The sequence below is a fragment of the Kocuria marina genome, assembly GCF_000786655.1.
GTDB lineage: Bacteria > Actinomycetota > Actinomycetes > Actinomycetales > Micrococcaceae > Kocuria > Kocuria marina_A.
Genome location: NZ_JROM01000058.1, coordinates 113,665 through 168,908, shown reverse-complemented (window position 1 = coordinate 168,908; position 55,244 = coordinate 113,665). Strand labels below are relative to the sequence as shown.

General features: G+C 66.9%; 35 protein-coding genes and 2 pseudogenes (1 of these 37 running past the window's edge). 24 read left to right on the top strand and 13 right to left on the bottom strand.

Annotated elements, in window-relative coordinates; genetic code table 11:
* Nucleotides 1-105: 105 nt before the first annotated feature.
* The 3 genes from AS25_RS13230 to AS25_RS13220 all read right to left on the bottom strand — a co-directional run bounded on the left by AS25_RS13230 (nucleotide 106) and on the right by AS25_RS13220 (nucleotide 1,837).
* Nucleotides 106-957 (bottom strand): alpha/beta fold hydrolase, encoded by an 852-nt coding sequence (locus AS25_RS13230; RefSeq protein WP_035965723.1) that lies wholly within the window; start codon nucleotides 955-957, stop codon nucleotides 106-108.
* A gap of 21 nt (nucleotides 958-978) precedes the next feature.
* Complete coding sequence (locus tag AS25_RS13225; protein WP_052161005.1) at nucleotides 979-1,236, bottom strand: hypothetical protein; 258 nt, start codon at nucleotides 1,234-1,236, stop codon at nucleotides 979-981.
* Between the two features lie 127 nt (nucleotides 1,237-1,363).
* A complete protein-coding gene (locus AS25_RS13220; protein ID WP_035965722.1) occupies nucleotides 1,364-1,837 on the bottom strand; it encodes a MarR family winged helix-turn-helix transcriptional regulator in 474 nt (157 codons plus the stop codon).
* A 292-nt stretch (nucleotides 1,838-2,129) separates the two neighbouring features.
* Here AS25_RS13220 and AS25_RS13215 point away from each other — a divergent pair, with 292 nt between their 5' ends.
* The gene (locus tag AS25_RS13215; protein ID WP_084118232.1) at nucleotides 2,130-3,428 is read left to right on the top strand and encodes an MFS transporter; all 1,299 of its coding nucleotides are present in this window, start codon (nucleotides 2,130-2,132) and stop codon (nucleotides 3,426-3,428) included.
* A 92-nt stretch (nucleotides 3,429-3,520) separates the two neighbouring features.
* Here AS25_RS13215 and AS25_RS13210 read toward each other — a convergent pair whose 3' ends face one another.
* Nucleotides 3,521-5,320, bottom strand: coding sequence for a DUF262 domain-containing protein (locus AS25_RS13210; protein ID WP_035965721.1), 1,800 nt, complete (start codon nucleotides 5,318-5,320; stop codon nucleotides 3,521-3,523).
* A gap of 170 nt (nucleotides 5,321-5,490) precedes the next feature.
* On the opposite strand from AS25_RS13210, the gene AS25_RS13205 reads away from it, so the two are divergent.
* The 14 genes and pseudogenes from AS25_RS13205 to AS25_RS14960 all read left to right on the top strand — a co-directional run bounded on the left by AS25_RS13205 (nucleotide 5,491) and on the right by AS25_RS14960 (nucleotide 37,634).
* Nucleotides 5,491-8,388 (top strand): SNF2-related protein, encoded by a 2,898-nt coding sequence (locus tag AS25_RS13205; RefSeq protein ID WP_035965719.1) that lies wholly within the window; start codon nucleotides 5,491-5,493, stop codon nucleotides 8,386-8,388.
* Nucleotides 8,389-8,390: 2 nt separating this feature from the next.
* Nucleotides 8,391-13,157 carry an Eco57I restriction-modification methylase domain-containing protein gene (locus AS25_RS13200; protein ID WP_035965786.1) on the top strand — a complete coding sequence of 1,589 codons (4,767 nt, stop codon included), beginning with the start codon at nucleotides 8,391-8,393 and terminating at the stop codon, nucleotides 13,155-13,157.
* Complete coding sequence (locus AS25_RS13195; RefSeq protein WP_035965716.1) at nucleotides 13,154-19,648, top strand: DEAD/DEAH box helicase; 6,495 nt, start codon at nucleotides 13,154-13,156, stop codon at nucleotides 19,646-19,648. Before AS25_RS13200 ends, AS25_RS13195 begins: the two co-directional genes overlap by 4 nt.
* Nucleotides 19,645-21,978 (top strand): 3'-5' exonuclease, encoded by a 2,334-nt coding sequence (locus AS25_RS13190; protein WP_035965714.1) that lies wholly within the window; start codon nucleotides 19,645-19,647, stop codon nucleotides 21,976-21,978. The genes AS25_RS13195 and AS25_RS13190 overlap by 4 nt, the downstream gene beginning before the upstream one ends.
* Nucleotides 21,979-21,998: 20 nt before the next feature.
* Complete coding sequence (locus AS25_RS14965) at nucleotides 21,999-22,190, top strand: hypothetical protein (RefSeq protein ID WP_172644460.1); 192 nt, start codon at nucleotides 21,999-22,001, stop codon at nucleotides 22,188-22,190.
* 401 nt (nucleotides 22,191-22,591) lie between these two features.
* A complete protein-coding gene (gene proA, locus AS25_RS13185) occupies nucleotides 22,592-29,368 on the top strand; it encodes an anti-phage protein ProA (RefSeq protein ID WP_172644459.1) in 6,777 nt (2,258 codons plus the stop codon).
* A 179-nt stretch (nucleotides 29,369-29,547) separates the two neighbouring features.
* On the top strand, nucleotides 29,548-30,717 hold the full coding sequence (locus AS25_RS13180) for an MFS transporter (protein ID WP_035965710.1): 1,170 nt from the start codon (nucleotides 29,548-29,550) through the stop codon (nucleotides 30,715-30,717).
* Between the two features lie 202 nt (nucleotides 30,718-30,919).
* Nucleotides 30,920-31,303, top strand: coding sequence for a response regulator transcription factor (locus AS25_RS13175; protein ID WP_035965708.1), 384 nt, complete (start codon nucleotides 30,920-30,922; stop codon nucleotides 31,301-31,303).
* Between the two features lie 7 nt (nucleotides 31,304-31,310).
* Nucleotides 31,311-32,408: a HEAT repeat domain-containing protein gene (locus AS25_RS13170; RefSeq protein ID WP_035965706.1), complete on the top strand. Its 1,098-nt coding sequence runs from the start codon at nucleotides 31,311-31,313 to the stop codon at nucleotides 32,406-32,408.
* Nucleotides 32,395-33,840, top strand: coding sequence for a glycosyltransferase family 2 protein (locus AS25_RS13165; protein ID WP_035965705.1), 1,446 nt, complete (start codon nucleotides 32,395-32,397; stop codon nucleotides 33,838-33,840). Before AS25_RS13170 ends, AS25_RS13165 begins: the two co-directional genes overlap by 14 nt.
* Nucleotides 33,837-35,387, top strand: coding sequence for a sensor histidine kinase (locus AS25_RS13160; protein WP_052161004.1), 1,551 nt, complete (start codon nucleotides 33,837-33,839; stop codon nucleotides 35,385-35,387). The genes AS25_RS13165 and AS25_RS13160 overlap by 4 nt, the downstream gene beginning before the upstream one ends.
* A gap of 76 nt (nucleotides 35,388-35,463) precedes the next feature.
* Entirely contained in the window at nucleotides 35,464-36,147 is a 684-nt protein-coding gene (locus tag AS25_RS13155; RefSeq protein WP_052161012.1) for a YdhK family protein, read from the top strand.
* 78 nt (nucleotides 36,148-36,225) lie between these two features.
* Nucleotides 36,226-37,249: pseudogene (locus AS25_RS13150) on the top strand (NADP-dependent oxidoreductase).
* A gap of 232 nt (nucleotides 37,250-37,481) precedes the next feature.
* The gene (locus tag AS25_RS14960) at nucleotides 37,482-37,634 is read left to right on the top strand and encodes a hypothetical protein (protein ID WP_172644458.1); all 153 of its coding nucleotides are present in this window, start codon (nucleotides 37,482-37,484) and stop codon (nucleotides 37,632-37,634) included.
* Nucleotides 37,635-37,738: 104 nt separating this feature from the next.
* Here AS25_RS14960 and AS25_RS13145 read toward each other — a convergent pair whose 3' ends face one another.
* The gene (locus tag AS25_RS13145) at nucleotides 37,739-37,975 is read right to left on the bottom strand and encodes a hypothetical protein (RefSeq protein WP_035965703.1); all 237 of its coding nucleotides are present in this window, start codon (nucleotides 37,973-37,975) and stop codon (nucleotides 37,739-37,741) included.
* 213 nt (nucleotides 37,976-38,188) lie between these two features.
* On the opposite strand from AS25_RS13145, the gene AS25_RS13140 reads away from it, so the two are divergent.
* The 6 genes and pseudogenes from AS25_RS13140 (at nucleotide 38,189) to AS25_RS14440 (ending at nucleotide 43,382) form a co-directional block, all read left to right on the top strand.
* The gene (locus tag AS25_RS13140; protein WP_253270597.1) at nucleotides 38,189-39,118 is read left to right on the top strand and encodes an NAD-dependent epimerase/dehydratase family protein; all 930 of its coding nucleotides are present in this window, start codon (nucleotides 38,189-38,191) and stop codon (nucleotides 39,116-39,118) included.
* Nucleotides 39,119-39,532, top strand: a complete 414-nt coding sequence (locus AS25_RS13135) for a hypothetical protein (RefSeq protein ID WP_035965701.1) — start codon at nucleotides 39,119-39,121, stop codon at nucleotides 39,530-39,532. It begins immediately after the preceding gene.
* 104 nt (nucleotides 39,533-39,636) lie between these two features.
* Nucleotides 39,637-40,680: pseudogene (locus tag AS25_RS15400) on the top strand (YeeE/YedE family protein); the annotation flags it as partial.
* Nucleotides 40,681-40,962: 282 nt separating this feature from the next.
* The gene (locus AS25_RS15395; RefSeq protein WP_238400081.1) at nucleotides 40,963-41,196 is read left to right on the top strand and encodes a sulfurtransferase TusA family protein; all 234 of its coding nucleotides are present in this window, start codon (nucleotides 40,963-40,965) and stop codon (nucleotides 41,194-41,196) included.
* Nucleotides 41,197-41,470: 274 nt separating this feature from the next.
* Entirely contained in the window at nucleotides 41,471-42,538 is a 1,068-nt protein-coding gene (locus AS25_RS14445; protein ID WP_253270596.1) for a DNA cytosine methyltransferase, read from the top strand.
* A gap of 220 nt (nucleotides 42,539-42,758) precedes the next feature.
* Nucleotides 42,759-43,382, top strand: coding sequence for an HNH endonuclease (locus tag AS25_RS14440; protein WP_172644457.1), 624 nt, complete (start codon nucleotides 42,759-42,761; stop codon nucleotides 43,380-43,382).
* Nucleotides 43,383-43,600: 218 nt separating this feature from the next.
* Here the strand turns inward: AS25_RS14440 and fmdA are convergent, their stop codons facing one another.
* From fmdA to AS25_RS13100, 7 genes are all read right to left on the bottom strand, one after another.
* The gene (fmdA, locus tag AS25_RS13125) at nucleotides 43,601-44,857 is read right to left on the bottom strand and encodes a formamidase (RefSeq protein ID WP_035965697.1); all 1,257 of its coding nucleotides are present in this window, start codon (nucleotides 44,855-44,857) and stop codon (nucleotides 43,601-43,603) included.
* Between the two features lie 58 nt (nucleotides 44,858-44,915).
* Nucleotides 44,916-45,209, bottom strand: a complete 294-nt coding sequence (locus AS25_RS14435) for an FmdB family zinc ribbon protein (protein ID WP_084118229.1) — start codon at nucleotides 45,207-45,209, stop codon at nucleotides 44,916-44,918.
* 78 nt (nucleotides 45,210-45,287) lie between these two features.
* A complete protein-coding gene (gene hutH, locus AS25_RS13120) occupies nucleotides 45,288-46,853 on the bottom strand; it encodes a histidine ammonia-lyase (RefSeq protein WP_035965696.1) in 1,566 nt (521 codons plus the stop codon).
* A gap of 129 nt (nucleotides 46,854-46,982) precedes the next feature.
* Nucleotides 46,983-48,284 (bottom strand): imidazolonepropionase, encoded by a 1,302-nt coding sequence (gene hutI, locus AS25_RS13115; protein WP_253270595.1) that lies wholly within the window; start codon nucleotides 48,282-48,284, stop codon nucleotides 46,983-46,985.
* Nucleotides 48,281-49,999 carry a urocanate hydratase gene (gene hutU, locus AS25_RS13110; protein WP_035965695.1) on the bottom strand — a complete coding sequence of 573 codons (1,719 nt, stop codon included), beginning with the start codon at nucleotides 49,997-49,999 and terminating at the stop codon, nucleotides 48,281-48,283. The genes hutI and hutU overlap by 4 nt, the downstream gene beginning before the upstream one ends.
* 162 nt (nucleotides 50,000-50,161) lie before the next feature.
* Nucleotides 50,162-50,923 (bottom strand): ZIP family metal transporter, encoded by a 762-nt coding sequence (locus AS25_RS13105; protein ID WP_035965694.1) that lies wholly within the window; start codon nucleotides 50,921-50,923, stop codon nucleotides 50,162-50,164.
* 114 nt (nucleotides 50,924-51,037) lie between these two features.
* Nucleotides 51,038-51,823, bottom strand: coding sequence for an IclR family transcriptional regulator (locus AS25_RS13100; RefSeq protein WP_035965693.1), 786 nt, complete (start codon nucleotides 51,821-51,823; stop codon nucleotides 51,038-51,040).
* A gap of 178 nt (nucleotides 51,824-52,001) precedes the next feature.
* Between AS25_RS13100 and hutG the strand changes: the two genes are divergently transcribed.
* Together hutG and AS25_RS13090 are read left to right on the top strand one after the other, a co-directional pair.
* Nucleotides 52,002-53,015, top strand: a complete 1,014-nt coding sequence (hutG, locus tag AS25_RS13095) for a formimidoylglutamase (protein ID WP_052161003.1) — start codon at nucleotides 52,002-52,004, stop codon at nucleotides 53,013-53,015.
* Nucleotides 53,008-54,468, top strand: a complete 1,461-nt coding sequence (locus AS25_RS13090; RefSeq protein WP_035965692.1) for an amino acid permease — start codon at nucleotides 53,008-53,010, stop codon at nucleotides 54,466-54,468. Before hutG ends, AS25_RS13090 begins: the two co-directional genes overlap by 8 nt.
* A 129-nt stretch (nucleotides 54,469-54,597) precedes the next feature.
* Here AS25_RS13090 and AS25_RS13085 read toward each other — a convergent pair whose 3' ends face one another.
* Nucleotides 54,598-55,023, bottom strand: a complete 426-nt coding sequence (locus AS25_RS13085) for a MarR family winged helix-turn-helix transcriptional regulator (RefSeq protein WP_035965690.1) — start codon at nucleotides 55,021-55,023, stop codon at nucleotides 54,598-54,600.
* A 184-nt stretch (nucleotides 55,024-55,207) separates the two neighbouring features.
* On the opposite strand from AS25_RS13085, the gene AS25_RS13080 reads away from it, so the two are divergent.
* Nucleotides 55,208-55,244, top strand: partial view of a zinc-dependent alcohol dehydrogenase family protein gene (locus AS25_RS13080; RefSeq protein WP_035965689.1) — the 5' end (the start) only. The gene runs 986 nt beyond the window's last position; only the first 37 of its 1,023 coding nucleotides appear in the window; its start codon is at nucleotides 55,208-55,210; its stop codon lies beyond the right edge, outside the window.

Genomic DNA, 55,244 nt, shown 5'->3' with positions numbered 1-55,244 from the left:
GGGGGGGGGGGGGACATGCCAGCCGACCCGGCGAGCGCTGTCCGAGGGCGCACTTGGCGAAAGCAGCGAACCCGACCCACCGGATACGGGGCCCGCCCGCGGGCGTCACCCCGCGGCGTCGTCCCCCGACACCCGCTCCACGACGGCGCTCGCCACCGCCTCCGCCTCGCGCTCCGGCAACCAGTGGGACGCGTCCAGCTCCACGAACCGGTAGGGGGCGGCCACATAGTCGGCGGTGTGCTCGGCGGCGGTGCGGCCGAGTGCGAAATCGCGATTGCCCCAGACGAACGTGGTGGGCACCCGCACGAACGCGGCGGCGTTGGAACCGCGTGTGAGACCCGATGAGCGCACGGTGGCGCGATACCAGTTGATCGGGCCCCGCATGTCCCGCGGTGTTGCAAAGCGTTCGTCGTAGTGCTGCGCGGCCTCATCGGGCACGCCGGAACGGCGTAGCAACGAACCCGCCCGACCCGCGAACACCAGTTCGGGGAGCTTCGGCACCTGGAACGCCCCGATGTACCACGACCGCCTCAGCTGATCCGGCGTGCGTAGAGCCCGTCCGAGTGCGGAGGGGTGGGGTGTGGACAGCACGGTCTGGGAACTGACGCGCTGCGGTTCCGCGATCGCCGTGTTCCACGCGATCGCCCCGCCCCAGTCGTGACCGACCAGGTGGAACCGTTCTGTTCCAGCGGCGTCGGCCAGCGCCAGGACGTCCGCGACCAGTTCCGGCTGGGCGTAGGACGAGACCGCGGAGGGGCGCGCCCCCGGCGAATACCCGCGCTGATCCGGGGCCAGCGTGCGCAGCCCCTGGGCGTGCAGCAGCGGTGCCACCCGGTCCCAACTCGTGGAGTCCTGCGGGAAACCGTGCAGAAGGATCACCACGGGACCGTCCGCGGGTCCGCCGTCGCGCACATCGAAGCGCAGACCCTCTCGGGTGAAGTGCGTCAGTTCAGCCACGTGAGTACCTCCGGTGACGGATCAGAAGAAGCCGATGATCCGGCCCACGATGGCCAGCACGATGAACAACCCCACGAGCACCGCCAGGACGACCAGGGTGACCTTCCCCTTGGAGCTGTCCCCGGGATGATCGCGATCCAACTCGTTGTTGGTGGGCCCCACCCCGAGTCCCTCGGCGGGCGGGGTGTCCCTGTCCACGCTGTAGCCGGAATGTTCGTTGGCCGCCGCGGCCGCCTTGGAGCGGTTGGGCTCGGATTCTTCGGGATTGATGTCTGCCACCGTGACCCACTTCCTGGGTGTTCGTGCGGAACCTGTGCGAGCAGTCTAACAAGCAGGCTGATGAACCGACTCGGTGCGGCCCACGGAATTGCACGTCCCACCTCGGGCGACGCCGCGTCGTCGTGCCCTACACGTCCCGGTCGTAGTCCCGCGGCCAGGCCTGGCCCCGGGACGCCTCCACGTTCTCGTTGAAGCGGCGGGTGAGGGTCGCGAGGGTCGTGATGTCCTCGGGTGACCAGTCCGCGAGGAAGCGCCGCGAGGCCTCCCTGCGCGCCCGGAACTCGTCCGCGAGCCGCCGCGCGCCCTCTTTGGTGGCCTGGTGCTTCCGGGCGACGCCGCCCTCCGGATCCTGGATGCGCTCGATCAGACCACCCTTCATGGCGGCCGCCACCTGGCGGTGGACCGTGGAGATGTCCAGGCCAAAGGATTGCGCGAGCTCGGCCACGCTCATGGGGCCGCCGGCCTGTAAGCGGGCCAGCAAAACCGTGGAGCTGCGGTCCAGCGACTCCGTGCGGGAGTGGGGCGGCGCGCCCTGAAGTGCGTAGCGGGAGAGCAGCATGTGCTCGTAGACCAGTTCGCTGAGGGAGTCGTCGCTTTCCACCCGTCCATCCTTTCATCCCGGGCTGGATCGTCGCCCGACGGCGCTCGCGGCCCGGGGGCGTTCGTGGCCCGATGGCGCTTGCCGCCCCACGGCGCTCGAGGCCGCAGCTGCTCGGTAGCCGACGGCGCTCGCAGCCGGGGGTGCCGCGGCCCACCGCTGCGAGCGGCGTCGAACGCTGCGCCCAACGCGCCGTCGTGCGGCACGAACCGGGCGGCCGCACCCTATTGTATCCTGCAAATTGCATGTTACAATTTTGCATCGTACAAACCGCGCCTACCCAGGAGATTCCCCCGTGTCTCACGACACCAAGGCGCCCGTCCCCACGGGCCAGACACCCGCCGTCGCGCCGGGAGCGCAGCCGGCTCCCGCCACCGCCGCGGTGCGTGAACCGCTGCTCACGCCCACGTTCGTGCTGGCCTGGGTGGTCAACTTCTTCCAGTACCTGATCTTCTACATCCTGGTCACGACCATGGCGCTGTACGCCGTGCGCAGCTTCGCGGCCTCGGATGCCGTGAGCGGTTTCGCCTCGAGCGCGTTCGTGGTGGGAGCCACCCTGGCGCGGCTCGTCTCCGGGTACCTCGTGGATGTCCTGGGTCGGCGTCGGATGCTGTTGATCGCCCTCGTGGTGGTGGTCTTTGCGTGCGCGCTGTACCTGCCCGCCGGGTCGCTACCGCTGTTGATCACGGTGCGCATCGTGCACGGCTTCGGCTACGCCTTCGCGAGCACCGCGACCATGACGATCGCGCAGTCCGTCATCCCGGCCTCGCGCCGCGGTGAGGGCACGGGGTACTTCGCATTGGGTGCCACGCTGGCCACGGCCATCGGCCCCGCCCTGGGCCTGTTCCTGGTGGGCTCGTTCGACTACACCTGGATGTTCTGGACCACGCTCGTCACCGCGGTGCTCGGTCTGATCCTGGGACTCTTCCTGCGCGAACCGCTCGCCCAGCGTGAGGCCCGGGCGCAGGCGGCGCACGACAAGACCAAGACGCGTTTCTCGCTGAGCGACGTCGCCCATCCCGCCGTCCTACCCATCGGGTGCTTCATGCTGCTCGTGGGCCTGTGCTACGCCGGTGTGATCACTTACCTCAACGCCTACGCCGTGGACCGCGGGGTCACCACGGGCGCGGGCCTGTTCTTCCTGGCCTACGCGGTGGCCATGCTGATCATGCGTTTCGTCCTGGGCAAGGTGCAGGACCAGCGCGGTGACAACGTGGTGGTCTACCTGGGTCTGATCTGCTTCGCGGTGGCCCTGGGCATCCTGGCCGTGGCGCACCAGGACTGGCAGGTCGTGGTCGCGGGCGCGATGACCGGGCTCGGCTACGGCACACTCATGCCGGCCTCGCAGGCGATCGCCGTGAGCGCCGTGCCTCCTCACAAGCTGGGCACGGGCATCTCCACGCTGCTGCTGCTCATGGATGTGGGTGTGGGTCTCGGGCCCATCGCCCTGGGCATCCTGCTCTCGGCCACGGGTTTCGGCACCATGTACACGGTCCTCGCGGTGGTCGTGGTCCTCGCGGCCGTGTTCTACTACGCGGTCCACGGTCGCCACGACGTCGCCAAGCACGGGCGCCTCGTGGCCTCCGAGCAGTAAGTTCCCACCAAGAATTCGACGACGACGGCGCGCGGCCAGGTGGCTGCGCGCCGTCGTCTCATATCCGGGGTGGGCGGGGAGCTTGATGGTGCCTACTCATGCGGGAGCGGGAATCTCGTGAGGGCCCGATCGACGAGATGTTCCGTGCGTTCCTGGATCTCCGCAGGACCCCAGGACTCCTTCGTCGCGAGGTCTGCATTCAAAGGGATGCCATTGCGATAGCCGATGAAATTGCCATTGGTGTCCCGGTGATCGCGCTTGTCCAGGAATCCCCTGTTGCCCAGGTTGCTGTTGTAGACGCTAAAGGTCAGATTGCCCAGCTTGTGGGCATAACCGGCTTGGGCTTGGGCGGCTGCATCCGGGCCACCAAGCATGTCGGTCCACGCGTCGGGGAGGTTCTCGCCCTGCGGCAGGATGTGCTCGATGGTCCACACGTACTTGCCCGACTGGCGCTCCCACAGGTCCTTGCGGTTCTCGTCGGTCATGCCCTGTTCGGAAAGGGAAGTCAGGACGAAGCGTGCTGCGTCCACGTTCTCGGTGTAGAGGTCTTGCTCCAGGCGGGAACGGAAGGTTTCGTCATCCGACGAGTTCCGACGCAGGGCGTTAGCGATGACGCGGAGGACTTCGGCACCTTCCTTGTCCAGGGAGTCCTTAATAATGCCCATGAACATGCGGGGTAGAACGTACGTGGCCGGGTAGCCAGTGACGTTGCGTCGTGCGAAGAAACTGACCAGCATGTCGGTCACGATCGTCAGGTCCCGCTCCGCGAGGTTCTTGTCCTCCGCGTGAGCTTCCAGCCAGAGCAGCAGAACGTACGAGGGCGCTGCCTGCACTCGGTTGAGGTTCTGGTAAGCCAGGTCCAAACGGGTGGGATCGGGCCGTTTCCTGGTGCAGGCAATGCGGCCGAACAAGGCACTGGCCTGTACGAGCTTATTGATCTGCCCCGTGAGATCACTTTTGAAGAGGGTCTCGAAGATGTGGATGAGGTTCTTCTTGGTGGCCACGCTGGCATTGGCCACGGGCGGTAACTCCGAGATGAAGGCGTTGTAGTAGTGCCGGAGGAACCGCTCGTGGTTGTTGTACGAGTCGCCCAGGTTCCGCAGCGTCCCGTCCCACCGGGTGAAGGCGTCCTGGACGTCCATCTCTCCGCGGGCGTCCGAGAGTGCCAAGAACTGGTTCTTGATCAGATCCACGGGGGACAGCGGGAGACCGCGATTGTTGAGGGACTCGAAGAGTGTGAAGGCGTCCGAAGCCGTGGACACCTCGATCTTCACGATGATGGCGTTGTTGACGGCGCTCATCATGCGGTAGGCGGCTTCCGGCGGCGTCATGGCCGGGGCATCCGGGTCACCGGGTTCCTCCGCGAGTTCCAGGATGGCCCCGCGGAAGTGATTGAAGCACCTCACGATCCTACGTAGGCCGCAATACGGCGATTCCACTTCGTCGACGGGCAAACCAGCTTCGTGGAGCATCCAGTGATAGTCCTTGCGGTTCTCGCCCTGGGTCTGCAGGACGAGCCGCGGGGCCTTGGTGCCGGCAATCACGAGCTGACGGTCCAGGCTCTGAACACCGAAATTCTGATCGAAATCCAACTGCTCACGGTGCTCCACGAGCACGCTGTAACACGCGGCCAGCAGGATGGACAGCGTGGTCAGGCGCTGCTGACCGTCGATCAGTTCGAGCCGCGGGTTCATGGTGTCCGTGGAGTTGTTGAGCGTGATGATGGTGCCCAGGAAGTGCTGACCCTCCGCCTCCAGTAGATCCTGGAACAAGTTCTCCCACTGCCCGCGCTGCCACGAGTACTCCCGCTGATAGGGCGGGATGACGTAGGTCAGATTGCTCTGGGCATCCAACAGCGTCCGAACGGGGTACTGCGTCGCTGACTGAATCATGGGCTCACAGTACAAGTGATCGGGGACACGTATAGGTGAGTGGAACCAACGTCCCTGGTGCTCGCTCACGTGGGCGGACGGGGGCGCCGATCACAAAGGGTCGCTTCCGACCTAGCATGTGTTTGCATTTGTAGACTGCGAAGTAACTGCCCTTCCACACGGAGTCGTCGATGACCGATCAAGCCCTAGACATTGCCCCCGGAGCCATAGTCGAAATCCGGGACGAGCAATGGCTGGTCTCCGCCGTGGAGCAGACAGCGGACGGCGATCTCCTGACCGTTCGCGGGGTGAGCGAACTCGTGGAGGGGACCTCCGCGCAGTTCTACACGTCCATCGACACCGTCCGTACCCATGATCCGGCGCAGACCAAGGTGGTCGCGGACACCAGTTCCCACTACGCACGCTCCCGGCTGTGGTTGGAGTCCACGCTGCGGAAGACGTCGCTGCCCATTTCCGACCCGCAGCCCGTATTGACCTCGCATGCGCTCGCGGATGCGCTGACCTACCAGCGTCAGGCCGTGGAGAAGGCCTTGGAACCGGAGCGCTTGCGGACACGCCTACTGATCGCGGACGCGGTGGGTTTGGGTAAGACCCTGGAGATCGGGATGATCCTCGCGGAGTTGATCCGCAGAGGGCGGGGCCGCAGGATCCTGATCGTCACGCCGCGTCACGTGTTGGAACAGATGCAGCACGAGTTGTGGACCCGGTTCGCCATCCCCTTCGTCCGGTTGGACTCGGAAGGGGTGCAGAAGGTCAAGCAGAAGCTGCCGGCTACCCGCAACCCGTTCACGTTCTTCGAGAAGGTCATCATCTCGATCGACACCCTCAAGCAGGACCGGTTCATCCACGACCTGCGCAAACACCACTGGGATGCCGTGGTGATCGACGAGTCCCACAACGTGACCAATCAGGCCACCCAGAACAACCAGCTGGCCCACATCCTGGCCCCCAATACGGATGCTCTGATCCTGGCCTCGGCGACACCGCATAACGGGGACAACAAGTCCTTCGCCCAGCTGCTGACCCTTCTGGAACCCACGAGCGTCAGTGCGCAGGGCGATATCAGTAAGCCGGCGGTACACAACCTGATGATCCGCCGTCACCGGTACTCGGAAGCGGTGGCCCACGAGGTAGGGGACCGGTGGGCCGAACGTAAAGAGCCGCGCCACATCGCCGTGGCACCAAGCCCCGAGGAATTCGCGGTGGGGGAGGAGATCGCCACCACGTGGACGCACTCCCAAGGGGCCCCGCCCGTGACGGGTAAGGGATCCCGATTGTTCCCGTGGACCCTGGCCAAAGCGTTCCTCTCCTCGCCGGTGGCCCTGGAGGCGACGATCGACGCTCGGCTACGCACGCTCGAGGACAACGCCGCCGCGGGCGCGGAGCAGGAGGCGCTCCTGCGGTTGCGCGACCTCAACACGGCATGCTTGCCCGAGACCGGCTCTCCCCGCTCCGGGAAGTACCAGGAACTGGTATCGCAGTTGCGGAGCAAGGACGTTGGTCCCCGGTCGGCCGAGCGCGCGGTGGTCTTCGCGGAACGCGTCCCCACGCTGGAATGGCTGCGTGAGCACCTCACCCGGGATCTCAAGTTCAAGTCCGGCCACGTGCGTGTCCTGCACGGCGGTCTCACGGACGTGGAGCAGCAGGAACTCGTCGAGTCCTTCAAGCAGGCGTCGAGTCCCATTCGCGTGCTGGTCACGGGGGACGTCGCCTCGGAGGGCGTGAACCTGCACCTCCAGTGCCATGAACTCATCCATTACGACATCCCGTGGTCGCTCATCCGGATCGAGCAGCGTAACGGACGCATCGACCGTTACGGACAGCTGCATTCGCCGCAGATCACCACACTCCTGTTGGACATGGAGGGAGCCGGTGGATTCTCGGGTGACATCCGCGTGATCACCCGCCTGATGGAGCGCGAGCGCGAAGCCCACGAGAAGCTGGGCGACGCCGCCTCTCTCATGGGCTCGTACTCGGGTGACGCTGAGGAGAAGGCCATTACGGAGGTCTTGCGGGGCGCCAAGGACTTCGATGCCGTGGTTCCGTACCCGGAGGCAGCGGCGGAGCACCACGACGACGATTGGCTCGCCATCCTGACGGAGGCTGCCGCTCAGGAGCCGGCCCACACTGCTGGGGGAGAGCACCCCGCGGGCATCGCCCCGTCGGATCGCCGGGGACAGGGAAGTACCACGGGGCTGTTCGGATCGGACGTGGATTATCTGCGCGAAGGGCTGACCGAGCTCTACGGTGAGCCGGACCGACCGCGGGACAGGGGAGGTGTGGGTCTCACGATCGAACGCAACAACGCCGGCAGCATCCAGTCCATCACCTTCGAGCCCAGCCCGGATCTGCGTCAGCGCCTCCTGGCTCTTCCTCAGTCGTATCTGGAGGACCGCGGTGTGCTGGATCGGATGCGTCTGACACCGGACCGGGCTACCGCGGAGGCCCGCCTCACGGCGGCGCGCAATGACGCCAAGGGCACCTCGTGGCCGGACACCCACTATCTCTCCCCGCTGCACCCGGTGCTGGACTGGGTCGCGGACCGATCCCTGGCCCACCTGGGCCGGGACGAGATCTTCGCCGTGCAGGGGTCGGTGCAACAACCCACGGTGGTGCTGCAGGGCATCGTGACGAACCGCCGCGGTCAGAACATCGCGGTGTCCCACATGTCGGTGCAGTTCATGGGCAACTATCCGTTGCCGCAGATCAACTCCTCCCCGGCAGAATTGTTCCAGGACCTGGGCCTGAACCCCGACACCATCGGTGTCCCGGTCCATGAACCGGAACAGTACGAGCCGCTCGTCCCCCTCGCGGTGCAGGCCGCCAGGAATCTCATGGACGAGGGTGTGGCGGTGGCCGCGCGGGATGCCGCGGAGCAACGCGCGCAGGACTGGGTCCAGCGCATGGACGAATGGGAACGCGGTGCCGAGGGTGTGGTCGCGCAAACGCAGTTGTTCCGGCAGTCCCGGGCAGCGCTCGAGGGAGAACGTCGATTGGCGCAGGACATGTTGCCGGACCGCACGTACGTGCGCCCACTGCTGGTGGTAGTTCCCAAGGGAGGGGAGTGATCATGCCGGCCAGTGATGCCCTGGTGGTGGTCAACGATTGGATCAGCGAGTTCTACTTCACAGCGGACGAGAACTCCGGGACGTTCTTCGCGGAGACCAAGAAGCTGATCAAGGAGTGGAAGCAGGAATCGGAGGCCTCTCCCGCGTGGCGCAGCCCGTTGGAGCGGTTCACGAGTTCTCGCCAGCACATCCTGTCCGAGCTGATCGCGGTGCACGCCAGCGCGGCGGACCTTCTCGACACCGCCTCGGTGCAGGATCGGCGGGAAGAACTGGGGCGGGCGACGTCGGCGTCGGCGGAGCTGCTGCGCAGTGTCCTGGGATATGACGAATCCCCGCACCGCGGTGGTGGCGCCCTACGCTGGTACTCGCCCCAGGACACCACGGACCCCAGCATCGCGATGATCGATGCGTTGGCCGCCGAAACGGCCGAGGAGCTGCTGTCCAAGCACCACGGCGTCCTCACGGAGGACGTCACGGTGGATGAGGAGTCCGGGGAGTCGATCTCCGGGGTGAGCGCGCTGCTGTCCGCGCTGGTGTCCCAGGACCAGCCGCCGCGATACATGCTCGTGGTGGCGGGGCGCACCGTGGTGCTCACGAGCGAGGACGCGTGGCCGCAGGGGCGCTACCTGGCCGTGGACGTGCAGACCGTCGCCGAGCGCGGGGACGCCAAATCCGGCGGCGAGATCCAGCGCATGCTCGCGTGCATCTCCGCGCCCGCCGTGGCCCCGGATGCGAACGGCACCGTGTGGTGGGACGCGCGCCGGGAGGAGTCCGTGCGCAATGCGGTGGGCGTTTCCAAGGACCTGCGAGACGGTGTCCGCGAGTCCATCGAGATCATCGCGAACGAGGTGGTCTCCCGCCGCAAACAGCAGGGTCTACCGCTCCTCCCGGATGACCAGGCTCAAGTACTGGCCGTCCAGTCCCTGCGCTACCTCTATCGCATTCTGTTCCTGCTCTACGCGGAGGCCAGCCCCGAGCTGGGTGTGGTGCCGGCGGGCGATCCCGAGTACGAGGCGGGGTACTCGATCGACCGTCTCCGGGAGCTCACGCTCAAACAGCTCACGTCCCGCTCGGAACAGGGAACGCACTTCTACTCGTCCCTGCAGGTGCTCTTCGAGCTGGTGGAGCGCGGCCACACACCGCGGGAATGCGGGGACGACGACGCCGCGCTCGCCGCGCGCGAAGGCCTCACCTTCGAGGCGTTGCGCTCCGATCTGTTCCGCCCCTCCCGCACGAGCCTGATCGACGAGGTGCGCCTGGGCAACAAGGCACTGCAGAAGGTGCTGCAGAATCTGTTGCTCACCAAGGAGCGCAGGGGCCGGGACCGCGGGTTCATCAGTTACGTGGCCCTCGGTATCAACCAGTTGGGCGCCGTGTACGAATCGCTCATGAGCTACACGGGTTCCTTCGCGAACGGGACCCTGGTGGAGGTCGCGAAGCGCGGCGATCCCTCCGAAGGCTCGTGGGTGGTCCCCGAGGACCGCGTGGACGAGGAACTGCGCGAACACGTGGTCATGGTCGAGGACGATCTGGGCCGCGAGGTGCCCCGCACCTACCACTTCGGTGAGTTCGTGTTCCGGCTGTCCGGGCGGCAGCGGCAGCAATCGGCCTCCTACTACTCGCCCAAGGTGCTCACCGAGTTCACGGTGCAGCAGGGCCTCGAGGAACTGCTCACGGAGGACCTCTCCGCGCAGGACATCCTGGGGTTGTCCGTGTGTGAGCCTGCATTGGGTTCCGGCGCGTTCGCCATCGAGGCCGTGGGACAGCTCGCTTCTGCGTACCTGGAACGGCGGCAGGCCGAGCTCGATCAGAAGATCGACCCGGAGGACTACCCGGCGCAGCTGCAGCGGGTCAAGGCGTATATCGCCCTGCACAACGTCTACGGCGTGGACCTCAACCCCACGGCCGTGGAGCTCGCGGAGGTGTCCCTGTGGCTGGACACCATGTCCCGTGGGTTGAAGGCGCCGTGGTTCGGACTGCGATTGCGCTCCGGCAACTCCCTGGTGGGTGCGCGCCACTCGGTGTACGACACCTCGGTGGTCGAGAAGTCCACGCCCAAGGTGCGGATGACGACGACGCCCCGCCACGTCTCCCTGGACCGCACCGTGGATGCCAGCACCGGGATCTTCCACTTCCTGCTGCCCGCCGAGGGCTGGGGCGCTGCCGGGTCGAACAAGGAGATCAAGAAGCTCGCACCGGAACAGGCCAAGGCCCTTCGGGAGTGGGCCAAGCGCGTGCACCGCAAGCCCACCAAGGCGGAGATCAAGGAACTCACGTCCCTCACCGAACGCATCGACGACCTCTGGCAGCTCGCCCGACGCCGCATGGTCGAGGCCGAGCGACAGTCCCGCCGGTCGGTCGACGTATGGGGCGCGGACCTCGAGCCGGGCGGTTCGGTCTCGCGGGAGGAGATCGAGGCGTGGCTCGAAGATCCCAACTCCGCGTATCGTCGGCTGCGGCTCGTCATGGACGCATGGTGCGCCATGTGGTTCTGGCCGGTCACTCTGGACCAGGACGCCCCGCAGCCACCCGAGTTCCAGGAGTGGCTGGAGGTGATCCGGCGGATCACGGGTCACAAGTTCACCGGACGCAAGGGCAGGCAGGCCGAATACTTCCGCAGCAGCGCTGACGAGTGGGAAACGCTGGAGGGCATCGAGTCGATGTTCCCCGCGGATGGTACCGTGAACATCGACCGCTTACTCTCGGAGACCCCGTGGTTGCGCGAGGCGCAGCGGATTGCCAAGGAACAGCGGTTCTTCCACTGGGAACTCGACTTTGCGGCGGTGTTCTCCCGCGGTGGTTTCGACTTCCAGGTGGGAAACCCGCCGTGGGTGCGGCCCCGACCTGACGTGGCTGCGCTCCTGGGGGAAAGCGATCCGTGGTGGACCCTCACGGAGAAGCCATCAGAGAAGGCGAAGAACGCTCGCCGCCCTTACAGCTTGGGGATGCCGGGAGCGGAGCCAATTCTTCTGGCCGGTCTGACGGACACCGCCGGTCTGGCGGAATATGTTGGCTCGGCCAGTGAGTACCCCGAATTGGCCGGCACGCAGCCTGACCTGTATCGAGCGTTCATGTCCCAGACGTGGAGGCATTCGTCGCTGCGGGGCTCCACAGCACTAATACATCCCGCCTCTCACCTGACTGACGCGAATGGCTACGCTCTGCGACGGCTCACGTACAAACACCTCATGCGCCACTGGAATTTCATCAATGAACTACAATTGTTTTCCGAGGTGCACGATCTTGTTTCTTATAGCGTGAATGTTTATGGACGTGCAGGATCTCCTGGATTCTGGAATGCCGTTTCCATGTACCATCCCACTACGGCCTTGGCCTCTATGGTCCACAATGGTGATGGGGGCGAACCCGGATTCAAGGATAAAGATGGAAAATGGGATCTGCGTCCGCATTTGTCCCGGCTTGAATTCGTCGATCGTGGCGTTCTAGAGACCTGGCATGCCCTGATGGAAGGTGGGTCCGCAGACGTCCCCGTCGAGGAAAGCCGCATGGTTTTCTCGGTGAATCGTTCCGCTTCAGACACCCTGCGGCGACTCGCGGAAGTACCCACATTACGTCACTGGGAACTCGGCTTCAGCCGTGGCTGGGACGAAACCTTTGGGCGGCGGGACGGGTACTTCGAGTCCCGGTGGGGGCGTGCGCAGTCCTGGGATGATGTCATCCTGCAGGGCCCGTACTTCCACGTTGGAAACCCCTTTTATGCGTCGCGGAATCCCACGATGCGGGGCAACCAGGACTACTCCTCGGTGGACCTGGAAATGCTTCCCGGGGATGCCCTTCCCGTGACCGAGTACAAGCCCATTTATGAGCATGCCGTGGATGGCTCCGTGTCCACGTCGCGATACGATCTGGCCTACGGGTCGTGGTCGGTACAGGACCCCCACAATCTCAGGGAGCAAATGCTCACCCCGGTGCGGGATCACTATCGCGTAATGTGGCGCGCCATGGCGGCGGGCACGGGAGAGCGCACATTGATTCCCGCTGTATATCCGCCCGGAACGTCATCGGTCAACTCCGTGTTTGCGGAGGGATACCCTGAGTCCCCTCAAAGGCTGATCCTGGCGGCGGCCAGCATGTCGACTTTGATTTCCGATTTCCTTGTCCGTGCGACAGTGGGAAGCGGCATTTATCAAACCGCGGTGGACCGGCTTCCCCTCATCCCCGAAGATCACCCCCTGGCCCCGGCTGCGGCCCTGCGCATACTTCGGCTCAATTGCCTCACCGAGGCGTACGCGGATCTCTGGGAGGACTGCTGGGACCCGGCCATGGCGGAGGACTCGTGGACCGGTGGCCGGGATCGCCCCGGCCGGCCCGCTCTGGGGGATGTCAGCGCTCACTGGGACACGGACACCCCTTTGCGGATGGACGAGGACCGACGGCGAGCGCTCGTGGAGATCGACGCCATCGCGGCCCACGTGACCGGGATTCCCATCGACGAGCTGTGCACGCTGTATCGCACTCAGTTCGGGGTTCTGTACACGTACGAGCGCGGCGAGGACAAGCGGGGCAAGGTCTACGACGATGACGGTCGCCTTCTCCCCTCTTCCCTGCGCACGGCGTGGAACAAGGCCGGGCGACCCGAGCGAGGCATGAGCGAGGCGGACCGCACATACGTGAATCCAAGTGGTCGCGACATCACCGCCCCCGAGCCTTTCCGCATCCTGGATCGGGAAACGGACATGCGTGAGGCCTACGCGGCGTTCGCCGAGCGGATGGGTCGGGGCGCACACGAAGGAGACATTGAGGCATGAGTGAGCTGCTTCCCTCGCTGCAGGCCGAGGCCGTGCAGTCGGCCCTGGTGGAATACGTCACCACGGCCATCGAGTTCTCGGACCGGTACGCGCGGGATGCGTTCAGCTCATTCTTGAGTGATGAGGACGAGGGGATCTTCCGGGGTCCGTTCGTGCGGACTCGGCTGCCGTTCCACACCGATCCCGGCACACCGCCCCTCGATGTCCTCCCCAGTTGGTTTCAGCCGTACGCCCACCAGGCGGAAGCATTCCGGCGGCTCACCACGGATCCCACCATGGCCGGGCCCCGGGACCGGAGGGGTTTACGGATCCCCGAGCCCACCATCGTGACCACGGGGACGGGTTCCGGAAAGACTGAAGCCTTCCTCTACCCGCTGCTGGATTACGCGGTGCGCGCTCGGGCTCAGGGCGTACACGGCATTAAAGCAATCATCCTCTACCCCATGAACGCGCTGGCCAATGACCAGGCGGGACGGCTCGCGCGCATGATCCACGACAACCCGGCGTTGCGGGGTGTCACGGCGGCCCTCTACACGGGTGAACACTCCGGGGCGCCGCGCACCCTCATGACCGAGGACGGGTTGATCGAGGATCGCCACACCATTCGGTCCATGGCCCCGGACATCGTGCTGACCAACTACAAAATGTTGGATCAGCTGTTGCTGCGCTCGGCGGATCGTCCTCTCTGGGAACAGTCCGCCGAGTCCCTTCGCTACCTGGTCCTGGACGAGTTCCACACGTACAACGGTGCCCAGGGAACCGATGTGGCCATGCTCATCCGACGCCTCCGTCTGGTCCTGGATCGACTGGCCCCGCAACGCACCGCCATGATTCCCGTGGCCACCTCCGCCACGCTGGGTGACGACAGCGACATCGCCCCGGTCGCCGAATTCGCCGGCACCATTTTCGGCACGGAGTTCCTCCCGGGATCGGTTGTAACGGAGCGTCGCGTGACCCAGGACGCGCTGCAGCGCTCCGCCCTCGATCGTCTGAACATCACGGGCTTGCAGGCCCAGGAGCGCCCCACTCTGGGCCAGCTGCACGAGGTCTTCGAGCTCCTCCCGATTAATAGGGGTGGACTGGTTCCGGACCCCGCGGAACTCACGCGTCGGATGATGCACGTGTTGTGGGATGGGGTGGGTCACCAGGACGCTCCGCTGGATGCGGCCACCGAACGCGACTTGTTCCTGGCCCATCCGCTGGTGAGCCGGCTGTTGGCCCTGGCCACGCGGGCCACACCCGTGCGGGAGCTCAGCGCGGCACTCGTGCCGCATCTGGATCCGGCCACCACCGGCCCCCGATTCCTGGAAGCCTTGGGCGGCGCGCTGTCCCACGTGCGCTCCCGGGCTGAGCGCAATAGTTTCCCGAACGTGGAGGTCCACCTCTGGACCCGTGAAGTGTCTCGCGTGGACCGCGCGGTATCTCCCGCGGTGGCCTTCGGCTGGAGTGATGACCGCACCGTGCACGACGGCAGTTACCTGCCTGCCATCTACTGCCGGCACTGCGGGCGGACCGGGTGGGGCATCGCGCTCACCGGAACCGACGACCTCGTGGTCAAACCCCAGGCCATTCGGGAGGCGCACGTGCGCTTCACCGGACGGTTCCGCGCGCTGATCTCCATGCCGGGTGCGGAAGCCGGGGACGACGACCGGGTACGGTTCCTCAACCCGGAGCGTCGCACCATCGAGGACACCCTCCCCGAGGAGGACGCGGGCGACGTCGACAGCCTGCCCGTGTTCATGCACGTGGGGCTGGAGGCGGACAAGAAGTCCATTGATGACATGTGTCCCGCGTGCCGTGAACCGAACGGGATCCGTTTCGTGGGGTCGCGCACCGCCACGCTGCTGTCCGTGGCGCTGTCCAGTCTGTTCGGGACGGCCGGGCTGGACCTCAGCGAGAAGAAATCCTTGGTGTTCACGGATTCAGTCCAGGACGCGGCGCACCGCGCGGGTTTCGTGGAGGCCAGGTCCTACTCGCTGGCCCTGCGCTCGGCGATCGAATCGGCGCTTACGGAGGATCCCGCTCCCGTGCGGGACGTGGTGGCCCGGATGATGGCGGCGGCGCATACCCCGGAGGAGCGCTACCGCCTCCTGCACCCGACCATTGCGGAGAACCCTCCCGTGCGCGGCTACTGGGATGACTCCAAGGACCGGCACCGGCGGCGTCGTGCCGCGGAACGCGTGGCCACCCGCCTGGAATTCGACCTGGAGCTGGAAGCCGGTCTGGTGGAGTCCTACGGCCGTACCCTGGCAACCACCGGTACGGCGGCCGCGTCCGTGCTCGCGGACGAGGACGAGCTGCGCTCGGTGGGCGGTGACGTCCTGGAACGGGCCCTGCAACAGATGACGCTCGACGTGACCGGGCAGGGCGCGACCGATCCCGTGGTGAGCGTGTGGGTGCGCGGAGTGCTGGAGCGGTTACGCACGGACGGCGCCATCGCCCACCCGTGGCTCGAACCGTACCGCGCCAAGGGTGGCCTGCGGTACAACATCTGGGGAGGGCGCCGGCCCAAGGATGTCATGCCCGCGTTCCCACCGGCGCGTCGATCACCCGCGTTCCCGGCCACGGGCAAGCGTAAAGAAAAGACGATCTTCTCTGACCCTGCCAATTCCACCAGCTGGTATGCGGACTGGACCTCGCGGTGTCTCGGGGTGGATCGTCGTAGCGCGGGGCACCTCATGAAACCGCTGTTCACCGCGTTGGGCGAGCACGGCCTGACGGACACCGTGCCGGTGATCCAGCGGGGCATCACCATCTCCGAGAGCTACGGTTTGCGCCCCGAAAAGCTGATGATGGCGCGCATTCCCGAACCCGCGGCCGTCCTGCGTTGCCCCGCATGCGGGGAAGTGGTCACGGGCCTCCCGGGCACCCTCAGGGCAATGTCGGGTGGGCCGTGCCCCGCGTACCAGTGCAAAGGACATCTGCGCGAGGACACACTGCGCGGCAGCTACTACCGCAGCCTGTACCGCGGGGACATGCGGCGCGTGATCGCCCGCGAGCACACGTCCCTCCTGCAAGCGCAGACGCGCTTGCAGTACGAGAACGAATTCAAGAACAGCGAGTCCACGCCGGGCGCGCCCAACGTCCTGGTGGCCACACCCACACTGGAAATGGGCATCGACATCGGTGATTTGTCCACCGTGATCCTGGCGTCCATTCCGGACACCGTGGCTTCCTACCTGCAGCGGGTGGGTCGAGCAGGACGCCTGACCGGCAACTCCCTGGACCTGGCGTTCATGACCACGCGGGGCAAGGGCTCCGCATTCATCGAACCGGAGTTCATGCTCAACGGAGCAGTGCGCCCGCCGGCGGCATACCTGTCCGCGGAGGAAATCCTGCACCGGCAGTACACGGCGTTCCTCATGGATCGCATGGCGGGGGATGACGGTATGCCCGATCCGGCCCGTGCGGCTTCCGTGATGAAATCCAGTGAACCGGGGACGTTCCTGGGCAGCATGCTCGCGGATGCCCGCGAACATTCCCAGCAGCGACTCGATGAGTTCCTCTCCGCGTTCCAGGTGGGGGACGAGCCGCGCCGGGGCATGACCGGGGAGGCTGCGGCTGCCCTGCGCGAATGGGCCACCTGGCCCACCACCGGCGAACCCAGCGGTCTGGAAATCGCGGTGCGCTCGTCGGTCCAACGTTGGTGGCATGAGAAGAACGAGCTGCGGTTCCGCAGGCAACGCGTGGAGCAGCGGCTCAAGGCCATCGCGGAGGGCACGCTGGTGATCACCGCAGACGATGACGGCGAACTCATCACCCAGTTGAAGGGACAACAGCAGCTCCTGGACGAGCAGGAACGGAAGCTGGGGGAGGTCGAGGACCCCGAAGCGCGGGCCCGCGAGGAACGCCGCCTCACGGGAAGCCAAGCCCGCTTGCGCGCCGAATCCTCCCAGCTGAGTCATGAGCACTGGATCGGTGTCCTGGAGCGGTTCGGGATCCTGCCCAATTTCACACTGTTCGACGACGCCGTGAGCCTGGAGGCCACTCTCACCTATCGGGACGAGCACGACAACTGGAAGCACATTCCCGCTGAGTACGAGCGTTCGGGTTTCACCGCGTTGACCGAGCTTGCGCCCGGGAGTCACTTCTATGCCGGCGGCCACGAGCTGGAGATCGATGCGGTGGACGTGGGTAGCGACGGCGCCGGTGTGCGGCGCGTTGCCTTCTGCCCCGACTGCGGTCACAGCCAGGAGATCGCGCCCACGGAACGGTTGGACGCGTGCCCCAAGTGCCACCGGCCGGGGATCGCGGATGAGGGCCAACGGCTGCACGTGGTGGAACTGACCAAGGTGTCCTCCACCATGGAGCTGAACCGCGCCAAGATCTCCGACGCCTCCGACGACCGGACCCGGACGAACTACGACACGTTGACCATCCCGGACTTCACCGAGGCGGAAACCCGCGCGCAATGGTCCATCAGCGGCACCGGTGTGGGTGTCACGTTCCGCCGCGGTGCGCGCCTCACTCGGCTCAACGTGGGCAAGCCGCGTGAGGGTGCCCTTGAACCCGTGCTTGCGGGGCGCCGGCAAAGGATCGGCGGATTCGTAATCTGCGCGGTGTGTGGCCACCTGGACCAAACCCTGGGGGAGAACCAGCCGCAGGAACACCAGGGGTGGTGCACCCAGCGGCGTGTGGAGAACCCTGAATCGGTGTCCGTGGTGCTGGCCCGTGAACTGACCACCGAGGCCATCATGATCAGCCTCCCGCCCTCCATCACCGACGACAGCTCCGGGCGCTCGCTGTGGAGTTTCTTCGCGGCCCTCATGCTGGGGCTGCGGGAGCGTTTCGGCGGGGAGATCAATCACCTGAACATGGAGGTGGTCCCGGACGTCACGCGCAATAATGCGGACTCGCTGCTCCTGTTCGATTCCGTTCCTGGCGGAACGGGTTACCTGGCGGAACTCGCATCCCCGGAATCGTTGTGGCAGCTGCTGCGAGCGGCGCACGACTACCTGGCAGAGTGCGTGTGCCGCGAACGGGAGGAAGCCGCGTGTTTCCGCTGTCTCATGCCGCACGTGCGTGCCTCCCAGCGCGAGAATCTGAGCCGACGCCGCGCCGTCGAGATCCTGAGCACCGTCCTGGGCTCGCAGACACCTGGCGAGGACATGTCCTGGCGGGTGGAGGAGGGCAGCGCCCCCGTGGGGGACGACTTCGAATCGCAGCTCGAACACCGGTTCCGCAGGGTGTTCCGCGGCGCAGTGGGTGCGCTCCCGGGAGCGCAGGTCACGGACACGGTGAGCGACGGCGGGAAGGGTTTCTCCGCCGTCGTGGGAGACGTCCGGTACTCGTACGCCTCGCAGGTCCTGTTGGGGGACACCCAGCCGGACGCGCTCATCACGTGGCCCGCGCAGCACGGGATCAGGGGAGCGGCCATCTACCTGGACGGCCGGGAGTTCCACGCCTCCCTCGCGCACAACCGCGTGGGAGACGACGCCGCCAAACGCCGTGGTCTGCGCGAGCAGGGATACCTCGTGTACGCCGTGACGAGCGCGGACCTGGACGCATTCGAGGCCGCACAGCGCCAAGAACCCGCGGAATCGGTGCTGGAAGGCATGTGGCACCCGAACATTGCGGCTGCTCTGCAGGGTCGCAGGGTCGTGGACGGGGACGACCTCGCCTATCTCACGGCCAACCCCGTGGACCAATTGCTGGCCCTGTTCCAGGGGACCGGCAGGGACCCGCTCAAGCGTGTCCTCACCGTGAGCCAGAAACTCAGCCTCCTGCTCTTCCAGGGGCAGTCCTCGCCGGTAAGCCCCCAGGCGCTGAACGAACAAGCCCTCGCCATCCTGGACACGCCGAGCGGCGAGGAACCGGCCATCCCGCCGCAGCAACCGACGGTCCCCGGATTCGTACGTCGGACGGGCCCGCTCGTGATCCTCGGGACCATGAAGGACAAAGACAGCCAGTTGGCAGTGGTGCTGGATGACCGGGAGGAGGCCGTGGCGTCGCCGTACTTCGCGGACGCGTGGCGCCAGTGGCTGGCCCTGGCGAATCTGCGCCAAGCCATGGAACCCGGGGCCACCTCGATCCTGGAGACCCGCTCATCGCTGTCCGAGTTCACCCGGGAGCAGCAGGACGAGGAGAACTCGTGGGTCGAGTTCCTGTCCCACGTCTCCACGACACCGACGGCGCCCGGAGTTTCGAGCCTGGGTCCTGCGGACATCACCCCGGTGCGACAGGCTGTGGAACTGGACCCGCAGTGGCGGCGCCTGGTGGATGACGCCCTGACACAGGAAGAAGCACAAGTGCTCACCTTCGCGGGCCAGCGCGGACTGCCCGTGCCCCGCGTGGGTGATGAGATCGAGGGCTATCCCGTGGACCTGGCCTGGCCGGAACTGCGCGTCGCATGGCTCTCCGAGGAATCACTCGTCTCGGAGTTCACGGCGGTGGCTCCGGACGGTTGGACGGTCATGGGACCGGACGTCGCCACGGTCCGGGAGGTCCTGGCAACCGGCGGACTCACTGATGGAAAGACGGTGGAACAATGACGACACCAGACAAGCAGCTCATCCTGGACCGCGGCTTCGCCGACAGTTACGACAAGTCCATTGCGGGCAAGGTCACGGCCACCATCGAAAAGCTCCACAAGGACACGACCACCAACGGCCTGCACATCGAGCCCATCCGCAACAGCGCCGACGATCGCGTCCGCACCGCACGCGTGGACCAGTTCCACCGCATGGTCATGTTCGATCTGGGTGGCTTCCTGCTCCTCTACGGGGTGTACGCCCACGACGATGCCTACGAGGTTGCGGCCAAGACCTACGTCCGCGTGAATCCCATGAACGGCGCCGCGGAGATCCGCCGCATGGAACCCACCTCGGCGCGCGGCGAACGCCACTACACGGACGCCGAGCTCAAGGCCCTCGTGGAAGCCCGAGCCGCCGAAATGGTGGCATTGCAGCAGGAACAGCCGGCGGCGTCGTCGAACCCCACGCCTACTACGAGCCCCAATCCGCTGGGGACCTTCTCGCGGGAGGAACTGGCCGGGCAGCTGGGGGTGGATGAGCCCGTGGCCGAGGTCGCCGTGAGCGCCGAGTCCGATGATGAGCTCGTGGCCTTTCTGGGGCGTGTGGGCGGCTGGCAGGGTGACGCACTCCTGGACCTCGCGACCGGAACCCCCCTGGAAGAAGTGCGAGAGCGCTATGCCGCGGGCGAGGACACCGCCGCCGGCGGTACCGAGGTGGGCGTCCCGTCCGGGACCGACGCCGTGGTGCGCGCAGTGACCACGCCGCGTGCCGCGTCCCGCTTCCACTTGATCGAGGACGACGCCGCTCTGGAAAAGGCCCTGGCCAGCGGCGACTTCGAGGCGTGGCGGCTGTTCCTGCACCCCGACCAGCAGGAATACGTGGACAAGCGGACGTATGGCCCGTTCAGGCTGTCCGGCGGTGCGGGGACCGGAAAGACGGTAGTTCTCGTACACCGGGCCGTGCGCCTGGCGCGGGAGAACCCCGGGGCTCGCATTCTGGTGGTGTCCTACACGCGCAACCTGGTGGACATGATCGCGCAGCAGATCCGTTCCCTGGATCCGGGTGTTCGCATGGCCGGGCAGCTCGGCCAGCCGGGGATCAGCGTGATGACCCTGGACCAGGTGGCCCACCGCGTACTGAGCGAGGCGAACGGATCAGCGGCGCTGTCCGAGGCCATGGAGGAGGTCGTGGGTTGGGGTGTGAAGCGGACCCCCGGGTACCGCAACTCCGGGGCCTACGGCGTGAGCCCCTGGGACGAGGCGATAGAAGCCGTGGGATCCGAGCTCCCGGCCCGACTGGCGGTGCCCGCGTTCTTCCAGTCCGAATACCAGGAAGTGGTGTTGCCGGGTCACATCACCGATGAACGCGCCTACCTCCGCGCACCCCGTGTGGGCAGGGGGACGCGGCTGGGCCGCAATCAGCGGCGTGCAGTGTGGGCTGCCGTGCAGCGCTACCGCGCCGAGGGGCTGGCGTCGCAGGCCATCGACTGGGACGAAGCCGCGGCCGTGGCCGCCGCCGTACTCCACCGTTCCGGGGGCATCGGGGTGGCCGATCACGTTCTGATCGACGAAGGTCAGGACTTCACCCCCACGCGCTGGCTCTTGGCCCGAGCGTGCGTACCGGAGGGCCCGGACGACCTGTTCATCGCCGAGGACTCCAATCAGCGGATCTACGGTCAGCGCATAGTCCTGGGGCACTTCGGGATCAAGGTGGTGGGCCGGTCGCGGCGACTGCGTCTGAACTATCGCACCACCGAGCAGAATCTGGACCTGGCTCTGAAGGTCCTGGAGGGCGGTGCCTACAACCTGGACGAGGTCGAGGACGAACAACTGGACCACAGCCACGAGCGGTACATCTCCAGCCGATCCGGGCCCGCTCCCGTCCTTCTGCCCGCACGGGACCTGGCACACGAGTACGAGCTAGCGGCCCGACTGCTCAAGCAGTGGCTGTCCGAGCTCTCCGAGGACGGCCTCGCGGCGAGCACCCTGGGGATCCTCACGCGCACCAAGAGAGAACGCGACGCCCTGGTGCGAACGCTCGGGGAACACGGAGTGCCGGTGGCCCCCGTGGACACGCAGGACATCCCCGCCGGGACCCCCGCGGTCATGACTCTGCATCGTGCCAAGGGGACCGAGTTCTCGCGTGTCCTGCTCTTCGAGGTCAGCGAGAGTGCGATCCCCAAGTTCTTCCCCGGGAGCCAGTACGACGAGAAAGCACACCAGGACAGCGCGCTGCGTGAGCGCTCACTGCTCTATGTGGGCGCCACGCGTGCTCGGGATGTCCTGGCGATTTCGTGGAGCAAGAAGGCGAGCCCGTTCTTGCCCACCGTGGATGAGGTGCACGCATGACCATGTGGGGACCCACAACGATGAACTCAGCGAAGAACTGTTGTCCCAGGGGATTCTTCTCGATCGGGTGGGAAGTCGCGGATCCCCCGATAATCGGCGATGACTCGGATCGCATCAAGGAGTTCTTCGCCGCGGACTTACCCGGGGCCAAGCCCCGGGCCGTGGCGAGCTGGGCCGGACCGTGCGCCGGTTCGCATTCGACATGGCGGTAGGGAGCATCGTCATCTTCCCCGGCAGAGCGGACCGGACCCTGTCCAGGACGCCGCCCCCACGGAAGCGGAGCGGGATGAAGAAGCGAGCGATTCCCTGCCCACGGCGGAGCAGATCCAGGAGAACACCAATGACTTCATCACCCGGACGCTGCTCGAGGACCTGACCCATGAAGATTTCGAGTACTTCGTGGCAGATCTGCTCCCTGCCATGGGGTATCAGGCACGCCTCAAAATCCCCCTCAAAAGGATCTATGTAGTGGACGAAAAGATTTCCTAGACTGCTGACAGTTTCAAACTCAACAACTTAATCATCGAAAGCGATCCCCCCAATGCGCGCTTCTCGCACCTATGAAACAGCCCTCCAGGCCGGAGCGGTCCTTGCCCACGTCCTGCGTCCGTTCGTGGAAGATCATGCCCCCGTCCCGGGTGATCCGGAATCGTGGGTCGAATTGATTTCCCGCTCCGACCTGCAGCGACTCGGACGACATGATGCGGAATATGCGCTCGATGATCCCCGAGTGATCCTCAAGACGATCATCTTCCACCCGGAGCAGTTCAACGGAACGTTCTCCAGAACCGACATCGGCTGGGCCAGCGAGGCGCTGCGCGTACTCCACCTGGCGAATTCGGCCACCACGAATATGTCCTCCAACACCGTGGTCGAGGGTCTGGAAGCCATGGAACTGCTTCTCGACGTCGTGGGTGCCGAGAAAGCATCCCGGCGGATCTCGGAGTTGGCCGACGGTGAGACCTTCGAGTACGCCGAACTGTTTCGGGGCTTGGAACCCGCGTCGGCCCGGCCGGCGGACGTGGTCGAGGCGCCGGGGCAGGAGCCCGACGCCGATGACACTCCCGAAGGCTCTCAAGCCGACGCCGCGGCGTCGCCCGCCAATTCCCCCGCCTCCTTCCCTGCCCCGGAGCCATCGCCCGAGGTCGATACCCAGGCTCTGGATCCGAACAGTCCGGCGCCGAGTGTGGAGATCCAGAATGAGGAAGCGCCCGCCATCGAACAGGACACGGATTCGTCCGACGACCGTCCGACGGACACCGAGCGGGGTGACCAGGATGCTGGAGAGCCGGGCACCCGGACTCCGGACGAGGAATTGCTCGAGAATCTCATTTATTACCGGGATTCTCAGCCGGGCTGCCGCACCGCGCATTTCACCAGCGGTCCCGTGAGGGTGGAGGTCCGCTATCGCGAGGCGCTCAATTTCGCGCTGGTCCACAACAACGTCAGCCCGATCGTCCAGGTCTTGGTCGGTCACACCGACGGCGAGAACAGTCATCGAGTGGAGGAGATCGTGGTGTCCCTCGGGGATGACTCCCATCCCGTGTCCGCGGATCCCCTGCGCATTGAAGCGATCACGATGCCGCCGGTGAAGGAACATCGCGACTACGGATTGCAGGAACAGGCCGGAGCGGACCTCGCATGGCATATTCCTGCGCGTCAGTTCGCCGACATCGACGAGTCGACCCAAACCACCTTGCGCATCAACGCGGTGATCGACGGCCAGCGCGAAACCCAGACCCATGCCGTCAAACTGCTGGCGCGCAACGAATGGTATGCGCAGTCGATTCCGGAATTGCTGGCCGCATTCGTCACCCCGAACAGCAAGGCGCTCGTTCCCGTTCTGCAGCGGGCCAGCGAGATCCTCCAGGAAACGACCGGGTCCTCCTCGCTCGAGGGCTATCAGACGGGTTCCGAGCGCGCGCGGTCCATTGCGGCGGCGGTGTATCGCGCCATTCACGAACTCGACCTCACCTACGTGAATCCGCCGGCGTCCTTCGAGGAGACGGGGCAGAAGATCCGCAGGGTCGAGGAGGTGATGGAGGACCGGATGGGAACCTGTCTGGACCTCAGCGTCCTTTATGCCGCGGCCCTCGAGCAAGCGGGGCTGAATCCGGTCATCGTTCGAGTCCCGGGCCACGCATTCGCGGGCTTCTTCGTCGAGGACTATCAATTGTCGGAACTCGCTCTGACCGAACGCGGGTTGATCGAGAACGTGGTCCGCAGTTCGCTCCTGGTGCCCGTGGAGATGACGATGGTCACGGGGTCCGCGGCCACCTCTTTCGATGACGCTGTCAAGGCCACCGAAAAGCACTTCGACGGCGAGATCTACTACGTACTGGACATCGCCGCTGCTCACCGTCGGATGAAGCCGCTACCCCGGTTCCGCACGAACAACGTGGGGGACGTGGTGGAGGTGGTCCAGGATCGTCCGGCACCCACACCCATCCCGCTGACCGTTCCGGAGCGGGCCGAGGAACCGGGGTCGTACCGCGAATCGGAGGAGAAGAACTTCCCGCCCAGAATTCGTGCGTGGCGGCATTCCCTCCTGGATCTGTCCCTTCGCAACCCGCTGCTCAAATTGCCCAGCCGGGCCATGTCCTTGGCGGTCGCGGAACGTTCTCTTGCGCAGTTCGAGGACATGCTCGCGGCCGGTCAGAAGCTGACCCTTCGTGCGCAGGACGACATTGCGGAGTTGGAAGTGGCGGCGGGCCATCACTCTGCCCGTGATCTCGGGGACGACTCCCTGGACCGTATCCTGCTCTCGGAAAAAACCTTGTACGCCGGTGTTTCGGTATCGAGCTACCCCGCCCGGATGGACAAACTGCGGCGGGATGCACGGCTGGGCCTCGACGAATCGGGGGCGAACAGCTTGTTCGTCACCCTGGGGGCGCTGTCCTGGAAAACGTCAACGGGTCAAGATGCTCTCGCTCCGCTCTTCCTTCTCCCCGTCCGCCTGGAGGGTGGTAAGAAGCAGAAATTCAGATTGTCCATTGACGAGGGTGCCAAGGCCGAGCCCAATTGGTGCCTCATCGAGAAGCTCCGCGCGGAATTCAATCTCAGCATCCCGGTACTGGAAGAGCCTCCGGAGGATGATCACGGGATCGATGTCCCCCGGGTGCTGCGCGAGATCCGCTCAGCACTCGCGTTGAAGAAGGTCTCGTTCCACGTGCAGCCGGATGTCCGCCTGGCCATCCTGCAGTTCGCGACAGTGGAGATGTGGCGGGACCTTGGGGAGCACTGGCAGGAATTCCTGCACAATCCCGTGGTGCAACACCTGGTGGAAACGCCCGTGGAGAACTTCGAGGACCCGGTGGCGGCTCCCGAGATCACGGAGCTGCTGGAAGCCGATGCGGTGCTTCCCGTGCCCGTAGATGGTTCACAGCTCGAAGCCATTGCGTGGGCCAGTGCGGGGAAGACCTTCGTTCTGGAGGGCCCTCCCGGTACCGGGAAGTCGCAGACCATCACGAACATGATCGCCGACAGCCTGGACAAGGGGAAGAAGGTCCTCTTCGTCGCGGAGAAGCAAGCCGCCCTCGAGGTGGTGCGGACGCGGCTCGAGCGCGTGGGTCTTGCCCCGCTCACACTCCAGCTGCACGGTCGTAAACAGTCCGTGGCAGATGTCCGTCGACAGCTCCTCGAATCCTGGGAAGCCGAACCGATGGGCAACAGTGCATCATTCGGGGCACTCAAACAGGACTTCCGCCGTTCCATCGAGTCCCTGGCCGCCTACCCCGAGAGACTGCACGGCGGTTCCATCGCTGCGCTGTCCGTGTGGCAGGCCCACCAGAATTATCTGGGTCTGGCCCATTACCGGGGACAGGCGGATCGCGGGTCCGATTTGGACGGGGTGCCCATTCCGCCCCGCATTATCCGGGACGCGGCCGAGGCGGACCGGATCTCCGCCATTGCGGGCCGGGCCGAAAAGGCGCTCAAAACACTGGGTACCCACCGGTTCGTGGAGGACCCGTGGCGGATCGCCGGGCCGGAAGCAGACGCCGCGGACACCGAAACGACCGGTCCCGGGGTCATGTATGTCGTTCGAGAATTCCTGGCCCAGCACGACCGGTTGACGGACCAGGGTAAGGAGCTCTTCCGGCGCTACCCCGACCCCGAGTCGTGGACGACGCTCACCGATTGGCTCGACCAGGTCAGAGCCGGACGCCACATGCCGCTCGCGGATTATCGTGAAGTGACCGATCGGGTTCCGGACTGGAGCGCCCAGATGGAACTGCTCCTGGCGGACATTCGACAATTTGCCACCGAACTGGGTGACTTCGCGGCGGCGCTGCGCCCTCATGCGTGGGGCGTGGACACGGCTGATCTCCAGAGCAGGATACGAGAAGCGGAGAAAAAACTCTTCGGCAAGAAACGGCTGCTGGCGGATCTCCAACAGCACGTCGAAGGGCTGGTCGTACCGTTCGCCCTGAACCGTGTCGAGGATCCCCGGGGATTCCTCAACCAGTTGAGTTGGGTGCAGGAGCGCGCCCAGAAAATCGACATGGATGCGCAGCGACTACTGCCCCAGCGGGTGACGTGGACCATTCGTGACCCCCGGCAGGTGGGTGTGCCGGAAGAAGTCCTGCAGCGCTCCCGGGGTGTGCAGCAGGTCCGGGACCTGTTCACGGATCAGGATCTCGATCTCTTCGAGCGGGGGGGCGATCCTGTCGACATGGCCGCCTACCTGCGGTCCTGGAATTCCATGATCGAAGCGCTCGACGCCGACTCCGAATCGCTTTCCGTCTGGCGCGGCGATGACGATCTGCTGACCGCCATCGACCGCAATGCGAACGAATGGCGCGAGCAAGCGGAACGGGATCGTAGTGCCGGATTGCGCCGGTACCAACGGGCGCTTGCCGCCCTCCGAGAGCTGGAAGCCAGCGGTCTTCACGATCTAACGGATGCGCTGTCCCAGGGTCGTATCGGCGTGGAGGATCTCGCGGCACGGCTTCGTTTGCGAATCGCGCGTGAGCAGTTGGCGGATCGGATGGATGACACCGACCTGCTGCAATTCGATCCGAACGATCGCTCGCAGAGGGTCGAGGAGTACAAGTCACTGAGTAACCGTGTGCGCGTGGGTCTTCGCACGGAACTGCCCTCAAGACTCCTGCGGCAGCGAGGGCTCGACAAGGACCGGCCCACCTCAGCCCAGTCGCAGCTCCGCCGTGAACTGGACAGGAAACGCGGAGGCACCATTCGTCAGCTCATCTCATCGTCGGGTGATGCCGTCCTCGACGTGACGCCGTGCATGTTGATGAGCCCCTCGAGCGTGGCCAAGAACTTGCCCGTCGGTGCCATCGAGTTCGACCTGGTCATCTTCGATGAGGCATCGCAGATCAAGGTGGCGGATGCCATCGGATCCCTGGGGCGCGCCAAGTCCGCGGTGGTGGTGGGCGATTCGCAACAGATGCCCCCGTCATCCATGTTCGCGTCCGGTTCCTCGGACGACGACGGCGGTGAGGCCCAGGATGCGGTGGTGGCCAGCGATCAGGAATCGATCCTGTCCGAAGCAGTCAGTGCGAACCTGGACCGCAAGATGCTCACGTGGCACTACCGCAGCCAGGACGAGTCCCTCATTGCGTATTCGAATCGCCGTTACTACCAGGGTGAGTTGTCGACCTTCCCGGCGCCCCCGATCGAACGGCCCGGGTTCGGCATCGCGCTCAAGCGGGTGGACGGCCACTTCGACGGAGGTGGTCGGCAGGCCACTCGTACGAACCAGGTGGAGGCGCAGCTGATCGTCGCGGACGTGGTCCGCCGTCTCGAGACCGACCCGGACACCTCGATCGGTGTGGTGACCTTCAACAAGCAGCAGCAGACACTCATCCAGGACCTTCTCGAGGACATGGACGACCCAGCCGTCCGGGAGGCCTTGGCCAAGGATGAAGACGCGCTCATCGTCAAGAATCTGGAGAACATGCAGGGGGATGAGCGGGACGTCATTCTGTTCTCGCTTGCCTTCTCACCCGATCCGGAGACCAAGAAGCTGCGCCTGCAGTTCGGCCCGTTGTCCGCCCAGGGTGGGCATCGCCGGCTGAACGTGGCCATCACCCGCGCGCGGCGCGAGGTGGTGATCTACAGTTCATTCGATCCGGAGCACATCGATCTGCAACGTACCGGTTCCGAGGGCATGAAACACCTGCGGGAATACTTGATGTTCGCTCGCGAGAACAGCGGAATCCCCGGGGGCGACGCAGGGACCCGGACACGTGAGTTGCACCGCCAGGACGTTGCGGCAGCGTTCCGGGAACACGGGTTCGAGGTGCGTGAAGAGTTCGGGATGTCCAAGTTTCAGGTGGACCTGGCGGTCCGTCCCCCGAACACCACCCGGTGGTTCGCCCTCATGCTCGACGGCCCCGCATGGGCTCGGCGGTCCACGGTTTCGGACAGGGATGCCGTGCCTGCCCAGGTGCTCACGCGGATGGGATGGGCGGATGTCATCCAGGTCTGGCTGCCCAGTTGGTGGCAGGATCGCGAGCAGGCCATCCAAGCCGTCCGAGACCGTATGGAGGCGGCGGACGAGAAGCACGACGAGGAGCCGGCGGACGCCCAAGAGAGTCTCGTGGCCCCTGAACCCGAGTACGTTCCCCAGCCGGCCCCGGAATCCGAACCGGATCTGGCGCCCGAACCGGCACCGGAGGCCAAATCAGAGCCGGAGGATCGGGATGAATGGCCTTATGCAGAAGAGGCGCCTGCAGCCGAGGAGCACTACGAGAGGGTGATGTCATCCGTGGCACCGGTAGTTCGCGGCGCGCGCGATACTGACCTCGCGGCTGCCGTCGAAGAACTCAACGGTCCGTTGGCGGATCACTCCGCGCCGATCGTCGTCGAGCCATTCCGTTCTGCGGATCAGCCCACGGTGGGTGAATTGAGCGTGTTGGATGCGCTGGCCACCGGTAGTAACCGGCGACGGGTGGCCGAACAACTGGTGGATGTCATCGAGGTAGAAGGGCCTGTGCTCGGGCACGTCCTGGCATCCAACGTTGCGGGGCGGTTCGGACTCGGGAAGACGAGTAATGCTCGACGACAAGAGATTCTTCGATGCGTCCCCCGGGACATGCCCACAACCCGCTCCGCGGGTGAAACCTGCTACTGGCCGCGCGAGATGGATCCAGCAATGTGGAGGGTGGTGCGTGTCGAGGCAGAGGGCGGAGCACCGCGTCAGATCGTGGACATCCCACCGCGGGAGATTGAGAATGCGGTGCTCCTAGCCGTCCACCGTACGGGGCAGCCCGTGTCCATGGATGACGTCGTCTCGGGGACCAACGAAATCATCGGATACAAGCGCCGCGGGAATCGGATTACGGACGCCTACAAGCAGGCGGTCACTCGACTCCTACGTTCAGGAGAGTTGTTGCGTGACGGGGACCGGTATCGCCTCAACTCCTGACGTCGCGTGAGCGACGACGGCGCGCGGCCAGGTGGCTGTGCGCCGTCGTCGTACACCTGTCCCCGAGCGCCACCACCGGTGCGACGGGCCACCCCACCCCCCTCGGTACGCTGTCGTTGAACAATTCCGGGCCGACATAGGACTCCCGCTATGACATCCGTTGCGCATCGTGGTGTGGGATGAGTGCGCCCGCGCGCGTCATCGCCGGTTCCACGATTGCGGCACTGGGAGGTTGGCTGACGCTGACATCCGCGATGATCGAGTTCCAGCAGCGCGTCGGGCCGTCGTTCGTCACGATGTACCTGTTCTGTCTGACCCTGGCTCCGGCACTCCTCGCCAGGCCGTTGCTGTCGATGCTTTCCGGCCGGCCAGTGGGCGTCATTTGGTTCGCGTGCGTAGCGGCGCAGGCGGCCCTTGCGGTCGGGGTCTTCGCGCTGAGCGAGAACAATGCGTGGGTGTTGCTCCTGTTGGCGCTGTCGGCGGTCTTCCAGAATGCGGCCGCATCCTCTCTCATGGATCTGATCGGCCGGAAGATACCCGCTGATCGCACGAGCGGAGTGATCACGGCGGTCTCGAGCGGGTCCAGCCTGGCCATCGTCCTGGGACCCGCGGCGGGTGGCATCGTCCTGGGTCTGTACTCGTTCGAGTCCGTGCTCCTGGTCCAGTTCGCGTGCCTCGTGTGCGCCATGGCCCTGGTCCCCTGGATCGGCACCGTGTCGCGCAACTCTACAGGTTCCACGTCCCGGGGTGCGACCTTCCTGCGGCCACCCCACGCCCTGGCTGGTGCACCGAGAGCGAAGCCATTGATCGGCCTGTGGGTGATCTTCGTGGTCTACGGCGTGCTCATCGACTCCTTGGAGATGCCCGTGCTCGTCGACGTGCAGGGACTGTCACCGTCCCAGGTCGGGATGTACATCTCCCTGTACGGGATGGGCGGGGTCCTGGTGTTCGCTGCCGCGACGTTCTTCAACAAGTCCACGAAGGACTCACGAACCGTGGTGGTGCTGGTCCTCGGCACATTCGTGTGGCTCTTCAACCCGCACTCCGGTCTCGCGTTGCTCGGATTCATGCTGTGCGGTCTCGGGTACTCGCTGGTGAACAGCAGTGTGCGCAACGTCTATGCCGAGATCCTGGCGAGCAACGAGGACATCCCGGTCAGTGACGCCTGGGCCTGGCTGTTCCAGGTCAGCCTCACCATCAGTGCCGGCGGGTTCCTGCTCTCCAGCGTGTTCTTCCACGGCAGTGGCAGCGTGGGTTTCCTGGTCACCCTGCTACTCGCCGTGTGCGCTCTGCTCCTACTGAGTGGGTTCCTCCTGCGCCGCAGCATGTCGAGCGCAGAATCCGATTGACGAGGCCGAGGCCCCGGCCGATCGCGCGACTGCCATCAGATGAGCTCATGCGTCCCCGGCGCCCCGTAGCGTCCACGAAGGCCCGCACGCCCGCTTACCTGGGCAATCCCTGGCAAATCCAATGAATTGGAATATTCTGGGCGTGACTTCGCGCACGGCACCCGCGGAGTGTGTTCATCCCCCCAACACACGGAGCCCCCTCGTGACCTCTGCGCAGCCCTCCATCCTCGTGGCGGACGACGACCCCGACATCCGGGACCTCGTGGTCTTCAAACTCGAACAGGCAGGGTTCGCCGTGCGGGCCGTCGTGGACGGCAGCGCGGCTCTGACCGCACTAGAGGACCTCACCCCGGACCTCGTGGTGCTGGACGTGATGATGCCGGGGCTCAGCGGCCTGGACGTCCTGCGCCAGATCCGGACCATGGACCGGCTGGACGGGGTCAAGGTGTTGCTGCTGACCGCGCGCGCCCGGGACACGGACGTGGACGACGGTTACAACACCGGTGCCGACGACTACGTGACCAAACCCTTCAGCCCCCGCGAGCTGCTGCACCGGGTCAACTCGATGCTCGGCCGGGGGCGGTGAGTGGGCGATGGCCACGCAGACCATCGTGTCCCCCCAGCTGTTGTCCGGGGTGTTGTGGGTCCTGGTATGGGCGGCGATCTTCCTGCTCGCCCTGGTGCTCGGTTCACGCACCGGCCGGTTGTGGCGGGAACACCGGGAACGCCAATTGCTCGGTGAGCTCAGGCCGGCGATGCTCGAGGTCGCCTCGGGGGAGGACGACGACCGCTCCGCGCTGACCCAGCTGACGTCGGTGGCCCCCCGGCGCACCCGCGTGGTGGACCGCGCGGTCTCCGCGATGCTCTCCAAGGTCAAGGGGGAGCCGGCCCGCGCGCTGGCCGAGGTGTTGCGCTCGCACGGCCGCTCGAGCTGGGCCCTTCGCGGGCTGTCGTCCCGCCGGGCGATCCGCCGCGCGTACGCCGCGTGGACCCTCGGGCTGATGCGGGAGCGCGAGTCGGGCGGCAAGATCGTCCCCCTGCTCCAGGACCGTTCCATGGACGTGGTGGTCGCCGCCGCGCGCGCCCTCACGCTCATCGGCGACGGCGCAGCCGCCCGACCCGTCGTACGCGCGGTGGCCCCGCGACGTCGCCCGCGCGGGCTCCCGAGCTGGGTGGCCGTGGAGTCCCTGTGCACGTTCGACGAGCCCGTGGCCGGGGTGGTCGTGGAGGCGACGACGCACCCGCAGCCTTCCGTGCGCCACGTCGCCGCCACGGTGATCGGCTCCCGCCCGCTGCCGCAAGCGGCACCCGTGGTGCGGGAACGCATCGCCGCCGAGGAGGACCCCCGAACGCTCGCGGCCCTCGTGGAAGCGCTCGGCAAGATCGGGGGCTCGAGCGACTTGACGCTGCTTGCGCGCTTCGCCCGCCACCCGGACGAGACCGTGGCGCTCGCCGCCGTGGACGCCCTCGAGGCGATCGGCCTGCCCTCCTCGGTGGAGGCGCTGGCTCCCCTCGTGGCGGACACCCGCCCGCGACCGTCGGAACGGGCGGCCGTGGCGCTCACGGAACTGGGCCCGCGGGGCCGCGAGCAACTGCGGGAGTTCGCGAAGACCCCGGGCCCCGCCGTGCAACCGGCCACCTACGCCCTGCAACTGACCGCCATGAGGAGCGCCACGCGTGGACTGGATTGAGCTGTTACGCACCGGGGTAGCCGCGGTGCTCGCGTTCGTGGCGTGGCCCGTGCTCGTCTACTTCCTGCTGATCAACTCCTCCTACCTGGTGATGATCGTGCTCGCCGCGGTGGACTTCGTGGCCTACCGCCGACGGATCCCGTTCGCCGGGCGGGAGGAACTCATGCGCTCGCGGACCATGCCGGGGATCAGCGTGGTCACCGCCATGCACAACGAGGAGATGGGGATCCGCGTGGCCGTGGAATCCTTCCTGTCCCTGCAGCACCCGCACCACGAGGTCGTGGTGGTGGACGACGGCAGCAGCGACAACGGCTTCGAGGTGCTGCGCAAGGCCTTCGACCTGGTGCCCGTGGCCCGCCGCATGCCCGAGGACGTCCCGGTGCGGGAGGCCCCCACGAGCATCCACGTCCCCCGGGACGGGCGGACCCGGCTCACGGTGGTGCGCAAGGCCAACTCGGGCCGCTCGGACTCGATCAACGTGGGCGTGAACCTGGCCCGCGAGGACCTCGTGCTGTTCGTGGACTCGGACTCCATCCTGGATCCCGGCTCGCTGCTCGCGGTGTCCCGGCCGTTCATCGAGGACCCGATCAACATGGTGGCCGCCGGCGGAGTGATCCGCGCCGTCAACGGATGCCGGGTTAAGGGCGGTCGTGTCCTGGAGGTGCGGATGCCCGGCAGCCCCCTGGCGGACATCCAGGTGCTCGAATACCTCCGGGCGTTCCACCTGGGCCGCGCCGGGTGGTCCCGGATCAACGCGTTGCTGCTGATCAGCGGGGCGTTCGGGGTTTTCCGCCGGGACGCGCTCGTGTCGGTGGGCGGATTGGACGCCAACAGCATCGGGGAGGACTTCGAGCTGGTCATGCGGTTGCACAGGACCTTCCGGAAACAACGCAAGCCCTACCGGGTCACGTTCCTGACCGAACCGATCTGCTGGACCGAGGTGCCCAGTACCGTGCCCGTGCTGCGCCGACAGCGCTCCCGCTGGCACCGCGGTCTGTGGGAGACCCTGTGGGCCTACCGGGGCATGCTGTTCAACCCCCGCTACGGCCGCCTGGGACTCGTGGCGGTGCCGTACTACTGGCTCTTCGAGCTGATCGCCCCGCTGCTGGAACTCGCCGGACTGGTACTGATCGCCCTGGGCTTCGCGCTGGGACTCGTGTCCTGGCAGTACTTCCTGCTGTTCATGCTCGTGGCCTACGCGTACGCGATCATCGTGACGCTGGCCGCCGTGACCGTGGAGGAGCTGAGCTACCACAAGTACCCCCGCTGGCGGGACCTGGGGGTCACCCTCGTGGCCGCGGTGCTCGAGAACGCGGGATACCGCCAACTCACGGCGTGGTGGCGCATGGAGGGCTGGTTGGCGGCCCTGACCCGGCGCGAGCAGAAGTGGGGCACCATGACCCGCTCGGGCTTCACCGAGGTGGACGGATGAGCGCCCGCTTCCCGGCACTGGCCCGCGTGCGGGACGGCGTCCGCCACCGCGGGGTGCGCGCCATCCTCCTGCAGGTGCTCGTCCTGCTGTGCCTCGTGCTGGTCTTCACCGGCGCCACCGCGCTGTGGGGCCTGCACACGGTGCAGCTGAACGTGGCCACCACGCGCACCACCATCACCCCCCTGGTGGATGCCACGCACCAGGTGGAGGCCACGCTGCTGCGCGCCCAGACGGCCGCGCGCGGCTACGCGGTCAGTGGAGACCGGACCTTTGCGCGGGAGTACGCGGAGGCCACGGCGGACCTCACCGGGGCCCAGGAGGTTCTGGGCGAGGTGGCGGCCGGACGGGTGCCGCAGCTGCGGTCCCTGAACGAGTCCGTGGACACGTGGCTCGGCCTGACTCGGGAACCGGGGAGGGACACCCCGCGGAGATCCATGGACCTCTCCCGCACGGCACCCGCCATGGACCGGGCCCTCGGCACACTGGAAGACGTCAGGGCGGAGGTCTCCAGCCTGCGGGAGCAGCGCAGAGCGGACCTGAACCGGTCCATGACCCTGGCCGCGGCCGCCGTGGTGACTGCCGCGGTGCTGTCGATCGCGGTGACGCTCCTCGCCCTGCGCCGTGCGGACCGCGCCCTCGGGGCACCGCTGCTCACGCTGCAGCGCACGGTGGCGAGGCAGCGCGCGGGCGACCACGACGCCGTCGCGGACACCTCCCGCGGCGCTGTGGAGGTGGTGGATCTCGCCGCGTCCTTCAACGCCTTCACCCGCGAGGCCCGGGACGTGGTGAAGCAACGGGAGCGCACGCTGGAGCAGCTCACGGAGCTCGACCGTCAGAAGTCCGTGTTCGTCTCCACCACCAACCACGAGCTGCGAACCCCGCTCACGTCCATCAGTGGCTATGTGGAGATGCTCCAGGACGGGGATTTCGGCGGCGTCGGCCCGGAACAGGCCCGCGTGCTGGAAGTGGTGCGGCGCAACACGGAGCGGCTGCGGCTGCTGATCGAGGACCTGCTGCTGATCAACAAGCTGGACCAGGACCAGGAGAACCGCTCGGCGCGCCACCGTGTGCTGGACCTCGCAGAGTGCGTGTCCGGGGTGGTCACCAATCTCGTTCCCCAGGCCGTGGCGGGCGAAGTGACCGTCCACGCGGACACGGACGGTTCGTGGCCCGTGTTCGGGGACCGCGACCGTCTGGAGCGGGCCGTCACCAACGTGGTGGGCAACGCCATCAAGTTCACCCCGCCCCACGGCGCCGTCACGCTGACGCTGGAACACACGCCCGGTGGCACGGGAGTCCGCCTGACGTGCACTGACACCGGGATGGGCATTCCCGAGAAAGAGGTCGGGTCCCTCTTCACGAGCTTCACCCGGGCCTCCAACGCCACGGCCCAGCAGGTGCCCGGAACGGGACTGGGGCTCGTGATCATGCGCACCATCGTGGAGCAGCACGGCGGCACGGTGGGTCTGCGCTCGGTCGAGGGGGAGGGGACCACGGTCACCCTGGATCTGCCCTTGGCTCCTTCCGCGGACGCCGCAACCGCTTGAGGATACCCCCAGATGGTATATAGGGTGGGGTGATCGTTTCCCGGGATCGTGACGGCACGCGGTGGTGTTCGCCGTGATGGTCGCCGATCCCGGGGGCGCCCCGGACTCTCCCGAAAGGATCACTGCCGTTCGTCGTCTTCCCGTCACCCTGGCCGGTCTGCTCATTCTCGCGGGCGCCACCGCGTGCTCGTCGGCGCAGGATGAGCAAGCGCCCCCGACGACGCCGCACGCGCACTCCACGGCAGAGTCGCCCTCGGTGTCGTCGTCCCCCGCTGCGAGTGCGTCCCCCACGACGGGCGCGTCCGGGACGGGTCACGCTCACATGCACGAGCACGCGATGGATGGCGGGCCCGCACCGGAGGGGATCACCCCGGCGGCGAATCCCACGTATCCCGTGGGCAGCGAGGTCACGCTGACCGCGGATCACATGCCCGGGATGAAAGGTGCACCCGCCACCGTCTCGGGTGCCTACTCGACCACCGCGTACTCCGTGAACTACGAGCCCACCGACGGCGGGCCGGAGGTCACCGATCACAAGTGGGTCGTCCAGGAGGAGATCCGGGACGCCGGTTCCGAGCGCCTGCCGGACGGCGCGTCCGTGACGATCGAGGCCGACCACATGCCCGGGATGAAGGGCGCGCACGGGACCATCGAGTCCTCGACAACCCAGACCGTCTACATGGTCGACTACGAGAGCGACGGGATGACCATGACCAACCACAAGTGGGTCGTGGAGGACGAGCTGCACGCGCGGGACTGAGCATGACCTCGGGGTGGGTGAATCCGCTGCGCGCGAAGCCCTCGTGTGCCCGGATCACGAGCATGCCACACTGGCGGGATGACTAGCACCGAGAGCGTCGACAGCACCCAGATCCAGCTCGTGTCCCGCCCGGAGGGCTGGCCCACCCACGAGAACTTCCGCACGGTGACCGAGCAGTTGCCGCCCCTCGAGGACGGCCAGGTGCGGGTCCGCAACGAATTCCTGTCCGTGGACCCCTACATGCGCGGGCGGATGCGGGACGAGAAGAGCTACATCGAGCCGTTCGCACTGAACGAGACCATGACCGGCGGTGCGGTGGGTCGCGTCGTCGAATCCCGCGCGCAGGACCTTCCGGAAGGCACGCCCGTGCTGCACCAGCTGGGCTGGCGGGACGTGGCCCAGGGCCCGGCCAAGGCGTTCACCCCCGTGCAGGAGATCGACGGTGCCCCGCTGTCCGTGTACCTGGGGATCTTCGGGCTCACCGGCATGACGGCGTACACCGGGCTCACCCGGATCGCGCGGCTGCGTGAGGGGGACCGGGTGTTCGTGTCCGGGGCGGCGGGCGCCGTGGGTTCCGCGGCGGGCCAGATCGCGTCCCTGCTGGGCGCGTCCCACGTGATCGGCTCCGCGGGTTCGGACGAGAAGGCCGAGCTGTTGACCGAGAAGTACGGGTTCGACGCCGTGATCAATTACAAGGAGGCGCCCATCCGCGAGCAGTTGGCGCGGGTCGCGGGGGGACAGCGGCGTCGACGTCTACTACGACAACGTGGGCGGCGACCACCTGGAGGCCGCGCTGGACGTACTCAACCGGCACGGGCGCGTGGCGGCGTGCGGGGCGATCAGCCAATACAACGCGACCGAGGCGCCGTGCGGCCCGGACAACATGGGCAATCTGATCAAGAACTCCCTGACACTGGAGGGCTTCACCATGGGCGACCACATGGACGTGGCCGCGGAGTTCACCGAGAAGATGACCGGGTGGTTCCGGGAGGGCCGCATTCGCTACGACGAGACCGTGGTGGAGGGCCTGGAGAACGCCGTGGACGCGTTCCTGGACATGATGAAGGGCGAGAACAAGGGTAAGATGGTCGTCAAGTTGTGAGACGGGGTATCACGCGCGCCACGCGACTCGGGCGCCCGCTCAAGTGACACCCGGGCGGCATCCCCGAACCCCGTTGACACGTGCTGTGCGGTTGGGGATGCTCGGGACACGGCGCCGTCGCCCGAGCCCGCGGGTACGGGACGGCGGAGCGCACACAGGTGGGCACGCGACGTCGAACCGGGCGACTCCCGGACACCGCGCCGCGGCGCACGCGAGACGAAGGAGCGAAGTCATGGGCAACGATCAGCGGGACGACTCGGTCAGCCAGGTGGACTCGGACGAGCAGAAGCAGAAGGCCGCCGAGCAGGCGGATTCCCCGGAACAGCAGGAATTCTTCGAGGAGCAGGCCGGCGCGGAAGAGGACTCGCAGGGCTACGGCCACTGAGCCCACTGGGCCGCCCGCACGTTCGGGCATCAGCTAAAGAACGGCCCCGCGTGAACTCACGCGGGGCCGTTCTCCACTGTCGACAGTCGACTGACGGACGAAACTTACTTGCGCTTGTTCTCGAGGGTCTGCTCGTACTGGGCGAGAGCCAGGCCCACGCTCATGAAGGTGGGCGCCCAGTGGCCCACGAAGATGCCCCAGCGGTCCGACTGGGCCTTGGAGTCGTCGCTCTTGAGACGCGAGATTCCCCACGACACGAAGGACAGGGCGATCGAGCCCATGCCCGCGGTGTAGGCGTACTCGGAGCGGATACCGACGTCGTGCAGGGTCTTCATGATCATGGTGTGATCTCCGTTCTGCTCTGCTGAGCGTGTGGTTCTCGAGCGGGTTTGGGTACCTCCACCGTAAATCCTGGGGGACCAAATAGTAAGGGGGGTGATGGATCGGTTTTCGCCCGGTCTTCATGCCCTTTCCCGCCACTTTCCGCGCCCGCTCCGGGGCGGGGCTCGGCGCCCGGGCCGCGCGCCGTCGCGCGGACGTGACAGGCTGGGGCCATGACTGATTCCGCTGCAACAGTGCTCCTGGCCGGCTGCGGGGACGTGGGGACCGCCCTGGGGCTGCGCCTCGCCGAGCCCGGCGTGCGCGCGGTGGGCGTGCGGCGCCGCGCGGACGCGCTGCCCGGGCCCATCGAGCCGGTCTCCCTGGACCTCACTGACCCGGGGGACGCCGTCCTTCCCGCGGTCGACGCCGTGGTGATCACCCTCACCGCCGACGGCCGCGACGCTGCCGCCTACGAACGCACCTACCTGGGCGCCTTGCGGGGTCTGCGCCGGGCCCTACCGTCCGACGCCGCGCCGCGCGTGGTGCTCGTGTCCTCCACGGGCGTGCTGGGTGGCGCCGACGGCGAGGTCGTCACCGAGGCCACCCCGCCGGCCCCCCAGCGCACCACCGCCCACGTGCTGCTCGCCGCGGAGGAGCTCGCCGCCGAGCTCTTCCCGGACCTGGTCATCGTGCGCCCCGCGGGGATCTATGGTCCCGGGCGCACGTCCCTGATCGAGCGGGTCCGCACGGGCGCGCCCGTCACCCATCGGCGCGTGACCAACCGGATCCACCGGGACGATCTCGTCACGGTCCTCACCGCCGTGCTCGACGCTCCCGAGCCGCCGCGGTTGCTGCACGCCGTGGATCACGACGCCGCTCGGCTGGGTGACGTCGTCACGCACCTCGCGGGGCGGCTGGGGGTGGCAGTGCCTCAGGACAACTCGCCCGCGGGGGACGGGCCGCTCGGCAAGATCATCGACGGGGCGCTCGTGCACTCCCTGGTTCCTCGCTCCCGGTGGCGCTACCCCACGTTCCGGGAGGGGTACGACGCGCTGCTGGGCGCGGCGGCGTCGTCGTCAGAGGACCGCGACGTCGCCGAGCGTGACGGCGAGACCAGGCGGGACGCGTCGTCGGACGCCTCTACCGAACCGCGAGGCACGTGAATGGCCGCGGAGACCCACTGGCTGCTGCCCATCAATCCGGCCGCTCACGGAGAGCACATGCCCGCCGACTGGCGCACCCGCGCGGATGCCACGGCGGTGTGGGAGGCGATCGGGCGCTCGCAGCCCGCCGATCGGTGGTGCCTGCGCACGGGCTACCGGACCATGGCGGCGGGGGACGCGATCTGGGCCTACCTGTCCCAGCGGCAGGAGCTGTGCGCCACGGGCACCGTGCGGGAGGTCGTGCAGGAGGGCGACGAGTGGTTCGTGCTCGTGGACTGGGATGCGGAGCGGACCACGCGGCTGTGCCGGAACCCGATCCCGCGCGAGGTCTTCGGGCAGGTGCCCATGTCCGTGAGTCGGGCGGGGAAGGCCGCGGTGGGGGCGCTGCGGGCGGCATTCACGCGGCCGGATTGAGAGAACTTCGCTAATACCTCACGAGTAGGTACTTTGGGGACCCTCCAGGGAATACGACACTTTGTGACGAAAACCTGGACGTTGCCCCCGGTGAGTAGTTGAGTATGAGGAGTCTTTTTCGATTCCTCATCTCATCTTCCCTTCCTCCGAACGCGCCCTCTTCCCGGTGCGCGGGAAACTGGTACTCACATATGATCCTCACCGGACTTGTCATCGGCGCGCTGCTGGGCATCGTCATGCAGCGCGGCCGCTTCTGCGTCACCGGCATGCTGCGGGACATCTTCCTGCAGAAGTCGTGGCGGACCTTCGCCGCGCTGCTCGTGGTGATCTCCGTGCACGCCATCGGGCTCACCGCCTTGACCTCCGCCGACGTCATCTCCCCCAACTACCCCTCCTTCGCGCCCCTCGCGGTGATCGTGGGCGGATTCATGTTCGGCATCGGCATCATCCTGGCCGGCGGGTGCGCCTCCGGCACGTGGTACCGCTCCGGCGAGGGCCTCGTGGGCTCGTGGGTCGCGCTGGCCATGTACGCGCTGTCCGCGTCCGCGATGAAGACGGGCGTGCTGAGCGGTTTCAACGCCGGCATGAAGAGCTGGGACACCGGCCTGACCACCATCCCGGGTGCGCTGGGCGTCTCGCCGTGGCTGTTCGTCGTCGCCCTGGCCGTGATCACCGCGCTCATGGTGCGTCACTTCCTCACCCGTGAGAAGAACGCGCCCAAGCCCGCTCGCCTGGGCAACCGCGCAGCCTGGAAGCGCCCCCTCCACGTGTACACCGCCGGTGCGCTGATCGGTCTGCTGGGCGTCATCGCGTGGCCGCTGTCCGCCGCCACGGGACGCAACGACGGCCTGGGGATCACGACCCCCACCGCCAACTCCCTCAACTTCCTCGTGACCGGTGATCAGGACCGGCTCGACTGGGGCGTCATGCTCGTGCTCGGCATCCTGGTCGGTTCCTTCATTGCGGCCAAGGCCACCGGTGAGTTCCGCATCCGCGTGGCGGACGCCAAGACCACCGTGCGCTCGATCGGCGGCGGTGTCCTCATGGGCGTCGGCGCGGCGCTCGCCGGCGGCTGCACCGTGGGCAACGGCATGGTCCAGACCAGCCTGTTCACCTTCCAGGGCTGGATCGCCCTGCTGTTCATCGCACTGGGCGTGGCCGTGGCCACCAAGATCTGGCTCAAGCCCTCGCAGGCCCGCCCCGCCGTGGCCGGCTCGGACGAGACCTACACGACCGACGAGAGCCTGGACCACACCGTGGACTCCGCGACCCCGTCCGGAAACTTGATCGACGCCGCTCCGTCCGCCGTTCCCACGGCCCCCGCGGCTTCCGGGGCCAACGGCACCAACGTGTTCGCGGGCTTCTCCGCCGCGCCCTCCGCGCTGATGGTCAAGAACCCGGCCAGTGCGCCGTCCAAGAAGCTCAAGGACCTGGGTGAGGGCTACTACGCGCTCGACTCGCTCGGTGCCGTGTGCCCGTTCCCGCTGATCGAGGCCAAGGACGTCATGAAGACCCTGGACTCCGGGGACCACCTGGTCATCGACTTCGACTGCACCCAGGCGACCGAGGCCATCCCGCAGTGGGCGGCCACGGACGGCCACGAGGTCACGGACTTCGTGGAGAAGGGTGACGCCAGCTGGCAGATCACGCTGAAGAAGGGCTGATTCCGGAGCTCGGCCATTGATGACGGCGCCCCGTCACCACGTTCGGTGGTGGCGGGGCGCCGCGCGTGTGTCAGGGCTGAGGGAAGCTCGTCTCGGGGCGATGTTGGAAGCCACAGGAAATCATGTATTAGACCGCTCACAATGATCGCGTCTTGCAATCCGCCCACTCCGGCATCCGCGCTCCAGCACGTCGGAGCGCACTTGTACAGTACTTCGCAGGCGCCTCATCGAGAACGCGTGGTGCCAAGAACGGGCTCACCTAGTAGGAGCCGTTATGACCGTCAAGGAGTTCCATATGACTGACCCCGTAGCACTCACGTCTGTCGAGCTCTGCGCCGGGGCGGGCGGCCAGGCTCTGGGCCTAGAACAGGCTGGCTTCTCTCACGTCGCAGCCATCGAAAATGACAAATGGGCCTGTGAGACCCTGCGAGCTAACAGAGATCACCCGGGGGTGCCTGCGGACCACCGATGGCGCGTTCAGGAACGAGATCTACATGACGTGGACGGCTTGGACTTCGATGGGGTTGATTTGATCGCAGGAGGCGTGCCTTGCCCCCCGTTCTCCATCGCGGGCAAACAGCTAGGCGCGGATGATGAGCGAGATCTGTTCCCCAAGGCTCTCGATATTGTGGCTCGGGCTCGGCCGCGTGCGGTGATGCTGGAAAACGTCCGTGGTCTGTCCCAGCCCCGTTTTGCTACGTATAGGGCGCAGATCATCGACAGGCTGCGTGACATGGGATATGAGTCAGACTGGAAGCTGTTGAACTCTTCAAACTACGGCGTGCCGCAATTGCGTCCTCGGTTCATTTTGGTCGCCTTCCGCGGATCGAAGCTGAAAGATTTCCAGTGGCCCGACCCAAAGCCGGTCACGACAACTGTCGGTGCTTCGATAGCCCATTTGATGGGAGCTAACGGATGGGAGGGCGTGGAGGCGTGGTCCCAGAAGGCAAATGGGATCGCCCCCACCCTAGTGGGTGGCTCCAAGAAACACGGAGGGCCGGATTTAGGGCCCACTCGTTCCAAGCAGGCATGGGCCAAACTCGGGGTGAAAGCTTCGTCCATTGCTGAGACAGCGCCCAGTGCGGACTTCCCTCACGACGATCCGCCGCGGCTCACAGTGCAGATGGGGGCAGTCCTTCAAGGGTTTCCTGAAGATTGGAAATTCTCGGGAGGTAAAACCGCCGCATGGCGACAGGTGGGGAACGCGTTCCCGCCCCCAGTGGCCCGAGCGGTTGGACTGAACATCGCGGCTGTACTCACCACGCAAGAGCGCGATGACAAACCCACTGAGGGTCATCGTCTCGCTCAGGCGCGCGACATCAGGGTGCCGGTTGTTCAATAATGTGCATCTGTGACCTCTAAGTCATGCGGGGTCAAATTTTTCGTCCTAGTGCATACATATCGCGAGGTTAAACGTGCCGGAAAATATGAATCGGGAGTATCCGCCTGAGGCCTACGCGCCCGACGGCAAACTGTGGTGGGACCGCAAGTCTGGCGCTGGTCCCAAAGGAGCCACAGGGAATAAGCCGCGGGCGGCTTCCTGGCTAAAGTTTAACGTCGCCGTGGGCGATCGATTCTCTATGGATGAGATCCGTCAAGCTCTGGGGGTGCGTGACGAGCACTTTCAGCGCAGGATTCGTGAACTGCGTACATGGGGATGGGTAATTGACGGCATGAAGGACATGCCTGGGCTCAATGCGGAGTACCTGATGCGCCAACATGGCTGGTGGCCCGGATCTCTCGACTCCAAGCCCGATGACACCAGCAGTATTGATCCGCATACACGTCGCAAAGTGCTGGAGCGGGATGGATCCCGCTGCACGATCTGTGGCGTGGGTGCGGCAGAGAACTATCCTGAGCCGCCTCGAAACCCGGCGCGCATGACGATCGGTCACGTTATTCCTGCCCAGCAGGGTGGTAGCAACAAGCTTGACAATCTTCGTTGTGAATGTGCTAGATGCAACGAAACAGTTCGGGCTGAGAGCGGCTCAGGAGAATCATTTGACGATCTCCTTGCGAGTGCGCGCCGCCTCCCTGCAGCGGACAAAAAGACGCTACTGCGATGGCTCCGACAGAATTCGCGTGAGCGTTCTGACTTGGACGCCGTCTATGATCGCATCCGTTTGGCTGCGCCAGGGGTGCGTGACCAAATTACGCATTGGCTAGGTGAAAGGATTTCTCTGTAGGGATCATCCCGCGGTGACCTGTTGTAGTACATCCGCACAGTATCGTGCATGACCAGGTGATCTTGTAGACGGTTCTCTCGTGCCGTTGTCTGTCGGCTCGGGGCTTACCAACTTGGAGTGGGGACCTTCTTTCGTACCTCTTCCATGCATCTGGGAAAAGATCGTCCAGATTCACATACTTCTACGGTGCTGAAATAGCGTCGCTTTTCTCCCTCGCTCTATCCCGGATTCATGGACCTCGGTGCGTCCATGCCCGGATCCACCCGCGCAGGTCCGTCGGTGGAGGGGCGAATGTTTACGTCGAAGATCTCCGTGGGGAGATACACGGTGGCGCAGGAATTGGGGATGTCCACGACCCCCGAGAAGCGGCCCTCGATCGGCGCCGCCCCCAGAAGTAGGTAGGCCTGTTCCTTGGACCATCCGAACTTCGAGAGGTAATCGATCGCGTGCAGGACGGCCCGCTGGTATGCGAGCTGGGAGTCGAGGTAGCGCTGTTCGCCCTCGAGGGTGACGGAGGTACCCGAGAACGCGAGCCATTCCGAGTACACCGGACCGTTGCGTCCCGGCATGAAGATGGCGTTCTCCGTCACGCCGTAGGTCTCCATGCCGCCCTTGATCACGTCCACGTGGAGGTCGATGAACCCGCCCATCTCGATGCCACCGCAGAACGTGATCTCACCGTCCCCCTGGGAGAAGTGCAGATCACCGACGGACAGGTGAGCGCCCGGGACGAACACCGGGTAGAACACGCGGGACCCCTTGGTGAAGTTCTTGATGTCCTGGTTGCCACCGTTCTCCCGCGGGGGAGCGGTACGGGCGGCCTCCGACGCCACCCGGTCGAAGTCCTCACCCCCGAGGGATCCCAGGATGGCCGAATCCGGCTCCGGGGGCAGGGCCAGGGGAGGCACCCGATCCGGGTCCGTAGCGATCAAATCCCCTTCGCGCTTGTTCCACTTCTTCAGTAGCGCTGCGGACGGAGCCGTGCCCATGAGCCCCGGGTGGGTCATACCGGTGAATCGCACCCCGGGAATGTGGCGGGACGTGCACTCCCCGCCCTGGAAGTCCCAGACGGCCTTGTACGCATCCGGGAACTGCTCCACCAGGAAGCTGCCGCCGTTCTTCTGGGCGAAGATCCCGGTGTAACCCCAGCCCTGCCCGGCGAGCGGTCCTTCCTCCTGCGGAACGGGACCGAGGTCCAGGATGTCGACCACGAGTAGGTCACCCGGTTGGGCGCCCTCCACGGCGAACGGCCCCGAGAGCGCGTGCACCTTGTTGAGGGGCGCATCGCGGATGTCGTCCGCGGAGTCATCGTTCTTGATCGCTCCGTCGAACCATTCCCGGCAGTCGATACGGTAGCTCTCGCCGCGCTTGAGCGTGGCCACGGGCGGGATGTCCGGGTGCCAGCGGTTGTGACCGGTGAGCTTCTGATCCGTGAACGGTTTGGTGGAATCGAGCGGGAAAATTACTTCTGGCATGATCCGGAACCTTTCTGATGATCCCCGCGGGGAGCTCCCGCGGGGTCGAGCGGGATACTCAGGGCCGCGGCAGTTTCAGGTGCCGTGGGTCGCGGGACACGGCCGGTGGGGCTCCTCGTCCTCCCGTCTGCCGGGGGACGGAGCTGACGACGTCGGGCGCTTCAGCCGAGCGGGCGGCGTCGTCAATGGCGCGGGCCCGCGGGGAGTTCGCGCGGGACAACCCGGCCACGGAGAAGACGCGGCGGGCAGTCGTGCCGCACGCGGGGCACTCCCGGGAGCGGGGCACATCCGTCATCGCGTGGTGCGCCTCGAACGGCCCGCAGGTCTCGCAGCGGAATTCGTAGACGGGCATGGGATGCTCCCTTCACGCGTGTGAGCCACGATACAGGCGGCGGGGCCCACCGCACAGGGCGTGCGGTGGGCGCTCGGGTCAGCGCAGTGGACCCGTCACCGACTCCACGGTGCGCACGAGCTGCCCGGACGCGACGTACTCCTCCGCGGCCTCGATCTCTGGGGCCAGGAAGCGGTCCGGGCCCGGCGTTCCCACGCGGCCGTGCAGTTGCTGCAGCACCGCCGACGACGCCGCCCCGGGTTCCAGGGGTGCGCGCAGGGCAATGGCCCGGGTCGCGGTCATCAGCTCGATCGCGAGCACCCGGCGCAGATTCAGCACGGCCTGGCGCAGTTTGCGGGCGGCGTGCCACCCCATCGACACGTGGTCCTCCTGCATGGCCGAGCTGGGGATCGAATCGACCGAGGCCGGCACGGCCAACCGCTTCATGTCCGAGACCAGGCCCGCCTGCGTGTACTGGGCGATCATCAGACCGGAGTCCGTCCCAGGGTCCTCCGCAAGGAACGGGGGCAGGCCGTGGGAACGGGCGGGGTCCAGCATGCGGTCGGTACGCCGCTCCGACATGGACGCGAGATCCGCGATCGGGATGGCCATGAAGTCCAGTACGTAGGCCACCGGGGCGCCGTGGAAGTTCCCGTTGGAACTCACGGTGCCGTCGTCCAGGACCACGGGGTTGTCCACCGCCGCCGCGAGTTCCTGCTGGGCGACGGACAGCGCGTAGCGCGCGGTGTCCCGGCTGCCGCCGGCCACCTGGGGAGCGCAGCGCAGGGAGTACGCGTCCTGCACGCGGTCGTCGCCCAAGCGGTGGGAGGCCACGATGCCGGACCCCTCGAGCACCTTGAGCATGTTCGCGGCGGCGTCCGCCTGGCCCGGGTGGGGACGCAGGGGTTCATGCAGTTCGGGGATGAACACGCGATCCGTACCCAGCAGACCCTCCACCGAGAACGCGGCGGTGATGTCCGCGGCGGTCAGCAGGTGCTGCAGGTCCGCCAGCGCCATGATGAGCTGGCCCAGCATGCCGTCCGTGCCGTTGATCAGCGCCAGGCCCTCCTTCTCGGCGAGGGTCACGGGCTCGATCTCGGCCTCGGCGAGCAGCTCGGGCACCGGGCGTTCGGTGCCGTCGGGTCCGACGGCGCGGCCCTCGCCCATGAGCACGAGCGCGCAGTGGGCGAGCGGCGCCAGGTCACCCGAGCAGCCCAGCGAGCCGAACTCGTGCACCACCGGGGTGATGCCCGAGTTGAGCACGGCGAGCATCGTCTCCAGGGTCTCCACGCGGATGCCCGTGTGCCCGGACGCCAGGGTCTTGGCGCGCAGGAACATCAGCGCCCGCACCACCTCCCGCTCCACGATGGGCCCAGTGCCCGCAGCGTGGGAGCGCACCAGGGACTTCTGCAGCCGCGTGCGCTTCTCCAGCGGGATGTGCTTGTTGGCCAGCGCCCCGAAGCCGGTGGAGATCCCGTACGCGGGCACGTCCGACGCGGCCAGGGCGTCGATGTGTCGGCGCACCTGTGCGACGTGTTCGCGGGCCTCGGAGGTCAGTTCGACGCGCGCACCGTGGCGGGCCACGGCGATCACGTCCGCCACGGTCGTCCCGGAGGAACCGAGCAGCACGGTGGCGGGCGTCTCGTTGTCGGCGTTGATGGTCATGTGAAGTGTTCCCTTCGGTGGGAGGTCGTGGCTGGGGGTGCAGATGCGGTCGGTGCGTGACTAGGTCAGCAACCGCACGAGGGGTGTGGCGATGAGGAGGCCTGGCGTAGGAGCTCGGGGAAAGCGCAGTCAGAGCTCCCGGCGGCCCGCCCGCCACACGCCCCAGGTGAGGGGCATGCCGGGGCGGTAAGCCAGGTGGACCGCGTGCGGGGCGTCCAGCACGTGGAGATCCGCGCGCGTTCCCACCGCGATGTGGCCCACGGCGGGCCGCCCCGGTGCGGAGACATCCCGACGCAACGCCTTCGCGCCGCCCAGGGTGGCCGCGCGGATCGCCTCGTCCACCGTGAGGTGCATCTGCAGCACCGCGGTGGCCACGCAGAAGTTCATGGAGGTCGTGTAGCTGGTCCCGGGGTTGCAGTTGGACGCGATCGCCACAGTGGCGCCCGCGTCGAGCAGCTCACGGGCCGGAGCCAGCGGTGCTCGGGTGGAAAGGTCGCACGCCGGCAGCACGGTGGCCACGGTGTCCGAACCCGCGAGCGCGGCGATGTCCGCGTTCGAGAGGAAGTTGCAGTGATCCACGGACGCGGCACCCAGCTCCACGGCCAGGGCCACGCCCTCACCGGGGCCCAGCTGGTTGCCGTGCACCCGCAGTCCGAGCCCCGCGTCCCGGCAGGCTTCCAGCACCATCCGGGATTGCTCGGGGGTGAACGCGCCGCGCTCGCAGAACACGTCCGCCCACTGCGCGTACGGGGCCACGGCCTCGAGCATGGGCCCGCACACCGTGGCCACGTACTCGTCCGGGTCCACACCCTCGGGCACCAGGTGAGCGCCCAGGTAGGTGACGTCGTCCGCCGCTTCCGCTGCGATCCTGGCCGCGCGCAGCTCTTGCTCCACGTCCAGGCCGTAGCCCGTCTTGGTCTCGAGGTACGTGGTGCCACCGGCCACGGCGTCGGCCACCCGGTGGGCGACGAGACCGCGCAGGGTCTCGTCGTCGGCCTCCCGCGTGGCCCGGGTGGTGACGCCGATGCCTCCCGCCGCGTAGGCCTGCCCGGCCATCCGCGCCGCGAACTCCTCGCCGCGATCCCCGGCGAACACCAGGTGCGTGTGGGAATCCACCCAACCCGGCAGCACCGCCCGGCCCTCGAGGTCCACGGCGCGGTCCGCCGCGGGTGCCTCGGCGGCGGGCCCCACCCAGGCGATCACCCCGTTCTCGACGACGACGGCGGCGTCCCGCAGCACGGCATCCTCACCTCGAGCGGGGTCCACGGTGTGCAACTCACCGATCCCGGTGATCAGCTCGGATCCTCCCGTTCCCGGGCCGGGGGTGGACGGCCCGGCACCCGGGTGACCGTCCGCGCTCCGGCCGCGAGCGACGTCGTCAACCGCACTGGGGGAGGCGGCGGGGCGGGGCGAGGTGTGACGCTCGTTCATCGCTGCGCCTGACGGGTGGCCTGCAGGTCGTTGTGCATGGGAATGTTGACCCCGCGCTCGTCGGCCACCTGGACGGCACGCTCGTAACCCGCGTCCGCGTGGCGGATCACCCCCATGCCGGGGTCGTTGGTGAGCAGGCGCTCGAGCTTCTGCGCCGCGAGATCGGTGCCGTCCGCCACGGAGACCTGACCCGCGTGGATGGAACGCCCGATGCCCACGCCACCGCCGTGGTGGATGGACACCCACGTGGCACCGGAGGACGCCGCGGTGAGTGCGTTGAGCAGCGGCCAGTCCGCAATGGCGTCCGAACCGTCCTTCATGGACTCGGTCTCGCGGTAGGGGGAGGCCACCGAACCGGAATCCAGGTGGTCGCGCCCGATCACGATGGGCGCGGAGACCTTGCCCTCCGCCACGAGCCGGTTGAACAGCAGACCCGCCTTGTGGCGCTCGCCGTAGCCGAGCCAGCAGATCCGCGCGGGCAGGCCCTCGAACTCCACGTGCTCCTGGGCGGCGTCGATCCATTCGTGCAGGTGCTTGTTGTCGGGGAACAGCTCCTTGATCGCGGCGTCCGTGACCTCGATGTCCTTGGGATCACCCGACAGCGCGACCCAGCGGAACGGGCCGAGACCCTCGCAGAACAGCGGGCGGATGTACGCCGGGACGAAGCCGGGGAACTCGAAGGCGCGGGTGTACCCGGCGTGACGGGCCTCGTCGCGGATGGAGTTGCCGTAGTCGAAGACCTCGGCGCCCTCGTCCTGGAACTCCACCATGGCCTGGACCTGCGCGGCCATGGCCTCCTGGGCCTTCTTGGTGAACCCGATGGGATCGGCCTTGGCCTCGGCATCCCACTGCTCCACGGTGAACTCGGTGGGCAGGTAGGACAGGGGATCGTGCGCGGAGGTCTGGTCCGTGACGACGTCCACGGAGATCTCACCCGCGCGATGACGCCGTAGCAACTCCGGGAACACGTCCGCCGCGTTGCCCACGTAGCCCACCGACAGCGCGCGACGCTCAGCCTTGGCGGCATTGACCTTCTCCAGCGCGGCATCCAGGTCCGTCTCCACCTCGTCCAGGTAGCGCTTGGACTGGCGCCGCTTCAGGCGGGTCTCGTCCACGTCGACGACGAGGCACGCGCCCCCGTTCAACGTCACGGCGAGCGGCTGCGCGCCTCCCATGCCGCCGCACCCGCCGGTGATGGTCAGGGTCCCGGCCAGGGTGGGTTCGTTCAGGCGGCCGTCCTCGTACATCTTGCGGGCGACGGCGTAGAAGGTCTCGTACGTGCCCTGCAGGATGCCCTGCGTGGCGATGTAGATCCAGGACCCCGCGGTCATCTGGCCGTACATCATGAGGCCCTCGTCCTCGAGCTTGCGGAACTCGGGCCACGTGGCCCAGTCGCCCACGAGGTTGGAGTTGGCGATCAGCACGCGCGGGGCCCACTTGTGGGTGCGCAGGACACCCACGGGCTTGCCGGACTGCACGAGCAGGGTCTCGTCCTCCTCCAGCTCACGCAGGGTCTCGATGATGGCGTCGAACGCCTCCCAGCTGCGGGCTGCGCGGCCGGTGCCTCCGTAGACCACGAGATCGTCGGGGCGCTCCGCGACCTCCGGGTCCAGGTTGTTCATGAGCATCCGCAGGGGCGCCTCGGTCTGCCAACTCTTGGCACTGATCTCGGTACCGCGTGGCGCGCGGACGGGGCGGGCATTGGGTAGTGCCATGGGTGCTCCTCCAGGGGCGAATCGGTCCGGACCTTGCGGCGCGGACGGGGAATGCATCCATGGCACCACGGACAGTGATGCCGATCACGGGCCCTGGAAGGGGTTGTGTCTGGGATACCAGACGCCCGGGTTCCCTGGGAACCACCGCCGTCGGCGGGAGGGTCAGCTCAGCAGGGACAGCCCGGCCGCGAGGGCGAAGCCCAGAACGGTGATCAACCCGGCCAGCTCCCCGGCCTTCTCGCGCGCTTCCGGTACGAGCGAATCGGTGAGCATGACCAACAGCGCGCCGGCGGCGAAACCGTTGACCGCTGCCCGCAGCGACCCCGTGGCCAGGTCCGCGGCGAGGAAGCCGCCCAGGGTGGCCAGGGCGCACACCGCGGTGACCCCCGCCCAGAGCAGCAGGATCTTCGAGCGAGGGGTGCCGGAGGAACGCATGTCACTGGCGGAGCCGATGGCTTCGGGCAGGTTGGAGACGAAGATCGCGATGAGCAATGCCACGCTGACTCCCTCCCCGGCCGCCAGGCCGATCCCCAGAACGGCTTGTTCGGGGATCCCGTCGAGGAAGGCACCCAACGCCAGGGACGTACCGCCGGCGGCCCTGCGTTGTCCGCGGGATGAGGACGTGGTGGTCCGGTGGTGGAACAGGCCGTGCATGGAACCACTTGTACCGGCGTTCTCCACGATCTTGTTGGCGGTGAAGTAGACCAACGCGCCGATCGCCAATCCCACTCCCACCGCGACCGGGCCGCCGGTGCTGAGACCCTCCTCCGCGAGTTCGAAGGAGATGCTGGCGATCAACGCGCCGCCGCCGAAGGCGAGCACCGATCCCACGAGGCGGTCGGGCCACTTCCGAAGCACGCCCAGGACAGCGCCGATGAACAGCGAGACGGCGGCGACGAAACCCCACAACAGTGACATGACCATGGGAGTAATTCTTGTCGATTAGGGCGACGAAGTACCAGAGCCATTTCCCGGTCCCTCCACGGTCGCGAGGGGACGTGGCTGCGGCCGGGGGCACCGACGCATGCCCGCCGACGGTCAGTGGTCCGTCGCCGGTGCCGCCCCGTGCAATCGCCTGGTCAGTGTGTCCGCGGTGCGCCGTAATTGTGCGACCAGCTCCGCCCGGCGGTCCTCGTCCGTGCGGTGGCCCAGGAAGGTGAGGGTCACGGCGGCCACCGGGAGGCCGCGGTGATCGTGCGCGGCAACCGCCACGGAGGCGAAGTTCGGCGTCACATCCCCTTCCTCGACGGCCCAGCCGCGGGCGCGTGTGCGCTCCAGCTCGGCGCGCAGCTGGGTCGGTGTCGTGATGACCGTGCTCTCCCAGCGGGAGGCGAACGATGCCCGATCCGGGTAGAGCGCCCGCACCTGGGCGGCGGGCAGATCGGCCAGCATCGAGCGCCCGCTGGCCGTGAGGTGCGCCGGGACGCGCACGCCCACATTGGTCACGAGCGACGGTTTGTACGGCGCCCGCTCCTCGACCACGTAGACGACGTCCCGGCCGTGCATGACGGCCAGGTGTGCGTTCTCGCCCACGGTGTCCACGAGCGAACGCAGCAGCGGCTCACCCAGTCGCGCCATGGGGTCCTGCCGGGTGTAGGCGGAGGAGAGCTCGAAGGCCGCGATCCCCAGCCCGTACAGCCGCTCCTCGGGCAGGTGCACCACGAACCCCTGCTCCGTCATGACCGTGAGCAGGTGGTACACGGAGGAGCGGGGCAGCTCCAGGGCCGTGGCGATCGACGACGCGGACACCGGGCCCCGGCGTGAGGCCAGGAAGCGCAGGATCCGCAGTGTGTTCTGGGCTGCGGGCACCTTGGTTCCGGCCATAGGGCTCCCCTTCCGGTGGTGAGGCTTCTCAACGTCTTGTCTGGAATACCAGACAATATCTGTTCCGCGAGTACCCCGTGATTCCCGGTGGTGGGCTTGGGTGGAGGGAATCGTAATTCAGATCACACGCGAACACTGCGTTGCGCCTGGCGGGTGGCATCGCGGGGAAGGACGCTGCATGACGAGCACCCGAATCACACCACCGGACCCCTCCGTGTGGCGCGGCAGGACCGACGGTGACACCCCCGAGCACGCGCGTTGGCACCAGAGGATCGCCGACGACGCGGCGACGTCCGCCGGGAAGGACGCGTCCGGCGTCGAGCTCATCGGTTTCTCGTGCGACGAAGGCGTGCGCCGGAACAAGGGCCGGGTGGGAGCGTCGAAAGGCCCCGACGCGCTGCGAGCCGCGCTCGCCCCGCTGGCCCTGCACGCGGACTTCGTGGTGCACGACGCGGGGACCGTGTTGGTCCCGGACCGGGATCTCGAGGACGGTCAGGACACCCTGGGCCACAGCGTGGCGGCCCTGCTGGACACGGGCCATCCCGTGGTGGTCCTGGGCGGTGGGCACGACACCGCGTGGGGCAGTTACCTGGGCCGCACCCGCAGTCAGCGCCTCGCCGGCAAGCACGTGGGCGTGCTGAACCTGGACGCGCACTTCGACCTGCGAGACGCGGACGAACCGTCCTCCGGCACGCCGTTCCTGCAGATGGCCCGTGCGGATCAGGCCGCCGGGCGGGAGTTCGACTACACGGTGCTGGGGATCAGCGAACCCAACAACACCGGGGTGCTGTTCCGCACGGCCGGGGAGCTGGGGGTCGAGTACCTCACGGACGAACAGTGCTCCCTCCGGAACCTGGACGGCGTGCTGGAAACCGTGGACCGCATGCTCGCTCGCGTGGACGCCGTGCACCTGAGCATCGACCTGGACGTGCTCCCCGCTGCCGTGGCCCCGGGTGTCAGTGCGCCCGCGGGATACGGGGTGTCCCTGGAGGTCATCCAGGAGATCTGCCGGCGCGTGGCCCGTAGCGGGAAGCTCGCGCTGGTGGACGTGGTCGAACTGCTACCGGCACTCGATGTGGACGGGCGCACCGCGCGCACCGCCGCTCGGCTGATCACCACACTCGTCCACGACGCCGTGACGGCACCGTGCGACGCACTCAACCACGAGAACTCGGGAGACGATCATGCGTAGGACCACCACCGTTCCACCCGCCGGGCGTTCCTCCGACACGGGCGAGCGCGGCCCGGCCCTGTCCCGTGGGCTGAACATGCGCCACATCCAGTTCATCGCCCTGGGATCGGCGATCGGCACGGGTCTGTTCTACGGTTCCGCGACGGCCATCCAGAAGGCCGGGCCTGCGGTGATCCTCGCCTACCTCCTGGCGGGCGCGGCCGTGTACATGGTCATGCGAGCGCTCGGTGAGATGGCGGTCCGTCACCCCGTGCCGGGTTCCTTCGGGCAGTACGCCGCGCGCTACCTGGGACCCTTCGCCGGATTCGTGACGGGGTGGACGTTCGTCTTCGAGATGATCGTGGTGGCCATCGCGGACGTCACCGCGTTCGGTGTGTACATGGGCTTCTGGTTCCCGGACACCCCGCGCTGGATCTGGGTCAGCGCCGTGATCCTGTTCATCGCCGCGATCAACACCCGTAACGTCAAGATCTTCGGTGAGCTGGAGTTCTGGCTCACCATCGTGAAGGTCGGTGCCATCCTGGCCATGATCACCGGCGGGATCGTGCTGATGGTCATCGGCGTGTCCTTCGCCCCGGGGGAATCCGCGGGCGTGGGCAACCTCGTCGCGCACGGGGGGTTCATGCCCACCGGCGTGGCGGGCCTGCTGGCCGCGCTGGCCGTGGTGGTGTTCGCCTTCGGAGGCATCGAGACCATCGGCATCACCGCGGGGGAAGCGGGGGATCCCAAACGTTCCATCCCCCGGGCGGTCAATGCCGTCCCCGCGCGCATCCTCCTGTTCTACGTGGGCACGATGGTCGTCATCATGTCCCTGGTCCCGTGGACCCAGATCACCGGTGAGGCGAGCCCGTTCGTGCAGATCTTCTCCGCGCTCGGGATCCCCGCGGCACCGACCATCCTCAACATCGTGGTGATCGTGGCGGCCATCTCCGCGATCAACGCGGACACCTTCGGGGCCGGCCGCATGCTGTTCGGACTCGCGGAGCAGGGGCAGGCTCCTCGGGCCTTCATGAAGGTGTCCCGTAACGGGGTTCCCTGGTTGACCGTGGTGGTCATGGCCGTCGCGCTGGCGATCGGAGCCGTTCTCAACGCCGTGATCCCCGAGGACGTGTTCTTGATCATCGCGTCGATCGCCACGTTCGCCACGGTGTTCGTGTGGCTCATGATCCTGCTGTCCCACATCGCCATGCGCCGTGAGATCAAGCAGAAGAACCGGCCGGAGTCGGAGTTCCGCGTGCCGTTGTGGCCCGTGGCTTCCTGGGCCGCCACGGGCATGCTCATCGCGGTGACCGTGTTGCTCGCCTGGTTCCCCGACACGCGGGTGGCCTTCGTGGTCGGGGCGGTGTGGCTCGTTCTCCTCGCCGTCGGCTACGCGCTGTTCGTGCGGGGCCACGGTCGACGTCGCCCGGAACTGGACGACCACACGGCCCTCATCGAGTTGCCGCGGCAGTAGCGCGAGGTGCCGCGACGGTAGGCGAGGGTGCCGGGCCGGCAGGCGGACGTGCCACAACGGCAGGCGGAGGTGTCGTGGGGCGAACGGGTCAGGACCACCCGCGACACCTCACCGCGACCGAGAAGCGCCCTACGGCAACCTCCGGCACAGCTTCTGCGCCAGATCGTGCAGCAACAGCCGGTCCCGCTTGCTCATCTCCAGGCTGTCGAGCAGGTCCTCCTGCATACCGGCGGCGGGCTTCTCGAGGCCCCGACCCTTGTCCGTGAGAGAGATGACGACCGATCGTTCGTCCTCGTCGGAACGGCGGCGGGTCACGAAACCCGCGGCCTCCATCCGGCGCAGCAGGGGGGAGAGGGTGCCGCTGTCGAGCATGAGGGCCTCGCCCAGTTGGTTGACCTTGCGGTGGTCGTTCTCCCACAGCACGAGCAGCACGAGGTACTGGGGGTAGGTCAGTCCCATGTCCTTGAGGGGTTCCCGGTACGCGCTGGTGACCTTGCGGGAGGCCGAGTACAACGCGAAGCACAGCTGCGTGTCCAGGCGGAGATCGGGTTCCATGGGCTCATGCTACGGGACGCGTTGCGGGGGCTCACGGGTTTTACCGAGTGTGGCCAAGATTGCCGTCCGCAACTCAGTTGTGCACCAACGGGTGACTGAGCACAGGAGTACGCTGACACGCACCACAAGTCATGAGACACGAGTCATCCGAAGGACTCTGAAGCCATCCCAGGAGGGATCTGCCATGCGCGGTGTAGTGATGTACGGAGCCGGGGACGTTC

Excerpts from the sequence above, each read along its gene's own strand:
- hutG (WP_052161003.1), top strand. The coding sequence starts at position 52,002 with ATGACGAGCACCCGAATCACACCACCGGACCCCTCCGTGTGGCGCGGC.
- AS25_RS13155 (WP_052161012.1), top strand. The coding sequence starts at position 35,464 with ATGGTCGCCGATCCCGGGGGCGCCCCGGACTCTCCCGAAAGGATCACT.
- hutI (WP_253270595.1), bottom strand. The coding sequence starts at position 48,284 with ATGAACGAGCGTCACACCTCGCCCCGCCCCGCCGCCTCCCCCAGTGCG.
- AS25_RS13205 (WP_035965719.1), top strand. The coding sequence starts at position 5,491 with ATGACCGATCAAGCCCTAGACATTGCCCCCGGAGCCATAGTCGAAATC.
- AS25_RS13135 (WP_035965701.1), top strand. The coding sequence starts at position 39,119 with ATGGCCGCGGAGACCCACTGGCTGCTGCCCATCAATCCGGCCGCTCAC.
- hutU (WP_035965695.1), bottom strand. The coding sequence starts at position 49,999 with ATGGCACTACCCAATGCCCGCCCCGTCCGCGCGCCACGCGGTACCGAG.
- AS25_RS13100 (WP_035965693.1), bottom strand. The coding sequence starts at position 51,823 with ATGGCCGGAACCAAGGTGCCCGCAGCCCAGAACACACTGCGGATCCTG.
- AS25_RS14960 (WP_172644458.1), top strand. The coding sequence starts at position 37,482 with ATGGGCAACGATCAGCGGGACGACTCGGTCAGCCAGGTGGACTCGGAC.
- AS25_RS13160 (WP_052161004.1), top strand. The coding sequence starts at position 33,837 with ATGAGCGCCCGCTTCCCGGCACTGGCCCGCGTGCGGGACGGCGTCCGC.
- AS25_RS13145 (WP_035965703.1), bottom strand. The coding sequence starts at position 37,975 with ATGATCATGAAGACCCTGCACGACGTCGGTATCCGCTCCGAGTACGCC.
- AS25_RS13180 (WP_035965710.1), top strand. The coding sequence starts at position 29,548 with ATGAGTGCGCCCGCGCGCGTCATCGCCGGTTCCACGATTGCGGCACTG.
- AS25_RS13195 (WP_035965716.1), top strand. The coding sequence starts at position 13,154 with ATGAGTGAGCTGCTTCCCTCGCTGCAGGCCGAGGCCGTGCAGTCGGCC.
- AS25_RS13200 (WP_035965786.1), top strand. The coding sequence starts at position 8,391 with ATGCCGGCCAGTGATGCCCTGGTGGTGGTCAACGATTGGATCAGCGAG.
- hutH (WP_035965696.1), bottom strand. The coding sequence starts at position 46,853 with ATGACCATCAACGCCGACAACGAGACGCCCGCCACCGTGCTGCTCGGT.
- AS25_RS13170 (WP_035965706.1), top strand. The coding sequence starts at position 31,311 with ATGGCCACGCAGACCATCGTGTCCCCCCAGCTGTTGTCCGGGGTGTTG.
- fmdA (WP_035965697.1), bottom strand. The coding sequence starts at position 44,857 with ATGCCAGAAGTAATTTTCCCGCTCGATTCCACCAAACCGTTCACGGAT.
- AS25_RS13140 (WP_253270597.1), top strand. The coding sequence starts at position 38,189 with ATGACTGATTCCGCTGCAACAGTGCTCCTGGCCGGCTGCGGGGACGTG.
- AS25_RS13085 (WP_035965690.1), bottom strand. The coding sequence starts at position 55,023 with ATGGAACCCGATCTCCGCCTGGACACGCAGCTGTGCTTCGCGTTGTAC.
- AS25_RS13190 (WP_035965714.1), top strand. The coding sequence starts at position 19,645 with ATGACGACACCAGACAAGCAGCTCATCCTGGACCGCGGCTTCGCCGAC.
- AS25_RS13210 (WP_035965721.1), bottom strand. The coding sequence starts at position 5,320 with ATGATTCAGTCAGCGACGCAGTACCCCGTTCGGACGCTGTTGGATGCC.
- AS25_RS13090 (WP_035965692.1), top strand. The coding sequence starts at position 53,008 with ATGCGTAGGACCACCACCGTTCCACCCGCCGGGCGTTCCTCCGACACG.
- AS25_RS14435 (WP_084118229.1), bottom strand. The coding sequence starts at position 45,209 with ATGCCCGTCTACGAATTCCGCTGCGAGACCTGCGGGCCGTTCGAGGCG.
- AS25_RS13105 (WP_035965694.1), bottom strand. The coding sequence starts at position 50,923 with ATGGTCATGTCACTGTTGTGGGGTTTCGTCGCCGCCGTCTCGCTGTTC.
- AS25_RS14965 (WP_172644460.1), top strand. The coding sequence starts at position 21,999 with ATGAACTCAGCGAAGAACTGTTGTCCCAGGGGATTCTTCTCGATCGGG.
- AS25_RS14445 (WP_253270596.1), top strand. The coding sequence starts at position 41,471 with ATGACCGTCAAGGAGTTCCATATGACTGACCCCGTAGCACTCACGTCT.